Here is a 41952-nt window from a genome sequence, read left to right as displayed (position 1 = left end):
TCTCCATAAAGTGTTTGACTTGCTCGTTTGTGTGACTAAAAGTCACGTTGACGAAGCTTGCGCTTCATTCATTGTTTGTATCCGAAGATACGTTTTTTGCCTCATCGTTCAGTTTTCAAAGTTCGTCGTGTCGTTTTCAGCGACTTTAATATCTTACCAAGTTATCAACACAATTGTCAACAACTTTTTTTGATATTTTTTTCGGTGTGTCACAACCATTTGCGGCACAAGAAATAATATACCACGGCTTTTTCGATTGTACAAGCATTTTATTAGAAAAACATTTAAAAAGATTACTTACCCGTTTTATTGCTGATTGATTCCAATCCATCATGTCTTTTCGAGCCTTCATTTTTCATAATAAAGCTCCCTCTCTACTATATATAGAAGAAAGGGAGCAAACGTGTTTGTTAGTTTTGTTGGTGGCGCATCGTTGGGAATAAGAGAACGTCACGAATCGATGGTGCGTTTGTTAGCAACATGACAAGGCGATCGATTCCGATTCCAAGTCCACCCGTTGGCGGCATTCCGTATTCCAATGCTTCGATGAAATCATTATCCATCTCGTGTGCTTCATCATTTCCAGCTTCCTTTTCAACAAGCTGTGCTTCGAAACGTTCACGTTGGTCGATTGGATCGTTTAACTCCGTGAAGGCATTCGCATGTTCACGACGCACGATGAATAATTCGAAACGATCCGTAAAGCGTGGATCTTCTGGGTTTTTCTTCGCGAGTGGTGAAATTTCAACTGGGTGACCATAAACGAAAGTCGGTTGAACGAGTGTCTCCTCGATTTTTTGTTCGAAGAATTCATTTAAGATATGCCCCGTCGACATATGTGACTGAACTTCGATTCCGTGTTCATGGGCAAGTTCGTGGGCCCGCTCTTTCGAAATATCATCAAAGAAATTGATTCCTGTCGCTTCTTTAACGAGATCTGCCATATGGGCACGTTTCCAACCAACCGTTAAATCGATGACGTCTTCGCCATACGTAACTTTTGTTGTCCCAAGTACTTCTTGAGCGACGTGAGCAATCAGGTTTTCTGTTAAATCCATGATATCTTCATAGTCCGCATATGCCTCATACAACTCAATCATCGTGAACTCTGGGTTATGGCGTGTTGAAATTCCTTCATTTCGGAAGACACGACCAATTTCATATACTTTTTCAAGTCCACCGACGATAAGACGTTTTAGGTGCAATTCAATCGCGATTCGCATGTAAAGCGTCATATCAAGAGCATTGTGGTGCGTGATGAACGGACGGGCAGATGCTCCACCTGCGATTGTGTGTAACATCGGTGTTTCGACTTCCAAGTAGCCGAGACTATCGAGATATTGACGGATGCCTCGAATTACTTTGCTTCGGGCGATGAATGTCTCCCGTGATTCCGTATTTGTAATGAGATCGAGGTAACGTTGACGGTACCGTTGTTCCACATCTTTTAATCCATGATATTTATCTGGAAGCGGACGAAGTGCTTTCGTCAACAATGTAAACGACGTGACATGGACTGATAACTCGCCGACGTTCGTTTTAAAGACATAACCACTGATTCCGATGATATCACCTAAATCACATGTCTTGTAAATTTCATACGCTGCTTCTCCGACATCGTCTTTCCGGACATATAACTGAATTTGACCTGTCACATCCTGAACGTTCGTAAATCCAACTTTCCCTTTACGGCGTGTCGTCATGACACGTCCCGCAATCGTTACTTCCGGTTTTAATTCAGCTAATTCCTCTTTTTCGTTCTCGCCGTAAGCTGAACGAATGCTTGCTGTATCCGTTGACCGTTCAAAACGAGCACCGAACGGGTCGAGTCCTTGCTCACGCATCGCGTTCATCTTACCGAGACGCACCTGCATTTGATCATTCATTTCCATGTCCTGACTCACTGTATTCACTCCTTCTAAAAATTGTTCACGACGGTCTTCATCATTCTGCATCAAAAAGCTGCCGGCATGACCGACAGCACCTTGAAAAAAACCGATTCGCTCATCTTTAATGCAATTAGCGTACCATAAAACGGGTAATGCCGACTATACTTTACCTGTCACGCATGTACTACGGTTGTTTCCAAGGTTTCGACATACTGACGTAACAACTCTTGAAGACCGGCATGGGTATCAATATCGAATAAGGCTTTTCGGACTTGCCCGTTCCCACTTAATCCTTTGAGATACCACGCGACGTGGGTACGCATTTCACGAACGGCTAGTTTCTCACCTTTCAGTGCAACGAGTCGTGCCGCATGCAACAAGCAAATATCAATCTTTTCACGTGGTGTCGGCTCGACTGGTAACTTCCCGGATTCGAGATACTGGATGGTCTGATAGAGCATCCATGGATTGCCGAGCGCCGCCCGACCAATCATCACACCATCTACACCGATTTTATCAATCATCCGTTGCGCGTCTTGCGGCGTTTGCACATCACCGTTTCCGATGATCGGAATCTGCACTGCCCGTTTTGCTTCCCCGATGATGTTCCAGTCCGCAACGCCCTCATACTTTTGCGAACGGGTCCGCCCGTGAATGGCAACCGCCTTTGCTCCACCCGCTTCCGCTGCCCGGACATTATCGACACAATAAATATGATGACTGTCCCACCCTGTCCGCATCTTCACCGTGACGGGTTTCTCGACCGCTTGCGATACAGCATGAACCATTTCATATACTTTATCGGGATCAAGCAACCATTTTGCACCGGCATCACATTTCGTGACTTTTGGAACCGGGCATCCCATGTTGATGTCAATGATATCCGCATTCGTGTTGGCATCGACATACTGTGCCGCCTTTACGAGTGTCTCCTTCGATCCGCCGTAAATCTGCAGACTGAGCGGCTTTTCGCGTTCGTCGACATACAGCATCTCTAACGTCCGTTCATTTTCATACAAAATCCCTTTATCGCTGACCATTTCCGCACAGACGAGTCCTGCCCCGAATTCTTTTGCAATCAAACGAAACGCAGGATTGCAGACGCCCGCCATCGGTGCGAGGATGACACGATTGTTCAGTTCGACGTCACCAATCTTAAAACCTGACATGTAGCGCTCTTCCTCTCTTCTTCAATACCCTCTATTCCTTCACGATTCGTCTGACGCCCGCTCGTTCCGTTTCCGGTAGTTGCGCGTAGAGTTCCTCGACCGTCCTCTTTAAATGCGGTACCTCATATTGCGGATTCAATTCCTGCAACGGCGCGAGGACAAATGCCCGCTCTTGCATCCGTGGATGCGGCACCGTTAATCCTTCTGAATGTATATCATCTGTATTATAAAGGATGATGTCAAGGTCTAACGTTCTCGGTCCATTCTTGAACAATCGCTTCCGTCCTTCTTGGCGTTCGATGCCCTGCAAGTGCTCGAGCAACACCTCCGCGGACCAACTCGTCTCAAGTTCGACGACCATGTTGTAGAATAAATCTTGATCGAGGTAACCGACAGGAACGGTCTCATAAATCGAGGACGGGCGAATCGCTTGAATCTCCGGGTACGCCGTCATCGCTTCAATTGCAGCATGTAAGTGCCCGGCCTTATCCCCGATGTTCGACCCAAGGGCGATGTAAGCACGGTTCATGCATAATCCCCCCGAACCCGATTGATTTCTACCGCGACATGCTCATAGTGCCCTGCGATCGGTGGATCAGGTTTGATGACTTTGACGGTCGCTTCCAAAATTCGTGGATCGAGCAAAAAGACGTGTCGGACGATTCGGTCCGCGAGCGCCTCGACCAACTGAACGGCCTCCCCTTCGACGACATGTTTCGTCGCTTCATAGAGTTCCGCATAATTGACACTTTCCCGTAAATCGTCCGTCTCGCCGGCGCGTGATAAATCAAGTCCGATGGATAAATCCACATTAAAGCGCTGTCCTAACTTCGTTTCTTCTGCGAACACTCCATGATAACCATAAAAACGCATCCCTGAAACGTGTATGCGATCCATCTTCATTCCCCCTTCGGTAATTCTGCTGCAAGCATCGCGTCCATCATCAGAGCGGCCCGCTTGATTTCTTTCACGTCATGGACACGCATCCACTCGCAACCTTGTTGGATGCCGTAACAGACGGTCGCAATCGTCCCTTCCACCCGTTCCGCCGCCGGGAGTCCGAGCGTCAATCCAATCAGTGACTTTCTCGACGTCCCGAGCAGGACGGGGTATCCGAAATCTGTCGCGATCGCGAGGTGACGCATCAAAAATAAATTCTCTTCATACGTTTTCATGAAACCAATCCCTGGATCGAGCCAAATCCGATTTTCCGAGACACCCGCCTGTTTCGCTAATCGGATTGATTCTTCAAGGTCGGCGCGGACTTCAGCTAAGACGTCTGTTCCGTGTGGTTCCGTCCGATTATGCATCAGGATGATTGGGACTTCGTGCCGGGCGGCGACCGTTACCATTGAACGATCCCCCCATTTCGAACCCCAGACGTCATTGATGAGATCTGCACCGGCACGGACAGCGGCTTCAGCGACTTCCGGTTTATACGTATCAATCGAAATCAAGACATCGAGCTCACGCTTCAAGCGACGAATCACTGGAACAACGCGGTCGATTTCATCTGCTACTGAAACAAATGTCGCACCCGGTCGCGTCGATTCTCCACCAACATCGATTGCATCTGCCCCGTCCGCAACAAGTTGCCTAGCATGACGAACAGCGAGTTCGACATCAACGTATTGTCCACCATCTGAAAACGAATCCGGCGTCACATTTAAAATTCCCATGATTTTTGTCAACGTTTTTCCCTCCTCGACCACCGCGTCTCGACGGCCTCATCGAATAGCTGACGCACACGTTGATAGCCGCTTCCCGATTGACCCGGGAACGTTCGTCCGTCAAGTGATAAAACGGCGACTGCTTCTTGAACGGAATTCGTGTAGAGAATTTCGTCTGCCTCCATCAACTGTGGCAATAAAGCAAGGCGTTCTTCGACCATAAGTTGCTCCATCAAGAACTGGCGGGTGATCCCATTCAAGGCACCCGTCTCAAGCGACGGTGTATACCACTTCTCCCCATAACGCCAAAAAATGTTCGAAGTGATGCCTTCACAAATGAATCCTTCCTTCGTCAAGAAGAGCCCTTCCGCTTCCGGATTAAACAGTTGGCGTTTCGCAACTAGATTGTTCATGTAGTGATGCGACTTTAAGCGATACGCCGTTTCCGGTGTACTGCGTGGCAACCGGACCGTTTCAAGCGCCCGCTCCGTCGCTTGTCGCGCACCAATCGGTCTCGCATAAATCACGACCGTCGGCGTGTCATACCGCTCAACGGAGAGTCCGATATCACGGGGACCAGCCGAGACATTTAAGCGGATGTATAAATCAGTCGTCGCATGGGCACGGTATAAGGTCTCAATCGCAACTAACAGTTCATCCCGCGTATAGGGGATGACGATTCCAATCGCGGCACAACTCATCTGTAGCCGTTTAATATGATCATCAAATAAAAATGGATGTCCTGCATACGTACGAAATGTCTCAAAAATCCCCATTCCATATAAATAACCATGGTCAAATGGTGAAATCCGAACGTCTTCTTCTTTTACTACCTGTCCATCATGCCAAAGATACATATCGATTCAACTCCAAAAAGTTTTTTAACATCCGTTTCCCGTCTCGGGTCAAGATTGCTTCCGGATGAAACTGGACACCGACGATCGGTAACTCGCGATGTCGCAGGGCCATGATTTCTCCCCCTGCTTCTGCTGTCACTTCCAGGGCATCCGGAAAGGTCTCCCGCTCGACGACAAGCGAATGGTACCGTGTCACTGGTGTATCTTGAGCGATGCCTTCAAACATCCCGGTCGCGTCGTGAGACAATAACGAAACTTTTCCGTGCATTAAGTCTTGTGCCCGGACGACTTGTCCGCCGAAGACTTGCCCGATTGCTTGATGACCGAGGCAGACACCAAGGATAGGCAACTTGCCTGCGAAGTATTCGATTGCAGCAAGGCTGATGCCCGCCTCGTTCGGAGTACAAGGTCCTGGCGAAATCACTAGGTGATCGGGTTTGAGTTGTTCAATCTCCTCGAGTGTAATCGCATCATTCCGAAACACCTGGATCTCTTGCCCGAGCTCCCCAAAGTATTGGACTAAGTTGTACGTAAATGAGTCATAGTTATCAATCAATACAATCATGTCGTTCCCTCCGCCATTTCTTTTGCGACCCAAAGTGCCTTTGCCTTACTGAGTGATTCTTCATATTCGCTCACTGAACTAGAATCGGTGACGATTCCTGCTCCCGCCTGAATATAAGCGACGCCATCTTTGGCGACGAGCGTCCGAATCAAGATGTTGAAGATCGCATCGTCCGCCCAACTGATAAATCCGAGTGACCCTGTATAAATACCACGCCGGACCGGTTCTAACTCCTCGATGATCTCCATCGTCCGGATTTTTGGCGCGCCAGTAATCGTCCCACCGGGGAACATCGCTGCGAGAACATCGCTCGCACCTTGGTGTTCCGCTACTTTCCCACGGACATTCGAGACGATATGTTGGACATGAGAATATTTTTCGATCACCATCAATTCATCGACATGAACGGACCCATACCGGCTGACCCGCCCTAAATCGTTGCGTTCTAAATCAACGAGCATGACGTGTTCCGCCCGCTCTTTTTCATTATCGAGCAGCGTCTTCGCAAGCGCTAAGTCTTCCGCTTCATCCTTCCCGCGCGGACGTGTCCCAGCAATCGGACGCGTCGCGAGATCGTCTCCAATTTTTTCGACGAGCAACTCGGGTGACGCTGAGACGAGCGTCAACTCTTCATCGACGAAGTAGCCCATGTACGGCGACGGGTTCACCTGCCGCAACACGTCATAGACATGAGCCGGCGATGTTAAGAGACGTTCATGTTGACGAACCGCAAGATTGACTTGAAAGACGTCACCCGCTTCAATATAACGTTTGACGCGGTCTGCCGCCTCGACAAAGTCGGCTTGTTCGAACGACCGACCCCGCTCTAACCGTTCATTCGAAACCGGGCGAAAGACTGGCGCAGGACTCTCCACTTTCCAAGCAAGTACTTCAGTTTCAAGTGCTGCTTCCGCTACCTCGACCGTATCACGCGTCACGGCAACGAATAACTGACCTGCCTGTTCGTCATACACGGCGACTTCATCGTACCAATACAACGAAATATCTGCTGTTTCTAAATCGTCCTCCGCTTCGTCCGGTAATCGCTCTAAATACCGGACAGCGTCATAACTGACGTAGCCTGCCAGTCCACCGAAAAATGCAGGCATCCCGTCCGGACGAGCCGATGCATGACGTGCGCGTACTTCTTCAATTAATGAAAACGGAGAATCTGTTCGTTCTTCGACACCATCACGTGTTGTAATCGTCGTTTGTCCGGATTTCGTGCGTAACTGCCCGACCGGGTGCACACCAGCCATCGTATAGGAACCGATACGACCACTTTCGAGCCAGATATGACCGGTTTGTTCTTTTGTCCGCTCCACATAACGGTTATAAAATTGTTCCTTCGTCCATGTAAATGCTACATATCTCGTCTGTCGCACTTGCGTCCCCCACCTCTGTACGTATTCTGTCCTCATTATACGCAAAAAAAAGGCACGCGGGAGTCGAATGACTTCCGTGTGCCTGAAAAAAATTATAGTTTCGAACCTTCTTCTTCCTCGACTTGATAGAGTGGCGTACTGAGGTAACGTTCTCCATTCGAAGGAATGATCGCTAACACATTTTTGCCTTTTCCAAGACGTTTGGCCGTTTTAAGAGCTGCAGCGATTGCAGCACCTGAAGAAATCCCACCGAGAACTCCGTTTGATTTCGCGGCACGGCGCGCATGATCAAATGCTTCTTCCGTCGTGATTTGTTCGACACCGTCATAGATGTGTGTATCGAGAATCGAGGGTACGAATCCAGCACCAATTCCTTGGAGCTTGTGCGGACCCGGTTTACCACCCGAAAGAACAGGTGAATCCGTTGGTTCGACAGCGATGATTTCGATTCCCGGGAAGGCGTCGCGTAATACTTTACCAGCACCCGTGATCGTCCCACCTGTTCCGATTCCGGCGATGAAAGCATCCAGTGATAGTCCTTCGAACGCTTCAACGATTTCAGGTCCTGTCGTCTGTTCGTGGACGACGGGGTTCGCTCCGTTGTTGAATTGTTGCGGCATGAAATGACCATGTTCCTCTGCTTCCGCCGTCGCTCGCGCGATTGCACCCTTCATTCCTTCCGGACCAGGTGTTAAAATCAACTCCGCGCCGTACGCACGAAGAAGAGTTCGACGTTCCATGCTCATTGTTTCTGGCATGACGAGAATGGCCCGGTATCCTTTCGCTGCTGCGACCATCGCTAGACCAATCCCGGTGTTGCCACTCGTTGGTTCGATGATCGTATCGCCCGCTTTCAGTTTCCCAGCATCCTCTGCCGCTTCAATCATCGACAGCGCAATCCGGTCTTTGACACTTGACCCGGGATTCATGTACTCCAGTTTCAAGTAGACATCTGCATCCTCTGGTCCTGTCAGATGGTTCAATTTGACGATCGGCGTGCGGCCGACTAAATCTAGTACTGAATTTGCAATACGCATGACCATTCCTCCTCATAATGAAAAACCTTTAATTCCAAGTAATCCGATAAATCAATTATCAATGGACTGGATGAAATCTGTCAATCAAAGCGCTCCACGGTAGGTTTCGTTCCATTTTTGGATTGACGTTCTACCGCTTCTTGAATCAAACGATCGAGTGTATCTTGTTCGTGTTCTTTACGCATTACTTGATAGACATCCGCTCGTGTGATGTCTTCGTCTCCGACTGTCGCGACGACGTCTTCAAGCGGTCCACCGATACTTTCTTGGACGATCTTCGGAGAATCAACTTTCGGTAGTTCTCCCATGAAGGCATATGCTCCCGTTAAAAAGTTCGTCAACAGTAAGATGAAAATCAACATCCACAAGTACTTAGAGTTTACATTTCCCATTTTCAGACCCTCTTATGCTCGTTCGAGCGATTTTTCACGAAGTGATTGTAATTCTTCGACGCCATACTGATAGTGTTCTGAACAGAAATGACAAACTGCCTCTGCTCCACCATCTTCATCAATCATCGATTGAATCTCGTCAGGTCCGAGCGCTACGATGGCTGTCGCGAGCTTTTCGCGATCACATGTGCAACCAAACGTAACCGGCACTGTATCGAGGACTTCGTATGATTCACCGAGGACGAGTTCAAGCATTTCTTCCGGTGTTTTTTCTTCTCCGACAAGAATCGAGATTGGTTTTAATGCGGCCACTCGTGCTTCGAGTGCGGCAATCGTTTCTTCCGATGCACCTGGCATCAATTGCACGATTAACCCACCTGCTGCGATGACCGACTCATCTTCCGGATAAACGAGCACACCTGCACCGACGACAGATGGACTTTGTTCTGAGACTGCGAAGTAATACGTAAAGTCTTCACTGATTTCACCGGTTTGGATCGGTGATTGCCCTCCGACGAAGTCACGAAGCCCTAAATCTTTGATAACGGAAATATTTCCGCGACCGACTGCATCGCCGACTTTTAATTTCGTCAGACCGTCTGCATTGACGTACGTATCCATTTCGACACGTGGATGGCTGACGTATCCACGGACCGTTCCTTTTGCATCGGCATCGACGATGATTTTTCCGATCGGACCGTCCCCTTCAACTTTCAGGGTCACACGTGTGTCGCCTTTTTGCATCGTTCCCATCATCGCGCCGATTGTCAGCGTCCGGCCAAGCGCCGCCGTGACGACCGGAGTCGTTTGGTGCCGGAGCTGTGCTTCATACACCGACTTTGTCGAACGGATTGCAAATGCACGGACTTCGCCGTTAAAACCGAGCGCCCGTACTAAATAATCATCTTTTAGTTGTGCTAATAATTCTTCACGTTTCATTATTTATTCCCTCACTTATTTCGTTCGTAGATAATACGCAACCCGTCAAGCGTCAAAAATGGATCGACGATTTCAATCGTTGCGGATTCCTCGCTGATTAATCGGGCAAGCCCACCAGTCGCGATGACTTTTGCTTCACCCATTTCTTCTTTCATCCGGTGGACAAGACCGTCCACTTGCGCGACATATCCAAAATACGTCCCTGACTGCATCGCATGAATCGTATTCCGCCCAATCGCGGATTGTGGTTTCGCAATCTCAATGCGCGGCAGTTTTGCTGCTTTGTTATAAAGTGCCTCAGTCGACACCATGACACCCGGTGAAATGATTCCACCGTAATAGCGTTTTTGTGAATCGATATAACAATAGGTCGTTGCTGTCCCAAAGTCTACGATGATCAATGGACCATCATATTTGACCGTCGCGGCGACCGCATTGACGATTCGATCCGCCCCGACTTCCCTTGGGTTATCGACTTTTAAGTCGAGTCCGGTTTTAATACCTGGTCCAATCACGAACGGGCGTCGATTGAAATAACGGACGCACATGTTCTCCAGTGGAAACACGACGGGGGGTACGACAGATGATAACACGATTCCCTCGATTTCTTCCACGTTTAACTCTGCATCCCGGAACAAGGCTTTGACGAGCATCCCGTACTCATCGGTCGTCCGCGTCCGATCGGTTGCGATCCGCCAGTGCTCGACCAATGTCTCGCCAGCATAGACACCCAGTACGATATTCGTATTTCCAACATCAATTACTAAGATCATTTGACTGATTCCCCACTTTTCTATACGATACCTGCAATATACGTTGTGATTATACCACGTCGGCTAAGCTTCACCTACCGAAGTGCGCAAGCATCACGGCATATAAAAACAGGACCAGCACCCGCATAGCGGGCACTGATCCTGTCTTGTTGTGTCAGCGATTAAATTTGATCATCACGGCGTGGTTGATCAGGCTTTTCTACGTCCACATTTTGACCTTCGTCGATGACTGAACCACGTTGTGTCGGAGATTCTGTCGGTTCATCGATGACAGGAGTCGTCGATTCCGGTTTCTTCTCGTCTTCCGTTTGTTCAGCTACCACTTCTGGCTCGTTCTTCTTGTATTCACCTGTCTCGATAAGGTGGTGAATTTGTTTTTGATCCAGCGTTTCAACTTCAAGTAACGTCGTCGCAATCAAATCAAGCTGATCGCGTTTCTCCGTCAAAATCGTTTTCGCTTTTTGGTAACAGCGGTTGATGATCGCTTGGATTTCCGTATCAATCTCATGCGCAATTGCGTCCGAGTAGTTTTGTTCATTTTGGAAGTCACGTCCTAAGAAGACATTTCCACCTTGACCTGAACCGAACTGAAGCGGTCCGAGTTTTTCACTCATCCCGAACTCCATCACCATCTTACGCGCAAGTCCTGTCGCACGTTGGAAGTCATTGCTTGCTCCGGTCGATACTTCACCAAAGACGATATCTTCCGCGACACGACCACCAAGTAATCCAGTGATCTTATCTTCAAGTTCTGGTTTTGTCATGAAGTAACGATCTTCTTTCGGAAGCATGACGACGTAACCGCCGGCATTCCCACGAGGAACGATTGTTACTTTATGCACTTCATCCGCATCATCAAGTGTGACACCGATGATCGTATGACCTGCTTCATGCCACGCAACGATTTTTTTCTCTTTCGGCGAAATGATCCGGCTCTTCTTCGCTGGTCCAGCGATGACACGGTCAATCGCTTCTTCTAGATCGACAATGGAAATCTTATCCCGGTCGGTACGCGCTGCAACGAGTGCTGCTTCGTTCAACAGGTTTTCAAGATCAGCACCAGAGAATCCTGGTGTCCGTTGTGCGATTGCTTTTAAATCGACTGTTGAGTCGAGTGGTTTATTTCGTGCATGTACCTTAAGAACTGCTTCACGACCGACGACATCTGGACGCTCAACCGTAATTTGACGGTCAAAACGACCTGGACGAAGCAAGGCTGGGTCCAAGATATCAGCGCGGTTCGTTGCTGCGATCATGATGATGCCTTCATTTTCACTGAATCCGTCCATCTCAACGAGAAGTTGGTTCAATGTTTGTTCACGCTCATCATGTCCGCCACCGAGACCTGCGCCACGTTGACGACCGACTGCATCGATTTCATCGATGAAGATGATACACGGTGCATTTTTCTTTGCATTTTCGAAGAGATCACGTACACGTGACGCCCCGACACCAACGAACATCTCAACGAAGTCAGAACCTGAAATCGAGAAGAATGGAACGCCAGCCTCACCTGCCGCTGCACGTGCAAGTAACGTTTTACCTGTACCTGGAGGACCGACAAGAAGGACCCCTTTAGGGATACGTGCACCGAGACGTGCAAATTTACGTGGGTCTTTCAAGAATTCAACAACTTCGACGAGTTCTTGTTTCTCTTCGTCTGCACCAGCGACATCTTCAAACGTAATTTTCTTTTTCTCCGTATCATAGAGGCGCGCTTTTGATTTACCGAAGTTCATCACGCGGCCACCGCCGCCGCCACCTTGTGCTTGATTAATTAAGAAGAAGAAGAGAATGAATATGATGATGAACGGGACGATCGTCGTCAGTAACGCGATCCAACCGCCATTCGTCTCTGCTGCTTTAAAGTCCATATTGACACCTTGACTGCGCAATTGTGTATAAAGATCCGTTAACTCCGTATCAACAGCTGGAACAACCGTTTCATACGTCGAATCCTTTTCACGTAAATCACCAGTCACATTATACGTCTGTCCTTCGTACTGGAAGGTAGCCGTCTTAATTTCACCTTTTTCAACCGACTCGACAAACTGTGTGTAATTGATTTCTTTGCTTTTGTTCACTGGACTCTGCAAGTATTGCAGAAACAAGATCAAAGCTAGAAAAATGACCCCAAACACGAGGGTATTCTTCACTGCTCGGTTCATCTTATGCCTCCTCTCCGCACCAACTGACATACCTTCATCAACTGATACGAATCCTGACGCGGCAAAGCGCGCTTTGTAATTGGTTTCATCTTATCATGTGACAGTCAAGATTAAAAATAATTAGCCACCGTAGACTGCCGGCTTCAACACGCCAACATATGGAAGGTTACGATATTTCTCTTCATAGTCGAGACCGTAACCGACGACGAACTCGTGGGGAATCACAAATCCACTATAATCCGCGTGAAGATCATTTTTGCGACCTGACGGCTTATCGAGCAATGTCACGATTTTGACAGATTTTGCTTTACGGTACTTGAAGAGATCAACCAAGTATCCAAGCGTCAATCCACTGTCAATGATATCTTCGACAATCAGGATGTCACGTCCTTCTACAGATGTGTTCAAATCCTTTTCGATTTTAACTTCGCCTGTCGATGTCGTTCCACCGTGGTATGTCGAAACATCCATGAAATCCATCTCAAGGTGCATGTCCATCTTTTTGACGAGATCAGACATGAACGGCATTGCGCCTTTTAAGACACAGACGAGCAGTGGAAAACGATCACCATAATCTGCTGTCAGTTCACCCGCGAGTTCACCGACTTTATGTTGGATCTCTTCTTCCGAAATCAGTACTTTCTCCATATCATTCATTAAGGTCATGCTAGGTATTCCTCCTCCATTTTAAACACTACATTACCATTCTATCATTAAATAAGACCGTGCGAGGAGTTCAAATGACCCGAATTTTGCAATTCGATGTCCGACGACCGCTAAAACTTGACCCGTGGCGTCGACGACGACCGGAACTTCTGCCCGAAGATAACGTGGTACTTTCGCATCAATTAGAATCCGGCTTACTTTTTTCGTTCCGATTTCTAGCTGTATCCGGTCCCCTGGCAACTGACTTCGTACCGTCAGCGGGAAAGTAACTTCCGCTAACGGAATCCCTGCATCCCCGTATGAAAACGTCACATCTCGTTCACCATAACGGTATGTTCCCAAATCAGCCCCTACTTGAAACGATTCAAGTGCAGAATCTGTCGTATCTTTCTCGATACAGGTCAAGTATCCGTACGCGCGGCGAATCCTCCAGTTTCCATAATACACTTCGCTCGAGGGCATATCTACTCGGAGCCATGCTAAAAAGCGATCGAAATCCTCTGATGTCAACCGGACATCCGGTAAGAGCACTTGTAAAGCGAGTCGTCTCAAATCTGTCGGCAGCTGGTTAATCTCATCGATTACTATCCCATTCTCCCTCGTATGTCGCGCTACTAATGCTTCGACGTACGCTAAGTGCTCGTCCTGTATCGTTTGACGAAGCCGTGCGGCACGGACCGTCGCTTCTTCGAAACCCGGGCGCACTTGAGCGAGCCTTGGTAAAATATCGTGCCGGATTTGATTTCTTAAGTACTTCGTTTCCGCATTTGTCGCATCCTCACGCCACTCGATTTGTTGACGCGTCGCATAAGCCGTCAGTTCCTGTTTCGTCCAGTTCACCAGCGGACGATGCAACTGACCGGGACCGAACGGGCGATGAATCGGAATCCCGTCGATCGTCGCTTCACCCCGCAACAACTGAATCAATAACGTCTCGAGTTGATCATCACGATGATGTGCTAAGACTAAGTGACTCCGGTTCGTCTCTTCCATTAAGTTTTCAAAAAACTGATACCGTTTCTCGCGACAACGGGCTTGACTCACCCGTTGTCCACCCCATTCTAAACGGGTCGTCCGGAACGGGATATTACGTTCAAAAGCCCAGTTTTCGACAAACGCGGCTTCTTCATCCGATGCTGCACGAAGACCATGGTGGACATGGGCAATTAAAAGATCAAACTTCGCCTCGTGCAACAGATGCGCGAGCACCATCGAGTCGCAGCCTCCGGATACGCCGACGATGAGCGGTTCATTCGGAACAGGAGCAATCGTTTCCATGATGTACGCATCCCCTTTTCGAATCTACTATACTAAAAAAAGCCACCTCTATATAATAGAGATAGCTTTTAAAGAATGACCCGTACGGGAATCGAACCCGTGTTACCGCCGTGAAAGGGCGGTGTCTTAACCGCTTGACCAACGGGCCAAAAAAATATGGTAGCGGCGGAGGGAGTCGAACCCACGACCTCACGGGTATGAACCGTACGCTCTAGCCAGCTGAGCTACACCGCCATATTTTTAACTCGTGCGTCTTAAGCACATTTTCTATAATACGGTGGAGTCAAATGAAAGTCAACGCTTTTTATAAAAATAATTTCAAAAAAATAAAAGATGGAATGAACAGCGTCATTCCATCTCTATTCTTATAAAGAACAGGTCAGCAAGTTATTGACGTTTAGCACCGCGTCCGCCACGTTTTGAATCCGTTTGGCGTTTGAGTGTCGCAAGACGATCTTCACTGTCTTTGAGGAAACTCGTCATCAACGTATCGAACGTTTGCTCTTTACGTGGAGCAGGTGCTCCGCGACCACCTTTGTTGAATCCCCCACGATTTCCACCACCGCCGCCACTGCGCGGTCCTTTGTTATCAAACGGACGTGGTCCGCGATCTTGACCGGCCGGGCGTGGGCCACGGTCGAATTGACGTGCAGGACGAGGACGTTCGCCTTCAGGGCGGTCAACAGCCTTCTTGATTGAAAGACCGATTTTACCATCGTTTTCTACACTCAAGACTTTAACTGTGATTTCCTGTCCAACCGTCAAGACATCATTGATATCTTTAACGTAAGAATCTGCCACTTCGCTGATGTGAACGAGACCGGTTTTCCCAGTCGGTAATTCTACGAACGCTCCGAAATTAGTGATGCCTGTAACTTTCCCTTGCACTTTGCTGCCTACTTCAATCGACATAAATTGTATTGCTCCTTTTTAGTTGATTCATTTCTTATTATACGAGTGATTACATATTTTTTCAATCAATCGGCAACCATCGGTTAATCTTCAGGTGAGAAATAGAAAATTGTTTCGCCTTTTTTCGAGTACAACAACTCACTTCTCGCTAAGTTCGCAACATATTCTTTATCGTTCAGCCGTTCGATTTCCTCTTTCAGGCGTGCCGACTCTTTTTTCGCTTTTGTTTGCTCTTGTTGAGCGACCTGGAACGATTGATTTTGTTCAGCAATCAATTGTTTCTTTTCGATGTATGACCACCCCATGAGAGAAAGGACGATGAGAAAGATTGACATACAAATCAAGAAACGCTTTTTTAAGCGCGATCGGTTCTCAATCGCATTTTGGCTTAATTGCTTTTTACGATCATTGAGCGGTTTAATCTTTGGTGGTGTTTGACGACCTGATTCTAACGGTGCCGGCATATCATCCCTCCTTATCCGAGTGGTCATCTCTGACACTCTTTAGTATACTTCCTTTTTCAGGTAAATTACATTGATTCTTCAGAATTCACTTTTTCTTCACGAATAATCTTATACATGTCCGTCGCTTCTTCTTTTTTCGCATGCTCTTTAATGCCGTCGATTTGAACGGTGACGATTTTGTTTCCGAATCGAATCGTCATCTCATCGCCGACTGCGACTGTACTGCTTGCTTTTGCGACGAGACCGTTAATCGTAATCCGACCTTGGTCTGCTACCTCTTTTGCGAGTGTCCGTCGTTTAATCAAACGGGATACCTTTAAAAATTTATCGAGTCTCATGACTGTTCCTCCTGCTTCGCTTGATTCCATAACTGATCTTGTTCGTCGAGCGACAACTCTTCAATTGGTCGCTTTGCGAGTTGTTCCACCCGCGTAAAACGGCGAATGAACTTATCGTTCGTCAGCTGCAACGCTTCTTCTCCCGATAATCCCATATATTTTCCGACAAGTGCTAACGAAAATAAGAGATCTCCGAATTCAGCAAGTTGTTCTTTTGGCGCTGCTTCTTGTAGTTCACGTATTTCTTCTTGTACCTTTTCAAGCGCACCACTGACTGTGTCCCACTCAAAGCCGACTTTTGCGACTTTTTTCTGAATCTGTTCAGCACGCATCAAGGCAGGTGCCCCTTTTGTGACACCGTCGAGCAGATATTTCCGCTCTGGTTTCTCCTGCGACTTGATCGTTTGCCAGTTCGCAACGACGTCTGCCGCCGAATCAACCGTCGTCTCTGCAAAGACGTGTGGATGACGACGAATCATCTTATCGCTGACACTGCCGATGACGTCCCGGATATCAAAGTACCCTTCATCGAGACCGATTTGTGCATGTAACATGACTTGAAGTAAGACATCCCCTAATTCCTCTATCATTAAGTTATCGTCCTGAAGGTCGATTGCTTCCAGTAATTCGTAAGATTCTTCGATTAAATGTTTTTTGAGCGATTCATGCGTCTGTTCTTGATCCCATGGACACCCTCCTTCACCACGTAAACGGGCGATGATGTCCTTGAGCGTCGCAAAATCCCGATTCAGCGCCTTTTCCTCCGTCACCGGCGCCACATAGACCGTCGTCAAATTACTGAGCATCGTCACACGATCCAGTTCATAGAGCGGAACTGTCATGACGTGTTGCTTGCTCGTCCCCGCTGCTGTGACGAGCGTCACCGGGTGTTCATCCGGATAACGTTCCATCAACATGACTTTCAAGTCACCTGCGACAAACGCATCGTACACTTGTCCGATCAGTACGTGTTGACGAATTTGCGCTTCATCGACACGGAAGGCCGTTGCGTCAAGCAATTGAAATCCTTCAATCGGATCCACCCCGACCGCTGCGAACATCGGATCAAGAAAACTTTGTCCACCGACGATGTCGATGTCAGTCGCACGCGCAAGTAGTTGTTGAACGGTACTTTCTGCTACAAGCGGGTGTCCCGGTACCGCATAGATGATTGGCGTTTGTGTCGCCTGATCAAGCAGTGTTTCGACGATGTCCGTATAGACCGCTTCAAAGCGGTCGTGCCGCTCATAAATCGAATCAAACGATGTAAATTTCATTCCCTCTGTCGCCAGTTCTGAAACGACGGGATGATCTGCTGTCCGTAAATAAACAGGTTGTGTTGTTTCTTTCAATAACTTATAAACGCCAAACGGCAATTGCTCTAGTTCGCCAACACCTAAGCCGACGACTGTAATACGGTGTGTCATATGATTTTCCTCCGATGATGAATTCGATAAAGTTTGTCTCCGAACGGCAATAAAGACCACTCCCGCTCTGTCAGGACCCGCCTGCGCAGTGCAAATATACAAAAGATCAATGCACCACCGATGACGAGTAGACCCACTTCAAACATCGCTCCAATCCGCGTCTCGAAACCTGCCCATTGAAACAGACGTTCGACCACGTACAAAAACAACGCCATCGGGATGATTGCTTGGAGCAATCGGACGTAGAAAATTCGTCCTGCTGTTACACGTCCGAATTTCCGATTCAATAAGATGAGTTGTGCTGATGCCATCATCGCGAATCCGCCGAATGTCGCCATTCCCGCCCCGATCATACCATAACGGGGCAACAAGTAGATGTTTAATAACAGCTTGACGACCAGTCCGAGCACGACGCCTGCAAAGGCATATTTTTCAGCATCGACGGACTGGAGACAAGAGATGATAATCATCGAGAGCGATGCCGTAAAGGCCGTCGCAGCAAGCCAACTGAGCGCAATCGTCCCTTTATCATCTTGATAGAGCGCGATGTTGAGTGGACGCATGACACTAAACAATCCGACCGTCGCAGCTGCCGCGACCAATAGACCAGAACGAAGGAGTGTTTCAAGGTGCAACCGTGTCGCCGCGTCATTTTGTTTACGATACTCCGTCAGCAACGTCGGAACACTGGCCAGACTGATCGACGTCGCAAATAAAATTGCGAACTGCAACAATGGATAGCCACGATCAAAAATCCCCTTCTCGATTTTCGTCTCCATCGTATCCCCGAGCAAGTTGACGAACGTCAATCCATCAATCAACTGCATCAACAGTAAAGCGAGCGACGCGATACTGACCGCCATCCCACTCGTCAATAAGACTTTCCCGACACGTTTTAAATGACGCTTCGAGACGACCGGGCGACCAATCCGCCCTTTCGCGAAGCGAAGGAGCAACAACAATGAAGCGACACTGCCACCGAGCGCCGTCACGTGTGCCGCAGCACCGATTTGATAAGGATTCGCTCCGATCGAGACACCATAATACGTCACGAGTAACAATAAACAGACGCGCACGGCGTTTTCCGTAATTTGCGAAAAGGCGGTCGGTCGCATCTCAAGGTCTGCTTGAAACATTCCTCGTAACACGGCAATGACCGGCAATAAATAAAACGTCAACGTCACAGCACGTAGCGGAAGGACGAGCTTCGGATCTCCGAACAGTAAAGCAAGTTCTGGTGCGATGATCCAGCCGAGCAGACCGAACACTAACGAAAGACTCGCAAGGACAAAGAAAATCGACCAGAGAACCTCTCGTTTTTCTTCCGGGTGATGCAACGTCAACTTTGCGACGATGACGGGTAGCGCATAAATCCCCAGTGCTGCCGCAATCGCGAATAATGGATAGACCGTCTGATAGACGTACAATCCAAAATCCCCTGCCATGTTTTGATACGGAATCCGGTAAAAAAAGCTCAGCAGCTTTGAGACGTAACTCGAGATCGCCAGGAGCGCTGCCCCTTGCGCAATCGTTCGCCGTTGACTCATCGCATCGAGATCCGGCGGTCAAGTTCAGCGAGCAACCGCTCTGCTTGTTCCGTTGTTTGTTGAACGGTTTGTTTGCCACGGTTCAACGTCAAAACAAGTTTTCCTTCTTGTTGTCCCATGCCGAGTCCGCGACCAATCGGTACCGTCCACTTGACGAAATCCGCAACATCGAGCGTCTGAGTCGTTTGTTCGGATAAGACGATCTCGATTTTCGGGTCCGTTTGTTTGACCCGCTCAATCCGAGCCCGTTCAGCAAAAATCCGCATCCGCGTCAACTGAATCAATCGTGCGACTTCATTCGGGAATTCACCGAAGCGCTCCAGCATCTCTCCTTCGAGTGCATCAAGACTTTCTGTCGTATCAACATACTTTAAGCGTTTATAGAACTCAATTTTCAGTTCAGAATCCGACATATAATGACTCGGAATATACGCATCGAGACTGAACGTAAAGTCTGGTACGAATTTTTGGACACGTTGTTTCCCTTTCATTCGTTCCTTCCGTTCTTCGACGGCTTCCGATAACATTTGTGAATACAAATCGAACCCGACTGAATCGATAAAACCGGATTGTTGGGATCCGAGCAGATTCCCGGCACCGCGAATTGACAAGTCACGCATGGCAATCTTGAAGCCACTTCCAAGCTCCGTAAATTCCTTGATTGCCTGAAGACGACTCTCGGCGACTTCGGTCAACCGTTTTTGCGGACGGTACGTAAAGTAGGAATACGCGACACGACTTGAACGTCCGACACGACCACGCAGTTGGTAGAGCTGTGATAGACCCATTTGATCGGCATCGTTGACGATCAATGTATTGACGTTCGGAATATCGATCCCCGTTTCAATGATTGTCGTACTGACAAGAACATCGGCATCCCCCTCGAAGAAAGCAATCAATTGACTTTCAAGTTCCGTCTCTGTCATCCGACCATGTGCCGTGACGACACGTGCTTCCGGAACGAGCGCCCGGATTTCCTCCGCCTTCCGTTCAATCCCTTCAACGCGATTGTAGAGGAAAAAGGCTTGCCCCCCTCGACCAAGTTCACGTTCAAGTGCTTCACGCATGATGATTCCGTCGTACTCCATCACGTACGTTTGGACAGGATAGCGGTTTTCAGGCGGTGTCTCGAGGACCGACAAATCACGAATCCCGATCATCGACATGTGTAAGGTCCGTGGAATCGGTGTCGCCGTCAACGTCAAGACATCGACATTCGTTTTGAGTTGTTTCAATCGTTCTTTATGTTTAACACCGAAGCGTTGCTCTTCATCGATGATCAACAGACCGATGTCAGCGAACTGAACATCTTTTGATAAGACACGGTGTGTTCCGACAACGACGTCGATCGTTCCTTCTTTCAAGCCTTTTTTTGTTGCTTTCAGTTCTGACGCCGATCGGAACCGACTCATGACTGAAACATTGATGGGCCATTCGCTGAATCGCTCGAGCATCGTTTCATAGTGTTGTTGGGCAAGAACAGTCGTCGGCACAAGGAGAGCGACTTGTTTCCCTGCCATAACTGCTTTAAATGCCGCCCGAATCGCGACTTCCGTTTTCCCGTATCCGACGTCTCCACATAACAGACGATCCATCGGACGCGGCCGTTCCATATCTTTCTTAATCTCTTCAATCGACCGGACTTGATCGACCGTTTCCTCGTACGGGAACGAGGCTTCGAATGCCTGCATGCTGTCATCATCTTCCGGGAAAGCAAATCCAACTGCCGCTTCTCGTGTCGCATACAATTTGATTAGTTCATCTGCGATGTCCTCAACTGATTTTTGGACTTTCGCTTTGACTTTCTTCCAGTCCGTTCCGCCGAGTTTATAGATTTTCGGTTCTTTTCCTTCTGCCCCGACGTATTTTTGAATCAAGTCGATTTGGTCAACCGGAACATACAAGGAGTCGTCACCGGCATAGACGAGGTGCAAGTAATCTTTATGGTTCCCTGCGACATCAATCGTTTTGATGCCGTGGTAACGACCAATTCCATGGTGGATATGGACGATATAATCACCCGTCTTCAACTCTTGGTAACTTTTGATCCGTTCCGCGTTCGTCAATTTCGTCGTCTGTTTCCGGCGACGGGTCGGTTGCTTAAAGACTTCTTCTTCCGTCACGACGACGAGTCGTGCATTCGTCATTTCGAAACCACCATGAATGCCACCGATTAAAATCGACGGATGTCCCCGACGCATATCTTCTTCTGCCGTATGCAAGGACGCTTCGACACCGTAGTCGGAAAGTGTCTGCCGCATCCGCTCCGCCCGCTCTTTGTTACTCGCAAGAAAGACCATCCACATGTCTGCCCGGGCATACCGATCGATTTCCTGTTTCAGACGTTCCATTTGGCCATGAAACGGAGCGATCGGTTTGATGTTGAAGTGAATCGCTGCACTTTCAGGGACGCCGCTTCTGCGTGTCGGAAGGAGCGACAAATAGAGTAGCTGACGTTGTTCGAAGACTTTGAGCATCGGAACCGAGAGAATGTAATCACTAACGCTTTGCCCCCGTTCAATCAACGAAGCCATCCATTCCGCTTCTTCCGCATCCTGAACTTCCGCCGCTTCTTCGATCCGTGCGATTTCATCGACGATCAAGACGGCATCTGTGATATCAGCCAGTAATGTCTTCTGATACAGTAACGGCGCGTATTTCGCGAGCTGTTTCGGTCGCTCCCCACTTTCGAGCAATTCGACGTCATAGGCGATCCCTTCTTCAAGTGCTGCAAGGACTCCCGTACTTTGGACACGTTCTTTCGTCGCTTCATAGAGTGCACGCAACCGTTCACCCGCGGCACGGAGATTTTCCGTCGTCGCAAAGTGTTCAGCTGCCGGTGGAAGCAACGCTTCTGCGACCACACCGAGTGATCGTTGCGTTTCTGCATCGAATGTATAAATCGAGTCGACTTCTTCATCAAATAAATCCAATCGATAGGGACGGTCGACCGTCAACGGATAAATATCGATGATACTCCCGCGGACTGAAAATTCTCCCGGTGTCGTCACGGTCGCCGTCCGCTCATATCCGGCGTCGACTAATTCTTGAATGAAGTCCGGAATCGCCAAGATATCGCCCGGCTTAATCCGTTTCGTATGTGCTAAGAAATCACTTGCAGGTGGAGCATACCGTCTGAGACCGACGAGTGGGATGATTAAAATACCATCATCGGTCGTCAGGAGCCGGTGCCGCGTTTCAATCCGTGTCGCCCGTAATTCCGGGCTCGCCCCGTACGATAATTCAGCAGCCAATGTCTCGTCGACCGGGTAGAGCATCACTTCCTGTTCAGGCACCAGTTCAATCAAATCATCATACAGTTTTTGCGCTTGAAACATATTGTGGGTGACGATGACGAACCGTTTTTTTGTTTCTTGATAAATGCCTGCGACGAACAACGCTTTCCCGCTATTCATCAAGCCTGTGATGAGTTGGGCATCGACCCCTTGTCGAAAACGCTCACGGACCGTTTTTATTTCTGGTATTCCGAGCAACAGATTTTGTAGTTGTTTCATAGTTTCCCCTCCTAAGACGACAGCAAAAACGCTTTGGAATTCCAAAGCGTTTCGTTCAGTTATAGCGATTCATCAACGCCAAAAATGGTGTATCGGTAAAGTCTGTCGCGATTTTCACAGCGTCCGCCAATACTTCCCGCAAGACAGGTTGTTCTGCTTTTGAGAACGGCATCAAGACCCAATCGATGACTTGAATCGGAGCAGGCGGACGACCGACACCGAGTTTTAAGCGTTTAATTTCTTGTGTGCCTAAATGCTGAATAAGCGACTTGACACCATTATGCCCACCGGCGCTTCCTTTTGAGCGAAGACGCATCTTTTCAAGCGGCAAATCGAGATCATCATAGATGACGAGGACGTCTTCGACCGCGATTTTATAAAAATCCAGAAGCGGACGAACTGCTTCCCCGGATAGATTCATGTAAGTCAATGGTTTGACGAGCACAACACGTTCCCCATTTATCATTCCCGTTCCGAAGACTGCTTTAAACTTCGACTCGGATAATTTTATTCCGTGTTCCTCCGCCAACGCGTCAATCGCGAGGAAACCGATGTTGTGACGGGTGTTCGTATATTTAGCTCCAGGGTTCCCTAGACCGACGATACATTTCATATCGCTACCTCCTTTTGTTCATTTCCTTTGATGAAAAAAAAGCACGAACAAGGGTCCGATTTCAAAAAACCGGACCTCATCGTTCGTATCTGTTTGTTGATCAGCTAAAGAGCGGGCTGATTGATTTTTGTTCATGGACACGGATGATTGCTTCTGCAAGTAACCGCGCGACAGAAATTTGTTTGATTTTGCTTGCGCATTCACGTTGCGTCAAGTCGATCGTGTTCAAGACGACGAGCTCTTCAATCGCTGAGTTCTCAATCCGTTCCATCGCTGGACCAGAAAGAACAGGGTGTGTACAACAAGCATAAACTTGTTTCGCCCCATTTTCGATTAAAGCGTTCGCAGCAAGTGTAATCGTTCCTGCCGTATCGATGATGTCATCGATGATGATGGCGATTTTGCCATCGACTTGACCGACGATGTTCATGACTTCCGCGACGTTCGGTTTCGGACGACGCTTATCGATGATTGCGATCGGTGCTTTTAATTGTTCTGCTAATTTACGTGCCCGTGTAACACCGCCATGGTCTGGAGAAACGATGACGAGTTCATTTGGGTCGATGTTTTTCTTCTCGAAGTAAGTAGCAAGAAGTGGAACACCCATTAACTGATCTACTGGAATATCGAAGAAACCTTGGATTTGAGCGGCATGGAGATCCATCGTGACGACACGTGTCGCTCCTGCGACTTCAAGTAAGTTCGCAACAAGTTTTGCTGTGATCGGCTCACGCGAACGTGCTTTACGGTCTTGACGTGCATAACCATAATACGGCATGACGACGTTGATCGTCCGTGCAGAAGCACGTTTTAATGCGTCAATCATGATGAGGAGCTCCATCAAGTTCTCGTTGACCGGCTGACTTGTCGATTGGATGATGTAGATATCATCTCCGCGAACGCTTTCTTCGATGTTCATCGAGATTTCGCCATCACTGAAGTGTTTGACTGAACTTTCGCTAACGGGAATTCCGATGACCTTAGCGATTTCCTCTGCCAGTGGTTTGTTCGAGTTGAGTGCGAAAATACGAATTTCATGTTCTAAGACAGTAGACATGTTTAGGTGGCCTCCATTTGTTTGGTTTAGACGAGTAGAGCGACAAGTAATGAATAAGGTGTAGCTGAATTAACGATAATCAGGTTTTGTCGTTTGACGCTCACGGGCGATCGCAAGACCGTTTTCCGGAACATCATCTGTCACTGTCGAACCTGCTGCGACGAGTGCATTTTTACCGACTGTGACGGGGGCGATCAAGTTGACGTTACAACCGATGAACGCATCATCCTCGATGACCGTTTCGAACTTGTTTGTTCCATCATAGTTGACGGTGATTGATCCACATCCTAAGTTGACGTTTTTACCAATCGTTGCGTCTCCGACGTAACTCAAGTGTGCCGATTTGCTTCCTTCACCGAACGTCGATTTCTTGACTTCAACGAAGTTACCGACACGCGTGTTCGCTCCGAGCACCGCTTGCTGACGCAAGTGCGCGAATGGACCGACTTGTGCTGCTTCCCCGATCCGGCTATCGGTTACGACCGACTGACGGACGACGGCAGCATCTGCCACTTCACTGTTACGGATGTCACTATTCGGTCCGATGATACATTCAGACCCGATGATCGTCTTCCCAAGCAATTGTGTCCCTGGGTAGAGCGTCGTATCCGAACCAATCGTAACATCTGGTCCGATATAGGTCGATGCCGGGTCGATGAATGTGACACCTTGACGCATCCAATGCTCGTTCGTCCGCTTACGCATCGACGTCTCAGCTTGCGCGAGTGCGACACGGTCATTGACACCGATTGTCTCTTCAAACGTCGGCGCCGCATAGGCAGCAATCGTTTCGCCATCGGCTTTTGCGATTTCGATGACATCCGGCAAGTAATACTCTCCTTGGACATTATCGTTCTTGACTTGTTTTAACGCAGCGAACAACAACTCATTATCAAACACGTACGTTCCTGTGTTGATTTCTTTAATCGCGAGTTCTTGTTCTGTCGCATCTTTATGTTCAACGATTTTTGAAACATGTCCCTCTTCACCACGAATAATCCGACCATATCCAGTCGCATCATCCGCATGAGCCGTCAAGACGGTCACTTTTGCACCCGTTTCTGCATGGTGGTCGAGTAACGCGGCTAACGTCTCACTCGTTAAGAGTGGTGTATCCCCACAGACGACAAGCGTCGATCCTTTTTCGTTTCCAAGTACCGGTTCTGCCATTTGAACAGCATGACCCGTGCCAAGCTGCTCACTTTGAAGCGCATATTCCACCGATGTGCCAAGCACTTCTTTTACAGACTCCGCACCATGCCCAACGATTACGACTTGACGCTTGACGCCAAGTGTCGCGAGTTGGTCCACGACGTGTTGTACCATAGGTTTCCCAGCTACTGGGTGGAGTACTTTGTAGAGTTTTGATTTCATGCGTGTTCCTTTACCAGCTGCTAGAATTACCGCGAAATGATTCATCCTTGTCGCTCCTCCACGTAAATTAGTGTTGATTTCGTTCAGAAATAGTACACTCGTACCAACTATAACGAAAATGAGGCCACTATTCAATCACAGGACCGAGTCAAATTGATGAAACATCCATTAAAAACAGACTGTAGACAACGTGAGGAGGCTGACTCATAAGTCGTTTTAAAATCAACCTTTGTGATGGACGGGCTTTTCTTTTCATTGCTTTCATCGGAAGAGGCACAACCCGTTGTTGTTTTGTAAGAAGATTGCAGCAAACCTTTTTAACAGCAAAAAAAAGACCGGTCCGCCGCAATACGGGAAACCGGTCTCCTCTATTAAGGGCGATCTGTCAATTCGACTGATGTCAGCTCTAAATCGAGCGCCTCTTCATTTTCTTCACGCAACACATATGCTTCTAGTACTGAATCTTCGACCTTTTTTCGCATTAATGCATTGATTGGATGAGCGACATCACGAAAGATGCCTTCTTGCGTCCGTTTGCTCGGCATCGCGACGAAGAGACCACTGTTCCCTTCAATCACACGTAAATCGTGTACTACGAATTCGTGATCGAGCGTAATCGAGGCGAGTGCTTTCATGCGCCCCTCTGCCACGACGCGACGAATTTTAACGTCCGTAACGTTCATTTTGTCCGCACCCCTTTTAGTAACCGATGTCACAACTCTTCGTTGTCTACTTCTACTTACGGTTCAAAACAAATAAAGGTTTAGCTTTTTCCAATCTTTTTAGGCATAATTTCCAAAAGTTTGATAATTACAGTATAGTTTCAAAGAAATCACGTGTCAAATTCAGGTATTCCCATCACTTGTGAAATACTGGTCGACGTTCCCACGCTTCACTTGAATCTGTCCGAGATCGACATCGACGTCGGCAAGTTTCATTAAGCTGACGTATTCACTGACCATCTTTTTCTCGGCACCTTCTGCTTCAATCAAGACCCCGACACCGGCTACTTTCGCTTCGAACTCGCTCAGTAAACTCATCATTCCACGAATCGTTCCCCCAGCTTTCATGAAGTCATCAATCAACAAGACGTTCGCTCCGCGCGGAAGACTTCGTCGCGCCAGTGCCATCGTCCGAATCGCTTTTGATGAGCCTGATACGTAGTTGATGCTGACGGTCGATCCTTCCGTAACACGACTGTCCGAACGAACGATCACGAACGGTACACCGAGTTGTTCAGCAACGGCGTAAGCAAGCGGGATTCCTTTTGTCGCAATCGTCATGACGACATCCACTTTTTTCTGACTGAAGACAGATGCAAAAACTTGTCCCATCTGCTTGACCATCCGTGGATTGCCAAGTAAATCTGTCAGATACAAATACCCCCCCGGCAACAGACGATCTGGCCGTGCGACGCGTTCACATAAATCATCGATAAACGGTAATGCTTTTTCGCTACTCCATGTCGGAATGAACATGACACCGCCCGCAGCCCCCGGGACTGTGACGAGTCGTCCTGTTCCTTCATGCTCTAACATTTCACTCACGATATCTAAATCTTCACTGATTGACGATTTTGCAGATTTATAGCGTTCTGCGAAAATTGTCAATGAGATCAGATGATGCGGATGGTCGAGTAGATAACGTGTCATATCGACTAACCGACCACTTCTCCGAATTTTCATCTAAATTGTTCCACCTCTCCGTAATTCCGAATATTCACTAGTGAATATATCATTTTCATACGGATATTATCAATGGTTTTCGCCTAAAAGACGAACGACGTAGACTTCGTTACAAAAACCTCTTAAGCCATTATAGAGACGTTGGGCCCGGTTTTCGTGTTCCGTCAACGCGAAGACCGTCGGACCACTCCCGCTCATCAAGACACCTTCCGCCCCGCAACTCGTCATGAAATCCTTGATTTGCTCGACTTCCGGGTGCATCGGTAACGTGACCGACTCAAGAACATTTCCGAGTGATTGACAAATCGCCGTAAAATCCTGCTCTTTAACAGCTGTAATCATCGCTTCGACATCCGGTCGTTTGGCCGTCGTCAAATCGAGTGCGCCATAAACGTCTGCCGTCGACACACCGATCGTTGGTTTCGCAAGCACGACCCAGCACGGAGGCGGAGCGATCAATTTTTCAAGCTTTTCACCACGTCCTGTCGCGATCGCCGTCCCGCCCATGACACAAAACGGGACATCCGAACCGACTTCCGCGCCGATTTCTGCGAGTTGTTCGAGCGTCAATCCGAGCTGCCATAAATCATTTAAACCGCGTAATGTCGCTGCAGCGTCACTCGATCCACCCGCGAGACCCGCTGCGACCGGAATTTGTTTCTCAAGGTAAATCTCTACTCCAGCCTGGATGTTAAATTTTTTCTTCAAGACGGCTGCCGCCTTGTAAGCCAAGTTCCGCTCATCGTTCGGAACATAGGCGTGCTGTGCATTCATTCGAATCTCGCCTGACGGAAGTTCCGTCAACTCTAAGCGGTCTGCCAAGTCCACTGTCGTCATCACCATATGTACATCATGGTAACCATCTGTCCGCTTCGCCGTCGCATCCAACACTAAATTGATTTTCGCTGGTGCCTTTACAATAATCGTCATCGTGCCGTTCCTCCTCTAGTACGTATCCTGTACGAATTGTATCAACCTTTCCACAAAAAAAGAAGCGAACATTTCTGTCCGCTTCGGAAGGTAAGTTTACGAATTCGCAAATTCGATTTGTACGGAGTCGGTTAACACGTCAGCGTAGCTATAAGAAACTCGCTCGACATTGTGGCGCTCTGCGTCTAGCTTGACTACAAACACCGAAGGATACGTCTCAACGAGCGTTCCGATTCGGGTTACGACCTTTTTACGACCGCCGCTTGCTTTTAGCGTCAGTCTTTCACCAACATGTGTTTCGAAAACATGTCTGATTTCGTTCAACGTCTTTGGCATACGCTTCACCTCACTAATATTTATTATAGCATATTAATTAAATATTTGAAAGGTCGAATATTATATCTTTTCTTCCCGCTACCGTCAACGTTTTTTAATCGGCAAAAGTGCGTCCGCGAGCTGTGCGAATTCCTGCAAGCTGAGCGTTTCACCACGACGTCTTGGGTCGATACCTGCTTCATGCAACGCGGCTTCGACAGCTTCTTTTTCTGCTTTTCCGAAGTGGCTCGACAAATTATTTAAAATCGTTTTCCGGCGCTGGGCAAAACTCGCACGCGCAACTTCGAAGAATAATTTTTCATCTTTCGTTTGGACGGCCGGCTCTTTTCGGATGTTCAAGCGGATGACAGCCGAATCGACGTTCGGAGCGGGAATGAAGACTTGCTTCGGCACCGTGAAACAGACTTCGGCTTCCGCATAGTATTGAATCGCAATTGATAATGAACCATACGCTTTTGTACCTGGTTTCGCACCGATCCGTTCCGCTACTTCCTTTTGAATCATCATGATGAGTGTTCGGAATGGTGCTTTCGCCTCCAATATCCGCATGATGATCGGTGTTGTGACATAGTACGGTAAGTTTGCGACGACCGCAAGATCCGTAATTCCTTCTTGTGTGAACTCCTCGTTGACAATCGTTTCGAGATCCAGTTCAAGTGCATCTCCATGGATGATTTTGACGTTCGGATAAGGTGAGAGCGAATCATCTAAAATCGGTAACAGCCGTTGGTCGATTTCAAGGGCAACGACTTTTTTCGCCTGTTTCGCGGACTGTTCCGTCAACGACCCGATTCCCGGTCCGATTTCAAGAACACCGCTCTCCTTTGTTAACGAAGCAGCGCCGACAATGTTCGCGAGTACGTTCAAATCGATTAAAAAGTTTTGTCCTAAGGACTTCTTAAATGAAAATCCGTGTCGCGCGAGGATTTCCTTCGTCCGGTGTAGTGTTGCGATGTCTTTCAATCTTGTTCCTCCTCTAACTGTCTCAGTGCAGCTTCCCATTCCTCTTTTGTGATCCGAATCGAAGCGACGCGTTTGACGAGTTGTTTCGCATTCGGTTCACCGATTGCGAGCAACTGTCCGAGCCGGCGTCTGCGTGACGATGCTGATGGACCACCGATTAAGTCTGCTGCAAGTATCATATCCCGTGTCACTTCTGCGACATGGACTTCTTCTGTTTCATAAACGGCTGCGAGTGCACGTTCGATTGCCTGCGGCGAAGCATGCTCGACACCGATTTTACCGCGTTTATCTTTTGCGTCCGCACGTGGCAGATAGGCTTGTTTGCATCCCGGAACACGTTCATTGATACGTGCGCGAATCCGGTCACCCGGAAAGTCTGGATCCGTGAAGACGATGACGCCTCGGCGTTCGAGTGCTTTTTCAATTCGTTGTAACGTTTGCTCATTGACGGCAGAGCCGTTCGTTTCAATTGTATCGACATCAAATACTTCCTGTAGTCGTGTCGTATCGTCACGTCCTTCGACGACGATGACTTCTTTTAAGCGTTTTTGCATCAATTCTTCTCCACCTTCTTCAAACACTTCCGTAATTGTACCTGTTTCCACGAAAAAAACAAGGAAGCGTCAACTGCCCGCTTCCGTGCCCGACTCATTCGGAATGACCCAAAGCTTGACGGTCTTCCGCCCGAACGTCTTCGCCGTCTGTTCATCACTGACGAGGACATCAATTTTATTGCCTTTAATGGCACCGCCCGTATCGAGCGCGACCGCCAGTCCGACCCCCTCGACATACACTTTCGTCCCGAGCGGAATTACTTTCGGGTCGACGGCGACGATCGGTAACCCTTGATAGGTGATTGTATCCGTGACATCGTACCCCGTCGCTGTCAATGCGCGCCCATCATACAATTGACTCCCGTTCGATGCCGGGTCATTCGTATAGGCCGTCGCCTCGACCATCAGCGTCTTCGCATTCTTGAAGTCTAAGTCTGCCGTGACTTCCGGTGCGACCGTCAATGGCGTCGTTGCCTCCTCTTCATTGAAGACAGGTGCCGGTGTCTCTACTCGTTCAATCGGTTTTGTTCCGACTTTAATGATTTGTTTCACCGGTTCACTCGTTACTTCATCGGTCAGTAACTTCTTCTCTTTACTGAGCCCGTCAGCGAGCGTCAATTCGTACTTTTGGGTCCGGATTCCAGGACGCCCCGTCGTCGTTACAAGTTGTTGTCCTTTCGGTAATGTCGGATCTTCTACTTGCTCGACATCGAACGGAAGCAACTGTTCTTCCGTTAAGGTCGCCCGTCGCGTCGTATTGACGGTGACGAGCGTATCTTCCGAGACAACGGTATCAAGGCTCGGCGCAACACGGTCTGTCGCTTGTAACGTCACTCCTTGTTTCGCAAGGAGCTCACGGACGGTCGTTTGGTACGTATAGACTTGACTGGCTCGTCCTCCGATGACGATGTCAACCGGAAATGCTTCACGGAATCGGACTGTCATCCCGGTCGTCAAGACGGCATGAATCGAAGGGTATACATCATCGGTATCGGCTTGGACGATGCCACGTTCCTTCAATAAATCCGATACAAGACGAGCATGTGTCCGAACCGTCTGTGCTTGCCCGTATCCGACAATCATCGTAATTTCTTTTGCACGTTGGATGACAATCAAACCATTCTTTGGTAAATCCGCACTGCGCGAAGGTTCGATGTTATCCTCCGCTCGCACTTCGATTCCATTTTCACGTAAGACACCATAGACTGATGTTTCTATCGTCTTGACGTGTTGTTCTTGTCCGTCAATCATGATAGTGACGTCGCGCGGATGATCCATCGCCAAGTAGATTAGAATCGCAATTAACAATAAGGCACACCCTGTCGCGATATAAGAGAACGAACGCATCATGGGAGACGGAAGACCCGCTTCGCGTTTTCTGTTGTCGCTTGTTCGATATCGGCATACATCATGCCACGCAGTTGCGCGATTTCTTCCGCCACGAACCGGACGTACGCCGGTTCATTCCGTTTGCCGCGGTATGGTGTCGGTGTCAGGTAAGGACAATCTGTCTCGACGAGTAACCGATCAAGCGGAACTTCTTGAGCGACACGTTTCGGCATCTTCGCATTTTTAAACGTTACCGGTCCACCGAGCGAAATATAAAAGTTCATTGCTAGGCAACGGGGTAAGAGCTCGGCACTCATGCTGTAGCTATGGAGAATCCCACCGACTTCTTTCGCGTCTTCTTCTTCGAGAATACGTAACGTATCTTCCGTTGCTTCCCGGTTGTGAATGACGATTGGCTTATTCTTTTTCTTCGCGAGTTGAATTTGTTTACGAAACGCAGCTTCCTGAACATCTTTTGGTGACGTATCCCAGTGATAATCAAGACCGATCTCACCGAGGGCGACGACTTTCTCATGGTCCATGAGGCGCTCAACTTTCGCGTACGCTGCATCATCGAAATCGATTGAATCGACGGGATGCCAACCGATGACGGCATACAGATCATCATACTGTTCAACGAGTTCCATCGCCCGGTCGATTGTCTTATGATCGAATCCGACGACGATCATTGGTGAGACTCCGTTCGCGCGTGCGCGTTCAATCGTTTCTTCGACGTCTCCGTCGAACTGATCGGAATTTAAATGTGTGTGTGTATCGATTAACAATATCCTCAACTCCTTTTTCAAAAAAATGCCTGTGACGTGAAGTCCACAGGCATCCGAATTATTTTACACTGGCACCGTTCGCCATCGTTGACGGGACGGTCGCTAGTTCAAGTTTACCTGATTTTTCAGCCGCAAGCACCATACCTTGCGATAATTCACCACGGAGAGTGACCGGCTTCAAGTTCGCGACGACGATGACCTTCCGACCGACCAGGTCTTCCGGCTCGTACCATTCAGCAATGCCTGAAACGATTTGGCGTGTTTCTTTCCCCATGTCGACCGTTAACTTTAACAGTTTTTTTGCTTTTTTGATTTTTTCTGCTGTGACGACTTCGCCGACACGCAGCTCAATTTGATCAAAAACATCAATTGTCGTTTCCGGACGAACATCCTCATCTGCTTCTTCGACTTCTTCTTCCTCAACTCGGGCAGCAGATGCCTGTTGCATCATTTCGACGATTGCTTCAACTTCCTCTTTCATGTCGCGGCGCGGGAAAATCGGTTCAGCAATCCCGACTTTTGTTCCTTCTTCAATCGACGCGAACTGTGCGAGTGCTTCCCAGTTCATCGGCTGACCAGCAAGACCAAGCTGACGGAACATCTCGGTCGGAGATTGTGTCATGAACGGTTGCAACATGATCGCGACGTGACGCAGCGTTCCGACGAGGTGGACCATGACCGAGCCGAGTTCATCCGTCTTCGTTTCGTCTTTCGCGAGTACCCACGGTTGTGTCTCGTCGATATATTTATTCGCGCGACTGATTAATTGCCAGACGTGCGCTAAGGCAACCGAGAATTCCATATGCTCCATCGAAGCCTCGACCTTCTCGACTGTTTCTTTCGCAAGCGTCGACAATGTCGCATCGAACGGCGTGACATTTCCCGCATAGGTAGGGATGACCCCATCAAAGTATTTCGTGACCATCGCAATCGTCCGGTTGAGTAAGTTCCCGAGATCATTCGCGAGATCGAAGTTCATCCGCTCAACGAATGCTTCGGGTGTGAACATCCCATCTGAGCCGAAAGGAACTTCGCGTAAGAGATAATAACGAAGAGCATCAAGACCATAACGGTCAATCATCGGAATCGGGTCAACAACATTCCCTTTTGATTTCGACATCTTCCCATCTTTCATCAACAACCAGCCGTGCGCGAAAACTTGTTTCGGCAATGGGAGATCGAGTGCCATCAAGAGTGCCGGCCAAACGATCGTATGGAAACGAACGATTTCTTTTCCGACGAGATGAACGTCTGCTGGCCAGTACTTGTCGAAGTTCCCTTGATCATCCGTTCCGTAACCGAGTGACGAGATGTAGTTCGTCAAGGCATCAACCCAAACGTAGACGACGTGTTTCGGATTCGACGGGACTTTAACGCCCCAGTCAAATGTCGTCCGTGAGACGGCGAGATCTTGGAGACCTGGTTTAATGAAGTTGTTGATCATTTCATTCTTCCGTGATTCCGGTAAGATGAATGATGGGTTCGCTTCAAAGTATTCGACTAAACGATCGGCATACTTACTAATTCGGAAGAAATAACATTCCTCACGAACAAGTTCGACGGGATGGCCGCTATCTGGGCTTTTTCCATCCACTAACTGCGATTCCGTGTAATACGTCTCGTCCGGAATCGAATACCAGCCTTCATATTCACCAAGATAGATATCACCTTTTTCGAGTAATGTCTCAAAAACGTGTTCGACGACTTTCTTGTGGCGTGGTTCTGTCGTTCGAATGTAATCGTCATACGAGATGTCGAGACGATCCCACAGGACTTTAATCTGCTCGACGACACCGTCGACGAATGCTTGTTCAGAAATACCTGCTTCAGCTGCTTTTTCCTGAATTTTTTGTCCGTGTTCATCCGTTCCTGTTAAGTAACGTACATCGAATCCTTGAAGACGTTTATAACGCGCCATCGCGTCTCCTGCGACCGTCGTGTACGCATGACCGATATGTAGCTTCGCGCTAGGATAATAAATCGGTGTCGTGATATAAAATGTTTTTGACATGTTATTCCTCCGTTCTATTGTTCATTCCATTATTATACGCTGTTCTATCGCCGCTGTCGAAACTCGTTTTTTGTCGAATCAAAACATTTTTTGACATCAGACATCAAATTACAAAAAAACACACTCAATAGTTTGAATTCCTTTAAAAAGGGAAAATCTATTAATAAATCGTTTCAATTATGGATTTTTTGAGAAATAAATGACATTTTGATTTCAAGCTATTCGGATTGGTTGACTACTTTTGGAAAGTTTAGTATTCTACATTCTATAGAAGTGATGTCGAATTTTGACGATTTTTAAAAAAATACAGAGACTTAGACATCCAGAGGAGGAACAACAAAATGAAATCAACAGGTATTGTACGTAAAGTAGACGAGCTCGGCCGGGTAGTCATTCCAATTGAACTTCGCCGCACACTCCAAATCGCAGAGAAAGATGCACTCGAAATCTACGTTGATAACGAGCAAATCATTCTTAAAAAATACAAACCAAACATGACTTGCCAAGTTACTGGTGAAGTATCAGAAGATAACTTCAAATTGGCAGACGGAAAATTAATTCTCTCTCCAGACGGCGCACAACGTGTCCTCGTTGAGTTAAAAGATTTCCTCGATCGTCATTACGCAGGAAACGAATAAAACCAAGAAGGAAGCGCGCCGATTCGGTACGCTTCCTTTTTTCATTTCGATTCGTGATAAGACAGGTATAAGGCTTGTCGATCAAGTCCCCGTTCCTTCGCAACACGCTTTAACGCCGCATTCGGTTTTTCACCGTCTGCGATATACCGTTCGATTTGATCGAGTGGATCTGCCTCTTGCTGGATTTCACTCGGACGTTCTTCCGTCGTTCCTTCGACGATGACGACAAATTCGCCCCGGACCTCTTCTGACGCCCAGTCTAACGCTTCCGTCACCGATCCACGAATGTATTCTTCATAACGTTTCGTCAATTCACGGGCGAGCGTGAGTTGGCGATCACCGAGTATTTCGAGGACACCTCCAAGCATTTCCTTTAGCCGATGGGGTGCTTCATAAAATATCAATGTTCCTTGCTCATAACGTAACGTCTCGAGTGCTTCACGCCGCTCTTTTTTCTTGCGTGGTAAAAAGCCGTAATACAAAAAATGTTCCGTCGGTAGACCTGACGCGACGAGGGCCGTCAATGCCGCATTCGCACCCGGTAAGACGACGACCGGAATGTCTGCTGCAATCGCGAGTCGGATTAAGTCGCTCCCCGGATCGGAAATCCCGGGCATTCCAGCGTCGGAGACGAGGGCGACCTGTTTCCCCGACAATAAGTCTTCGAGCAGCCGTTCACCGCTAACTTGCTTATTGTGTTCGTGATAACTGACGAGTTTCGTGTCGATTTCAAAGTGATTGCACAATTTCATCGTCTGGCGTGTGTCTTCTGCCGCGATGATATCGGCCTCTTGTAAGATGCGGACGGCTCGATACGTCATATCCTCTAAGTTCCCGATTGGCGTCGGTACGATATATAAGCCGTTCGTTTGATCCTTAAAACTGCTCGTTGCCTTCATGACGTCCCTCCTTGAATAAGCTGTTCTTTTTTCGCACGCGTCAATTGTTTGATCGCATACTCGCGTTTCAGCGCGTCCGATTTCGTTTCAAACGTCTCTGTGTACGCAAGGACGACCGGTAGCCGTGACCGTGTGTACTTGGCACCCTGCCCCGTATTGTGTGTCGCAACACGCTTCTCGACATCGACAGCGTACCCTGTATACAGACTCCCATCACGGCAACGCACGATATACACCGCATGCTTAGACATTCAGGTGTTCCTGCATTTGCAAGGTATACGTGTCATCTTGCTCGTAGACGATGAACGGGGGTAACACCTTCAAGCCCGGTTTTGCATCCTTGATGCCTTCAATCAACAGCATGTTCGCTTCTTTCCCTGCCTTCGGATAAATCAATTGCATCCGCTTCGGCTCAATCCGGTACTGACGCATCAGCGTCACGATGTCGAGTAAACGTTCCGGACGATGGACGAATGCCGTTTTCCCGCCTTGTTTAAGTAAGTCGGCGGCTGAACGAATGCAATCTTCAAGTGTACATAACACTTCATGCCGGGCAATCGTATAGTGTTCACTCTCATTTCGGTTCGATGATTCATGTGCTAAAAAATACGGCGGATTGCAGGTCACGACATCATAGGCACCGTATCCGAGTTGTTTCCCGGCCGTTTTGACATCCCCCTCAATCATTTGGAGCTGTCCCGCTTTTTCGTTCAACTCGATACTACGGCGTGCCATCTCGACGAGGCGCGGTTGAATTTCGAGTCCCGTGATCGTTCCGTTCGTCCGGTACGATAAAAAGAGCGGAATCGCACCGTTTCCGGCACACAAATCGACCAACTTACCTTGGCGGATCGGGACCCAGACGAATTGCGCGAGTAACGCGGCATCCAGTGAATACGAAAAGACGGTCGGACTTTGAATGATGCGACCGTCTCTTCCGAGGAGATGATCGAGTCGCTCATCTGGTAATAATTCAAGCATAGGTGTCTTCCTTTCTGAAAAAAAGACTGACTCCTAGGAAGTCAGCCTCTCAATGTTTCGTTAACATGGACAAGCAGAACAGGCAATCCCCGTCTTTACGGACTTGACCGTAGTGCAAGTTACAAATGTGGAATCCTTCTTGATAGAGGCGACCGAGGTTATCGTATCCGGCACCTACTAACGCTTCGGCTTCCGCTTCTTCTGTAATCGGTTGTTGTTCGTCTCGCTCCACCTTCTCACGCAGGTGATGATTTTCGAGGTAGAGGTGTTGATTTTCCTCCATCATGTAAGCAAGCTGATCTTTTAATACGCTCAGATGCTCAGTCAGCAAATGAATCTGTTGCTCGATCGCATCGACACGCGTAATGATTTCTTTTTTATCGACTCTCTCCACGCGTATGCACCCCGTCATTCTTTTGGTCGTTTTTGTTTTACGGCACCGACGGATAACAATTCTTCCATCGAATAAGTCAGAACGCGGGAACGGTCTTTCAGTTCAATTTGAACTACTTGATCGAGGATGTTCAATCCGACGACACGACCTTCGCCTTCTGGTACAGTCAGACGTTTTCCGTAATCCGGTAGATCACGTCGCATTTCTTCATACGTATCGTTCTCGTATTTCAAACAGCACATTAAACGGCCACAGACCCCGGAAATTTTCGTTGGGTTCAGTGATAAGTTTTGATCTTTCGCCATCTTGATTGAGACCGGCTCAAATTCACCTAAGAACGATGAACAACAAAGGACACGGCCGCACGGACCGATTCCACCGAGCAATTTCGCTTCATCACGAACTCCGATTTGGCGCAACTCAATCCGTGTCCGGAAGACTGCTGCTAAATCTTTAACGAGTTCCCGGAAGTCGACGCGACCTTCCGCTGTGAAGTAAAAGATGACTTTATTACGATCAAACGTATATTCGACGTCCACGAGTTTCATATCGAGCTTATGTTCGCGAATCTTTTCGACACACACTGCATGTGCATCAAGTGCTGCTACTTTATTTTCACGGACGATCATTGCATCTTTATCATCAGCAATCCGAAGAATTGATTTTAATGGTAAGACCACATCTTCCTCGTCCATTTGTTTATCGGCGATTACCACTTCGCCATATTCAATGCCCCGTACTGTCTCCACGATGACGGCTTGTCCTCGTGATAATGACTCTTGTCCAGGTGCAAAATAATAAATTTTGCCCGCTTCTTTAAAGCGAACGCCTACTACTTCTAGCATATCGCTCTACCCTTTCTGTAAGTCAAACATGAGACGCTCAACTGTTAATTGAGGATTAACATTCGCTTCGACCCGTTTGACGGCTGCAAGTACTGCCTGCAACCAGCGGGTGATCGTCGCCTGACTCTTTCCACCCATCTGCTCAAGTAATGGTCGGCTATTCGTATACGTAATGATCTCCCATGATGGATTCAACTTCAGATGCAAGGCATCTTCGAAGAAACATGTCACGAGTTCTAGACCAATCCGGACGTCTTGCCGATTCTTAAATTGATTAATCCACTTCTCTTGAACGAACAAAGGCAAATCTGCCGGACGATTCGCTAATTCCTCCATCAATTGTAACACTGACGCTCGCGCATTTACAAACCAGTCTTCGATTAAGGCTTGCTCCGCATCATCAATTTTTGAATAGACGCGAGCTGCAAGTTGGGTTAACTCCGCATCTCGGGACGTTTTATCCGATAAAACTTGTCCAATCATCACACGATCGGCCGGTCGAAAACTTAACAGTTGTCCACGAGAACGAATCGTCGGTAATAACAGTTGCGGTTGATTCGTTAGTAGAATCGCTACTTTTCCTTCGCCCGGTTCTTCGAAGAACTTCAATAAACTATTCGCTGCTTGCGGAGTCATCCGGTGCGCTTGCGTCACGACATAGATTTGCCGATCCCCTTCTAACCCCCGAAGTGACAAGTCATGCATCAATTGCTGGATTTGTTCTTTTTTGATGGTTGCCCCATCTGGCTCAATCTGGTAGTAATCGACAAGGTTTCCGCTATCCATCCGTCGACAGCTTCGGCATTCATTACACGGCTCTACTTGATCTTTCCGCTCACAAAATAAACTCTTGGCGAACAATTGAGCCGCTTCCAAAAGAAGCGGCTCATAGTCTCCCGTAAAGATATAAGCATGATTGATTCGATTTGCTCGTAAAGAATTTTGAAGAATCGTCGAGATGACAGATTGTGTTTGTTCGAGCTCATGAAATGTCCGCATCAGAACTGATGAAACCCTTCAATCGGCAAGACAAAGACTGTCGCGCCTCCGACTTGAACTTCAACCGGATAGGGAATATACGAGTCGGCGTGTCCTCCCATTGGTGAGATCGGCGAGACCATTTGATCGCGGCTCGAACAATTTTTCTTGATCAAACGCATCAAATCGTCAACACGTTCACTTTGAACCCCAATCATGAATGTCGTGTTACCTTCTTTTAAAAAGCCGCCCGTCGTCGCAAGTTTGGTTGCCCGAAAATCATTTTCAACAAGCGCTTCTGCTAAACGTAAGCTATCTTTATCTTGAACAATCGTAATGACCATTTTCATGATAATCTCTCCCTTTTCTTCAAATAGGCTAACACATCTTCTAACAGTAGCGACTGGACCGCTTTAATCGATTGATTGGCGTCAATCAATCGAATGCGTTCCGGTTCTGACGCGGCTAATGATAAAAAGCCATGATAGACACGCTCTCTGAATGCATCATCACGTTGCTCGATCCGGTCAAGCGCCCCTCGTTCAATCATTCGTCTTTTCGAGTCCATGACCGTCAAGTCAAACAAGTACGTTCGATCAGGGGTTAATCCTCCTGTTGCTTGCTGATTGACGTTACGGATCTGTTCAATTGAATACCCGAGTCCATATCCTTGATACGCAATCGAGGCATCAACGAAACGATCACATAAAACGACAGTCCCGGCTGTAAGTGACGGACGAATCAATTCATTGACGTGCTGTGCCCGTGACGCCGCATACAATAAAATTTCTGTCATTTCATCCATCTCCGTGAAATCTGGATTCAGAATCAACGAACGGATTTCATTCCCAATGCGTGTGCCGCCTGGCTCTCGTGTCATGATGACCTGATAACCCTCTTTTTTTAATGCTTCTGCCATCAATTGAAGCTGTGTCGTTTTTCCTGCGCCATCTGGTCCTTCGACTGTAATAAACGTTCCCTTCATTCAACAAACCCTTCCTCTATGACACGCAACGTACCTTCTTGCAAAGACTCTCCACCCTGAAGATGGACGGATGCGGCTATATGATGCTCAATACATACTATCTGTTCTTTTGTCACACGCTCTCCTCGCAACAAGACTGGAATACCTGGCGGATATGGAATAATCGTTTCAAGTGCAATCTGACCAATCGTTTCACGAAGCGGAAGATTCCGATATTCCCTCTCCTCTAACTGATCCAGTGGGCAAGCGAGTGATGATACTTTTATTTTACCCATAATTGATTGCTCGATATACCTTTTTGAGGGAATTCCTTTCATTTTCAACTTTTCAATCGCATCTTTTACCTGTCTTAACCACTGAGTTCGGACAGTTTCCGATAATTTGTGAAGAGGTAAAATGCAGACGACAAATGAAGCTAAAGCAAACTCTGCATCTATTTTTTCATTGGCTAATGCATCGAGTAACTGTTCTCCGGAATAGTCCTCATAGGAAAGAATCACGCGTGACCAATCATCAAAAGTAAAAGCATGCATTCCATCTAGTCCGTCGAGTTCGTCTTTGAACAGTTGATGACTGTTCCGGACCTCTTCCATTTCATCAATCGTCCACTGCTGTCGATAGTATCGAGCATAATCGAGCGAAGCCATGATGAGATACGAAGGGCTTGATGTTTGAAACGACTGGAGTGCATGGTGGAGCTTACGACGTTGTACATCCGTTAATCGCTCATGAATCCAAGCCCCCATCGTCAATGCCGGTAACGTCTTATGAGCAGATTGGACGACAGCTGTAGCACCCTGTTCAAAGGCTGAACGGATTCCAACTGCTTCTCCAAAATGTGCACCATGTGCCTCATCAACTAATAATGGTATTTTATAACGTGCTGTCACTGCTACGATTTCTTCGATAGCTGCTGTTTCTCCATAGTAACTCGGTGAAGTTAAAAATACCGCGACTCCACCCGGATAAGATGTTAACGCTTCCTTTAATGTTTCACGTGAAACATTGCCGGCGATTTGTGTTTCTTCATCATACTCAGGGCTCATGAAGATTGGAGACAATCCTAACCATTCGAGTGCATTAAAAATCGACTTATGTGAATTTCTCTGAACGTAGACGCGATCTCCTCGTTTAGTCACAGCCGCAAGCATTGCCCAGTTACCACTTGTTGAACCATTGATTAAAAAATGACTATCTTCCGAATCATAGACTTCACGCAACAATGCTTTTGCTTCTAGAATCGCTTCTGTCGGGTGGTGAAAATCATCTAAGCCAGCTAGTTCTGTTTTATCCCATTCCAAAAAACTAGGTAGACCTAATACGATTGATCCATTTTTATGACCAGGAACGTGCCAAGATGTTGCCTTACGTTCGACATGTCGCTTAAGTGCCTCAATGATTGGAAGCTGACTTTTCATGAAATACACCTCTTGTTTTTAAAATACAAAAGACCGACCTGCAAGATGCAGATCGGTCCTTTTCAATTGCCTGGCAACGTCCTATCCTCACAGGGGGAAGCCCCCAACTACTTTCGGCGTTCAAGTGCTTAACTTCCGTGTTCGGCATGGGAACGGGTGTGACCACTTGGCTATCGTCACCAGACG

The 41952-nt window shown here is 47.9% G+C and carries 43 protein-coding genes, 2 tRNA genes and 1 rRNA gene; 1 reads left to right on the top strand and 45 read right to left on the bottom strand.

The window, feature by feature from the left end; translation table 11 throughout:
- Nucleotides 1–410: 410 nt before the first annotated feature.
- The 35 genes from lysS to metG form a co-directional block, all read right to left on the bottom strand.
- On the bottom strand, nucleotides 411–1892 hold the full coding sequence (gene lysS / locus KNP88_RS15105; protein ID WP_157898521.1) for a lysine--tRNA ligase: 1482 nt from the start codon (nucleotides 1890–1892) through the stop codon (nucleotides 411–413).
- Nucleotides 1893–2062: 170 nt separating this feature from the next.
- The gene (gene dusB / locus KNP88_RS15100) at nucleotides 2063–3058 is read right to left on the bottom strand and encodes a tRNA dihydrouridine synthase DusB (protein ID WP_214894494.1); all 996 of its coding nucleotides are present in this window, start codon (nucleotides 3056–3058) and stop codon (nucleotides 2063–2065) included.
- 31 nt (nucleotides 3059–3089) lie between these two features.
- Nucleotides 3090–3587 carry a 2-amino-4-hydroxy-6-hydroxymethyldihydropteridine diphosphokinase gene (folK, locus tag KNP88_RS15095; RefSeq protein ID WP_088835989.1) on the bottom strand — a complete coding sequence of 166 codons (498 nt, stop codon included), beginning with the start codon at nucleotides 3585–3587 and terminating at the stop codon, nucleotides 3090–3092.
- A complete protein-coding gene (gene folB, locus KNP88_RS15090) occupies nucleotides 3584–3955 on the bottom strand; it encodes a dihydroneopterin aldolase (protein ID WP_088835988.1) in 372 nt (123 codons plus the stop codon). Before folB ends, folK begins: the two co-directional genes overlap by 4 nt.
- A 2-nt stretch (nucleotides 3956–3957) precedes the next feature.
- A complete protein-coding gene (gene folP, locus KNP88_RS15085) occupies nucleotides 3958–4749 on the bottom strand; it encodes a dihydropteroate synthase (RefSeq protein ID WP_214894493.1) in 792 nt (263 codons plus the stop codon).
- Nucleotides 4746–5585 carry an aminodeoxychorismate lyase gene (gene pabC / locus KNP88_RS15080; RefSeq protein WP_214894492.1) on the bottom strand — a complete coding sequence of 280 codons (840 nt, stop codon included), beginning with the start codon at nucleotides 5583–5585 and terminating at the stop codon, nucleotides 4746–4748. Before pabC ends, folP begins: the two co-directional genes overlap by 4 nt.
- Nucleotides 5569–6150 (bottom strand): anthranilate synthase component II, encoded by a 582-nt coding sequence (locus tag KNP88_RS15075; protein ID WP_214771754.1) that lies wholly within the window; start codon nucleotides 6148–6150, stop codon nucleotides 5569–5571. Before KNP88_RS15075 ends, pabC begins: the two co-directional genes overlap by 17 nt.
- Entirely contained in the window at nucleotides 6147–7535 is a 1389-nt protein-coding gene (locus KNP88_RS15070) for an anthranilate synthase component I family protein (protein WP_353048795.1), read from the bottom strand. Before KNP88_RS15070 ends, KNP88_RS15075 begins: the two co-directional genes overlap by 4 nt.
- 92 nt (nucleotides 7536–7627) lie before the next feature.
- The gene (gene cysK / locus KNP88_RS15065; RefSeq protein WP_088835983.1) at nucleotides 7628–8572 is read right to left on the bottom strand and encodes a cysteine synthase A; all 945 of its coding nucleotides are present in this window, start codon (nucleotides 8570–8572) and stop codon (nucleotides 7628–7630) included.
- Between the two features lie 80 nt (nucleotides 8573–8652).
- Entirely contained in the window at nucleotides 8653–8964 is a 312-nt protein-coding gene (locus KNP88_RS15060) for a SurA N-terminal domain-containing protein (RefSeq protein ID WP_029332222.1), read from the bottom strand.
- A 12-nt stretch (nucleotides 8965–8976) separates the two neighbouring features.
- On the bottom strand, nucleotides 8977–9903 hold the full coding sequence (gene hslO, locus KNP88_RS15055; RefSeq protein WP_029332221.1) for an Hsp33 family molecular chaperone HslO: 927 nt from the start codon (nucleotides 9901–9903) through the stop codon (nucleotides 8977–8979).
- Nucleotides 9904–9914: 11 nt separating this feature from the next.
- The gene (locus KNP88_RS15050) at nucleotides 9915–10676 is read right to left on the bottom strand and encodes a type III pantothenate kinase (RefSeq protein ID WP_088835982.1); all 762 of its coding nucleotides are present in this window, start codon (nucleotides 10674–10676) and stop codon (nucleotides 9915–9917) included.
- A gap of 161 nt (nucleotides 10677–10837) precedes the next feature.
- Nucleotides 10838–12844 carry an ATP-dependent zinc metalloprotease FtsH gene (ftsH, locus tag KNP88_RS15045; protein ID WP_088835981.1) on the bottom strand — a complete coding sequence of 669 codons (2007 nt, stop codon included), beginning with the start codon at nucleotides 12842–12844 and terminating at the stop codon, nucleotides 10838–10840.
- 120 nt (nucleotides 12845–12964) lie between these two features.
- On the bottom strand, nucleotides 12965–13510 hold the full coding sequence (gene hpt, locus KNP88_RS15040; RefSeq protein WP_012368964.1) for a hypoxanthine phosphoribosyltransferase: 546 nt from the start codon (nucleotides 13508–13510) through the stop codon (nucleotides 12965–12967).
- A gap of 33 nt (nucleotides 13511–13543) precedes the next feature.
- On the bottom strand, nucleotides 13544–14788 hold the full coding sequence (tilS, locus tag KNP88_RS15035) for a tRNA lysidine(34) synthetase TilS (RefSeq protein ID WP_214894491.1): 1245 nt from the start codon (nucleotides 14786–14788) through the stop codon (nucleotides 13544–13546).
- Nucleotides 14789–14864: 76 nt separating this feature from the next.
- Nucleotides 14865–14936 (bottom strand) — tRNA-Glu (locus KNP88_RS15030).
- Nucleotides 14937–14945: 9 nt separating this feature from the next.
- A tRNA-Met gene (locus KNP88_RS15025) sits at nucleotides 14946–15022 on the bottom strand.
- 153 nt (nucleotides 15023–15175) lie between these two features.
- Nucleotides 15176–15700 (bottom strand): S1 domain-containing RNA-binding protein, encoded by a 525-nt coding sequence (locus KNP88_RS15020; RefSeq protein WP_088835979.1) that lies wholly within the window; start codon nucleotides 15698–15700, stop codon nucleotides 15176–15178.
- Nucleotides 15701–15783: 83 nt separating this feature from the next.
- Nucleotides 15784–16164: an FtsB family cell division protein gene (locus KNP88_RS15015; RefSeq protein WP_088835978.1), complete on the bottom strand. Its 381-nt coding sequence runs from the start codon at nucleotides 16162–16164 to the stop codon at nucleotides 15784–15786.
- Between the two features lie 65 nt (nucleotides 16165–16229).
- Entirely contained in the window at nucleotides 16230–16502 is a 273-nt protein-coding gene (locus tag KNP88_RS15010) for an RNA-binding S4 domain-containing protein (RefSeq protein ID WP_088835977.1), read from the bottom strand.
- On the bottom strand, nucleotides 16499–17929 hold the full coding sequence (yabN, locus tag KNP88_RS15005; RefSeq protein ID WP_214894490.1) for a bifunctional methyltransferase/pyrophosphohydrolase YabN: 1431 nt from the start codon (nucleotides 17927–17929) through the stop codon (nucleotides 16499–16501). The genes KNP88_RS15010 and yabN overlap by 4 nt, the downstream gene beginning before the upstream one ends.
- Nucleotides 17926–19476, bottom strand: a complete 1551-nt coding sequence (locus tag KNP88_RS15000) for a polysaccharide biosynthesis protein (RefSeq protein ID WP_088835975.1) — start codon at nucleotides 19474–19476, stop codon at nucleotides 17926–17928. The genes yabN and KNP88_RS15000 overlap by 4 nt, the downstream gene beginning before the upstream one ends.
- The gene (mfd, locus tag KNP88_RS14995) at nucleotides 19473–22991 is read right to left on the bottom strand and encodes a transcription-repair coupling factor (protein WP_214894488.1); all 3519 of its coding nucleotides are present in this window, start codon (nucleotides 22989–22991) and stop codon (nucleotides 19473–19475) included. Before mfd ends, KNP88_RS15000 begins: the two co-directional genes overlap by 4 nt.
- Before the next feature lie 55 nt (nucleotides 22992–23046).
- Nucleotides 23047–23604: an aminoacyl-tRNA hydrolase gene (gene pth / locus KNP88_RS14990; protein ID WP_088835973.1), complete on the bottom strand. Its 558-nt coding sequence runs from the start codon at nucleotides 23602–23604 to the stop codon at nucleotides 23047–23049.
- A gap of 100 nt (nucleotides 23605–23704) precedes the next feature.
- Nucleotides 23705–24661: a ribose-phosphate diphosphokinase gene (locus KNP88_RS14985; protein ID WP_029332210.1), complete on the bottom strand. Its 957-nt coding sequence runs from the start codon at nucleotides 24659–24661 to the stop codon at nucleotides 23705–23707.
- A 69-nt stretch (nucleotides 24662–24730) separates the two neighbouring features.
- Nucleotides 24731–26080: a bifunctional UDP-N-acetylglucosamine diphosphorylase/glucosamine-1-phosphate N-acetyltransferase GlmU gene (glmU, locus tag KNP88_RS14980; RefSeq protein ID WP_214894486.1), complete on the bottom strand. Its 1350-nt coding sequence runs from the start codon at nucleotides 26078–26080 to the stop codon at nucleotides 24731–24733.
- A 326-nt stretch (nucleotides 26081–26406) separates the two neighbouring features.
- Nucleotides 26407–26718, bottom strand: a complete 312-nt coding sequence (spoVG, locus tag KNP88_RS14975) for a septation regulator SpoVG (RefSeq protein ID WP_088835971.1) — start codon at nucleotides 26716–26718, stop codon at nucleotides 26407–26409.
- Between the two features lie 162 nt (nucleotides 26719–26880).
- Nucleotides 26881–27720, bottom strand: coding sequence for a pur operon repressor (gene purR, locus KNP88_RS14970; RefSeq protein WP_029332207.1), 840 nt, complete (start codon nucleotides 27718–27720; stop codon nucleotides 26881–26883).
- Nucleotides 27721–27789: 69 nt separating this feature from the next.
- Entirely contained in the window at nucleotides 27790–28650 is an 861-nt protein-coding gene (gene ispE, locus KNP88_RS14965; RefSeq protein WP_029332206.1) for a 4-(cytidine 5'-diphospho)-2-C-methyl-D-erythritol kinase, read from the bottom strand.
- Nucleotides 28651–28746: 96 nt separating this feature from the next.
- Entirely contained in the window at nucleotides 28747–28986 is a 240-nt protein-coding gene (locus tag KNP88_RS14960; protein ID WP_012368950.1) for a Veg family protein, read from the bottom strand.
- A gap of 84 nt (nucleotides 28987–29070) precedes the next feature.
- A complete protein-coding gene (rsmA, locus tag KNP88_RS14955) occupies nucleotides 29071–29949 on the bottom strand; it encodes a 16S rRNA (adenine(1518)-N(6)/adenine(1519)-N(6))-dimethyltransferase RsmA (protein ID WP_029332205.1) in 879 nt (292 codons plus the stop codon).
- A complete protein-coding gene (gene rnmV / locus KNP88_RS14950) occupies nucleotides 29946–30503 on the bottom strand; it encodes a ribonuclease M5 (RefSeq protein ID WP_214803549.1) in 558 nt (185 codons plus the stop codon). The genes rsmA and rnmV overlap by 4 nt, the downstream gene beginning before the upstream one ends.
- 69 nt (nucleotides 30504–30572) lie before the next feature.
- On the bottom strand, nucleotides 30573–31853 hold the full coding sequence (locus KNP88_RS15775) for a 3D domain-containing protein (protein ID WP_088835969.1): 1281 nt from the start codon (nucleotides 31851–31853) through the stop codon (nucleotides 30573–30575).
- The gene (locus tag KNP88_RS14940; protein WP_088835968.1) at nucleotides 31850–32617 is read right to left on the bottom strand and encodes a TatD family hydrolase; all 768 of its coding nucleotides are present in this window, start codon (nucleotides 32615–32617) and stop codon (nucleotides 31850–31852) included. The genes KNP88_RS15775 and KNP88_RS14940 overlap by 4 nt, the downstream gene beginning before the upstream one ends.
- A gap of 58 nt (nucleotides 32618–32675) precedes the next feature.
- On the bottom strand, nucleotides 32676–34628 hold the full coding sequence (metG, locus tag KNP88_RS14935) for a methionine--tRNA ligase (protein WP_214894484.1): 1953 nt from the start codon (nucleotides 34626–34628) through the stop codon (nucleotides 32676–32678).
- A gap of 341 nt (nucleotides 34629–34969) precedes the next feature.
- On the opposite strand from metG, the gene KNP88_RS14930 reads away from it, so the two are divergent.
- Nucleotides 34970–35266 carry a transition state genes transcriptional regulator AbrB gene (locus tag KNP88_RS14930; RefSeq protein WP_012368944.1) on the top strand — a complete coding sequence of 99 codons (297 nt, stop codon included), beginning with the start codon at nucleotides 34970–34972 and terminating at the stop codon, nucleotides 35264–35266.
- A gap of 41 nt (nucleotides 35267–35307) precedes the next feature.
- Here KNP88_RS14930 and rsmI read toward each other — a convergent pair whose 3' ends face one another.
- The 10 genes from rsmI to rrf form a co-directional block, all read right to left on the bottom strand.
- Nucleotides 35308–36165: a 16S rRNA (cytidine(1402)-2'-O)-methyltransferase gene (rsmI, locus tag KNP88_RS14925; RefSeq protein ID WP_214771745.1), complete on the bottom strand. Its 858-nt coding sequence runs from the start codon at nucleotides 36163–36165 to the stop codon at nucleotides 35308–35310.
- Entirely contained in the window at nucleotides 36162–36416 is a 255-nt protein-coding gene (locus tag KNP88_RS14920) for a GIY-YIG nuclease family protein (RefSeq protein WP_214894483.1), read from the bottom strand. Before KNP88_RS14920 ends, rsmI begins: the two co-directional genes overlap by 4 nt.
- Nucleotides 36409–37146: a tRNA1(Val) (adenine(37)-N6)-methyltransferase gene (locus tag KNP88_RS14915; protein WP_214894482.1), complete on the bottom strand. Its 738-nt coding sequence runs from the start codon at nucleotides 37144–37146 to the stop codon at nucleotides 36409–36411. Before KNP88_RS14915 ends, KNP88_RS14920 begins: the two co-directional genes overlap by 8 nt.
- A gap of 49 nt (nucleotides 37147–37195) precedes the next feature.
- On the bottom strand, nucleotides 37196–37558 hold the full coding sequence (gene yabA, locus KNP88_RS14910; protein ID WP_029332197.1) for a DNA replication initiation control protein YabA: 363 nt from the start codon (nucleotides 37556–37558) through the stop codon (nucleotides 37196–37198).
- Nucleotides 37555–38385 carry a PSP1 domain-containing protein gene (locus KNP88_RS14905; RefSeq protein ID WP_029332196.1) on the bottom strand — a complete coding sequence of 277 codons (831 nt, stop codon included), beginning with the start codon at nucleotides 38383–38385 and terminating at the stop codon, nucleotides 37555–37557. The genes yabA and KNP88_RS14905 overlap by 4 nt, the downstream gene beginning before the upstream one ends.
- 6 nt (nucleotides 38386–38391) lie before the next feature.
- Nucleotides 38392–39384, bottom strand: a complete 993-nt coding sequence (locus KNP88_RS14900; protein ID WP_088835963.1) for a DNA polymerase III subunit delta' — start codon at nucleotides 39382–39384, stop codon at nucleotides 38392–38394.
- Complete coding sequence (locus KNP88_RS14895) at nucleotides 39384–39713, bottom strand: cyclic-di-AMP receptor (protein WP_029332194.1); 330 nt, start codon at nucleotides 39711–39713, stop codon at nucleotides 39384–39386. Before KNP88_RS14895 ends, KNP88_RS14900 begins: the two co-directional genes overlap by 1 nt.
- Nucleotides 39710–40348, bottom strand: coding sequence for a dTMP kinase (gene tmk / locus KNP88_RS14890; RefSeq protein ID WP_214894481.1), 639 nt, complete (start codon nucleotides 40346–40348; stop codon nucleotides 39710–39712). Before tmk ends, KNP88_RS14895 begins: the two co-directional genes overlap by 4 nt.
- Nucleotides 40345–41766, bottom strand: coding sequence for an aminotransferase class I/II-fold pyridoxal phosphate-dependent enzyme (locus KNP88_RS14885; protein WP_214894480.1), 1422 nt, complete (start codon nucleotides 41764–41766; stop codon nucleotides 40345–40347). The genes tmk and KNP88_RS14885 overlap by 4 nt, the downstream gene beginning before the upstream one ends.
- 68 nt (nucleotides 41767–41834) lie before the next feature.
- Nucleotides 41835–41950, bottom strand: a 5S ribosomal RNA gene (gene rrf / locus KNP88_RS14880).
- Nucleotides 41951–41952: the final 2 nt, after the last annotated feature.

Source organism: Exiguobacterium sp. H66, assembly GCF_018618705.1.
Lineage (GTDB): Bacteria > Bacillota > Bacilli > Exiguobacteriales > Exiguobacteriaceae > Exiguobacterium_A > Exiguobacterium_A oxidotolerans.
This window is presented reverse-complemented; position numbering and strand designations above follow the sequence as displayed.

Coding starts and splice junctions, on each gene's coding strand:
- KNP88_RS15775 (WP_088835969.1), bottom strand. CDS start 31,853: ATGATGCGTTCGTTCTCTTATATCGCGACAGGGTGTGCCTTATTGTTA.
- metG (WP_214894484.1), bottom strand. CDS start 34,628: ATGTCAAAAACATTTTATATCACGACACCGATTTATTATCCTAGCGCG.
- KNP88_RS15015 (WP_088835978.1), bottom strand. CDS start 16,164: ATGCCGGCACCGTTAGAATCAGGTCGTCAAACACCACCAAAGATTAAA.
- hslO (WP_029332221.1), bottom strand. CDS start 9,903: ATGAAACGTGAAGAATTATTAGCACAACTAAAAGATGATTATTTAGTA.
- pabC (WP_214894492.1), bottom strand. CDS start 5,585: ATGTATCTTTGGCATGATGGACAGGTAGTAAAAGAAGAAGACGTTCGG.
- rsmI (WP_214771745.1), bottom strand. CDS start 36,165: ATGAAGGCAACGAGCAGTTTTAAGGATCAAACGAACGGCTTATATATC.
- lysS (WP_157898521.1), bottom strand. CDS start 1,892: ATGGAAATGAATGATCAAATGCAGGTGCGTCTCGGTAAGATGAACGCG.
- pth (WP_088835973.1), bottom strand. CDS start 23,604: ATGAAATGTATCGTCGGTCTAGGGAACCCTGGAGCTAAATATACGAAC.
- KNP88_RS15060 (WP_029332222.1), bottom strand. CDS start 8,964: ATGGGAAATGTAAACTCTAAGTACTTGTGGATGTTGATTTTCATCTTA.
- KNP88_RS14920 (WP_214894483.1), bottom strand. CDS start 36,416: ATGTCTAAGCATGCGGTGTATATCGTGCGTTGCCGTGATGGGAGTCTG.
- KNP88_RS15050 (WP_088835982.1), bottom strand. CDS start 10,676: ATGATCTTAGTAATTGATGTTGGAAATACGAATATCGTACTGGGTGTC.
- dusB (WP_214894494.1), bottom strand. CDS start 3,058: ATGTCAGGTTTTAAGATTGGTGACGTCGAACTGAACAATCGTGTCATC.
- KNP88_RS14885 (WP_214894480.1), bottom strand. CDS start 41,766: ATGAAAAGTCAGCTTCCAATCATTGAGGCACTTAAGCGACATGTCGAA.
- spoVG (WP_088835971.1), bottom strand. CDS start 26,718: ATGAACGTTACGGACGTTAAAATTCGTCGCGTCGTGGCAGAGGGGCGC.
- folK (WP_088835989.1), bottom strand. CDS start 3,587: ATGAACCGTGCTTACATCGCCCTTGGGTCGAACATCGGGGATAAGGCC.
- KNP88_RS14900 (WP_088835963.1), bottom strand. CDS start 39,384: ATGCGGACATTTCATGAGCTCGAACAAACACAATCTGTCATCTCGACG.
- cysK (WP_088835983.1), bottom strand. CDS start 8,572: ATGCGTATTGCAAATTCAGTACTAGATTTAGTCGGCCGCACGCCGATC.
- glmU (WP_214894486.1), bottom strand. CDS start 26,080: ATGAATCATTTCGCGGTAATTCTAGCAGCTGGTAAAGGAACACGCATG.
- KNP88_RS14960 (WP_012368950.1), bottom strand. CDS start 28,986: ATGCCAAAGACGTTGAACGAAATCAGACATGTTTTCGAAACACATGTT.
- KNP88_RS14895 (WP_029332194.1), bottom strand. CDS start 39,713: ATGAAAATGGTCATTACGATTGTTCAAGATAAAGATAGCTTACGTTTA.
- rnmV (WP_214803549.1), bottom strand. CDS start 30,503: ATGCAAAAACGCTTAAAAGAAGTCATCGTCGTCGAAGGACGTGACGAT.
- mfd (WP_214894488.1), bottom strand. CDS start 22,991: ATGAAACAACTACAAAATCTGTTGCTCGGAATACCAGAAATAAAAACG.
- ispE (WP_029332206.1), bottom strand. CDS start 28,650: ATGACGATTATTGTAAAGGCACCAGCGAAAATCAATTTAGTGTTGGAT.
- tmk (WP_214894481.1), bottom strand. CDS start 40,348: ATGAAGGGAACGTTTATTACAGTCGAAGGACCAGATGGCGCAGGAAAA.
- KNP88_RS14905 (WP_029332196.1), bottom strand. CDS start 38,385: ATGCTAGAAGTAGTAGGCGTTCGCTTTAAAGAAGCGGGCAAAATTTAT.
- purR (WP_029332207.1), bottom strand. CDS start 27,720: ATGAAAATTCGGAGAAGTGGTCGGTTAGTCGATATGACACGTTATCTA.
- tilS (WP_214894491.1), bottom strand. CDS start 14,788: ATGGAAACGATTGCTCCTGTTCCGAATGAACCGCTCATCGTCGGCGTA.
- KNP88_RS14985 (WP_029332210.1), bottom strand. CDS start 24,661: ATGTCTACTGTCTTAGAACATGAAATTCGTATTTTCGCACTCAACTCG.
- hpt (WP_012368964.1), bottom strand. CDS start 13,510: ATGACCTTAATGAATGATATGGAGAAAGTACTGATTTCGGAAGAAGAG.
- ftsH (WP_088835981.1), bottom strand. CDS start 12,844: ATGAACCGAGCAGTGAAGAATACCCTCGTGTTTGGGGTCATTTTTCTA.
- KNP88_RS14915 (WP_214894482.1), bottom strand. CDS start 37,146: ATGCTTGAATTATTACCAGATGAGCGACTCGATCATCTCCTCGGAAGA.
- yabN (WP_214894490.1), bottom strand. CDS start 17,929: ATGACACACCGTATTACAGTCGTCGGCTTAGGTGTTGGCGAACTAGAG.
- KNP88_RS15020 (WP_088835979.1), bottom strand. CDS start 15,700: ATGTCGATTGAAGTAGGCAGCAAAGTGCAAGGGAAAGTTACAGGCATC.
- KNP88_RS15010 (WP_088835977.1), bottom strand. CDS start 16,502: ATGAGACTCGATAAATTTTTAAAGGTATCCCGTTTGATTAAACGACGG.
- KNP88_RS14930 (WP_012368944.1), top strand. CDS start 34,970: ATGAAATCAACAGGTATTGTACGTAAAGTAGACGAGCTCGGCCGGGTA.
- folB (WP_088835988.1), bottom strand. CDS start 3,955: ATGGATCGCATACACGTTTCAGGGATGCGTTTTTATGGTTATCATGGA.
- KNP88_RS15075 (WP_214771754.1), bottom strand. CDS start 6,150: ATGATTGTATTGATTGATAACTATGACTCATTTACGTACAACTTAGTC.
- yabA (WP_029332197.1), bottom strand. CDS start 37,558: ATGACGGGGTGCATACGCGTGGAGAGAGTCGATAAAAAAGAAATCATT.
- KNP88_RS15000 (WP_088835975.1), bottom strand. CDS start 19,476: ATGAGTCAACGGCGAACGATTGCGCAAGGGGCAGCGCTCCTGGCGATC.